The 46,575-nt window shown below is 42.5% G+C and carries 49 protein-coding genes and 6 pseudogenes; 47 read left to right on the forward strand and 8 right to left on the reverse strand.

The genetic code is table 11. From position 1 onward, the window contains the following. Window positions 1-657: 657 nt before the first annotated feature. Complete coding sequence (locus ACTQ1L_RS13615; RefSeq protein ID WP_118592288.1) at window positions 658-1,161, reverse strand: helix-turn-helix domain-containing protein; 504 nt, start codon at window positions 1,159-1,161, stop codon at window positions 658-660. Window positions 1,162-1,732: 571 nt separating this feature from the next. Here ACTQ1L_RS13615 and ACTQ1L_RS13620 point away from each other — a divergent pair. The 24 genes and pseudogenes from ACTQ1L_RS13620 to ACTQ1L_RS13735 form a co-directional block, all read left to right on the forward strand. Then, window positions 1,733-2,032, forward strand: a complete 300-nt coding sequence (locus ACTQ1L_RS13620) for a hypothetical protein (RefSeq protein ID WP_118392504.1) — start codon at window positions 1,733-1,735, stop codon at window positions 2,030-2,032. Next, window positions 2,029-2,223 (forward strand): hypothetical protein, encoded by a 195-nt coding sequence (locus ACTQ1L_RS13625; protein WP_118392503.1) that lies wholly within the window; start codon window positions 2,029-2,031, stop codon window positions 2,221-2,223. The genes ACTQ1L_RS13620 and ACTQ1L_RS13625 overlap by 4 nt, the downstream gene beginning before the upstream one ends. After that, window positions 2,216-3,136, forward strand: coding sequence for a ParM/StbA family protein (locus ACTQ1L_RS13630; protein ID WP_044912152.1), 921 nt, complete (start codon window positions 2,216-2,218; stop codon window positions 3,134-3,136). The genes ACTQ1L_RS13625 and ACTQ1L_RS13630 overlap by 8 nt, the downstream gene beginning before the upstream one ends. An 11-nt stretch (window positions 3,137-3,147) precedes the next feature. Beyond that, complete coding sequence (locus ACTQ1L_RS13635) at window positions 3,148-3,594, forward strand: hypothetical protein (protein ID WP_005340579.1); 447 nt, start codon at window positions 3,148-3,150, stop codon at window positions 3,592-3,594. A 5-nt stretch (window positions 3,595-3,599) separates the two neighbouring features. Further along, window positions 3,600-3,773, forward strand: a complete 174-nt coding sequence (locus tag ACTQ1L_RS13640; RefSeq protein ID WP_015516967.1) for a hypothetical protein — start codon at window positions 3,600-3,602, stop codon at window positions 3,771-3,773. Between the two features lie 181 nt (window positions 3,774-3,954). Beyond that, a complete protein-coding gene (locus ACTQ1L_RS13645; protein WP_441367727.1) occupies window positions 3,955-4,824 on the forward strand; it encodes a hypothetical protein in 870 nt (289 codons plus the stop codon). A 6-nt stretch (window positions 4,825-4,830) separates the two neighbouring features. After that, on the forward strand, window positions 4,831-7,026 hold the full coding sequence (locus ACTQ1L_RS13650; protein WP_118565020.1) for a VirD4-like conjugal transfer protein, CD1115 family: 2,196 nt from the start codon (window positions 4,831-4,833) through the stop codon (window positions 7,024-7,026). Between the two features lie 107 nt (window positions 7,027-7,133). Further along, window positions 7,134-7,658 carry a flavodoxin family protein gene (locus ACTQ1L_RS13655; RefSeq protein WP_014081098.1) on the forward strand — a complete coding sequence of 175 codons (525 nt, stop codon included), beginning with the start codon at window positions 7,134-7,136 and terminating at the stop codon, window positions 7,656-7,658. Further along, on the forward strand, window positions 7,642-8,508 hold the full coding sequence (locus ACTQ1L_RS13660) for a hypothetical protein (protein WP_117715711.1): 867 nt from the start codon (window positions 7,642-7,644) through the stop codon (window positions 8,506-8,508). Before ACTQ1L_RS13655 ends, ACTQ1L_RS13660 begins: the two co-directional genes overlap by 17 nt. Before the next feature lie 238 nt (window positions 8,509-8,746). Continuing rightward, window positions 8,747-9,121: pseudogene (locus tag ACTQ1L_RS13665) on the forward strand (electron transporter RnfA); the annotation flags it as partial. Further along, window positions 9,122-9,451 (forward strand): YccF domain-containing protein, encoded by a 330-nt coding sequence (locus ACTQ1L_RS13670; protein ID WP_441367764.1) that lies wholly within the window; start codon window positions 9,122-9,124, stop codon window positions 9,449-9,451. A gap of 20 nt (window positions 9,452-9,471) precedes the next feature. Further along, window positions 9,472-9,714, forward strand: a pseudogene (locus ACTQ1L_RS13675) (macro domain-containing protein); the annotation flags it as partial. A gap of 54 nt (window positions 9,715-9,768) precedes the next feature. Next, window positions 9,769-10,143 (forward strand): TnpV protein, encoded by a 375-nt coding sequence (locus ACTQ1L_RS13680; RefSeq protein WP_001129922.1) that lies wholly within the window; start codon window positions 9,769-9,771, stop codon window positions 10,141-10,143. A gap of 366 nt (window positions 10,144-10,509) precedes the next feature. Beyond that, window positions 10,510-12,429: a tetracycline resistance ribosomal protection protein Tet(O) gene (gene tet(O) / locus ACTQ1L_RS13685; RefSeq protein ID WP_441367730.1), complete on the forward strand. Its 1,920-nt coding sequence runs from the start codon at window positions 10,510-10,512 to the stop codon at window positions 12,427-12,429. 50 nt (window positions 12,430-12,479) lie between these two features. Continuing rightward, complete coding sequence (gene tet(40), locus ACTQ1L_RS13690; RefSeq protein ID WP_441367732.1) at window positions 12,480-13,700, forward strand: tetracycline efflux MFS transporter Tet(40); 1,221 nt, start codon at window positions 12,480-12,482, stop codon at window positions 13,698-13,700. A gap of 600 nt (window positions 13,701-14,300) precedes the next feature. Further along, complete coding sequence (locus tag ACTQ1L_RS13695; RefSeq protein ID WP_105116765.1) at window positions 14,301-14,810, forward strand: sigma-70 family RNA polymerase sigma factor; 510 nt, start codon at window positions 14,301-14,303, stop codon at window positions 14,808-14,810. A gap of 94 nt (window positions 14,811-14,904) precedes the next feature. Continuing rightward, window positions 14,905-15,330 carry a sigma-70 family RNA polymerase sigma factor gene (locus tag ACTQ1L_RS13700; protein WP_000323895.1) on the forward strand — a complete coding sequence of 142 codons (426 nt, stop codon included), beginning with the start codon at window positions 14,905-14,907 and terminating at the stop codon, window positions 15,328-15,330. Window positions 15,331-15,413: 83 nt separating this feature from the next. After that, window positions 15,414-15,888, forward strand: a pseudogene (locus ACTQ1L_RS13705) (RNA polymerase sigma factor). A 154-nt stretch (window positions 15,889-16,042) separates the two neighbouring features. After that, window positions 16,043-17,075: pseudogene (locus ACTQ1L_RS13710) on the forward strand (AAA family ATPase). A 517-nt stretch (window positions 17,076-17,592) separates the two neighbouring features. Then, complete coding sequence (mobV, locus tag ACTQ1L_RS13715; protein WP_001820668.1) at window positions 17,593-18,558, forward strand: MobV family relaxase; 966 nt, start codon at window positions 17,593-17,595, stop codon at window positions 18,556-18,558. Between the two features lie 8 nt (window positions 18,559-18,566). Beyond that, window positions 18,567-19,421, forward strand: a complete 855-nt coding sequence (locus ACTQ1L_RS13720; protein ID WP_000743700.1) for a ParB/RepB/Spo0J family partition protein — start codon at window positions 18,567-18,569, stop codon at window positions 19,419-19,421. Between the two features lie 45 nt (window positions 19,422-19,466). Beyond that, on the forward strand, window positions 19,467-19,697 hold the full coding sequence (locus ACTQ1L_RS13725) for a YdbC family protein (RefSeq protein ID WP_001206986.1): 231 nt from the start codon (window positions 19,467-19,469) through the stop codon (window positions 19,695-19,697). A 71-nt stretch (window positions 19,698-19,768) separates the two neighbouring features. After that, on the forward strand, window positions 19,769-19,960 hold the full coding sequence (locus ACTQ1L_RS13730; protein WP_001820669.1) for a hypothetical protein: 192 nt from the start codon (window positions 19,769-19,771) through the stop codon (window positions 19,958-19,960). Between the two features lie 54 nt (window positions 19,961-20,014). Next, window positions 20,015-20,206 (forward strand): annotated as a pseudogene (locus ACTQ1L_RS13735) (recombinase family protein); the annotation flags it as partial. A gap of 63 nt (window positions 20,207-20,269) precedes the next feature. On the opposite strand, the gene ACTQ1L_RS13740 reads toward ACTQ1L_RS13735, so the two are convergent. The 4 genes from ACTQ1L_RS13740 to ACTQ1L_RS13755 form a co-directional block, all read right to left on the reverse strand. Further along, on the reverse strand, window positions 20,270-20,764 hold the full coding sequence (locus ACTQ1L_RS13740; RefSeq protein WP_441367736.1) for a sigma-70 family RNA polymerase sigma factor: 495 nt from the start codon (window positions 20,762-20,764) through the stop codon (window positions 20,270-20,272). 537 nt (window positions 20,765-21,301) lie between these two features. Further along, a complete protein-coding gene (gene rlmN / locus ACTQ1L_RS13745) occupies window positions 21,302-22,291 on the reverse strand; it encodes a 23S rRNA (adenine(2503)-C(2))-methyltransferase RlmN (protein WP_441367738.1) in 990 nt (329 codons plus the stop codon). Between the two features lie 69 nt (window positions 22,292-22,360). After that, complete coding sequence (locus ACTQ1L_RS13750; RefSeq protein ID WP_441367740.1) at window positions 22,361-23,194, reverse strand: methyltransferase domain-containing protein; 834 nt, start codon at window positions 23,192-23,194, stop codon at window positions 22,361-22,363. A 212-nt stretch (window positions 23,195-23,406) separates the two neighbouring features. Then, a complete protein-coding gene (locus tag ACTQ1L_RS13755) occupies window positions 23,407-24,627 on the reverse strand; it encodes an MFS transporter (RefSeq protein ID WP_441367741.1) in 1,221 nt (406 codons plus the stop codon). A 1,082-nt stretch (window positions 24,628-25,709) separates the two neighbouring features. On the opposite strand from ACTQ1L_RS13755, the gene ACTQ1L_RS13760 reads away from it, so the two are divergent. Beyond that, complete coding sequence (locus ACTQ1L_RS13760; protein ID WP_291815817.1) at window positions 25,710-26,021, forward strand: hypothetical protein; 312 nt, start codon at window positions 25,710-25,712, stop codon at window positions 26,019-26,021. Between the two features lie 45 nt (window positions 26,022-26,066). Here ACTQ1L_RS13760 and ACTQ1L_RS13765 read toward each other — a convergent pair whose 3' ends face one another. Further along, window positions 26,067-26,267, reverse strand: a complete 201-nt coding sequence (locus ACTQ1L_RS13765; RefSeq protein WP_022171364.1) for a helix-turn-helix transcriptional regulator — start codon at window positions 26,265-26,267, stop codon at window positions 26,067-26,069. An 85-nt stretch (window positions 26,268-26,352) separates the two neighbouring features. Beyond that, on the reverse strand, window positions 26,353-27,087 hold the full coding sequence (locus ACTQ1L_RS13770) for an XRE family transcriptional regulator (protein ID WP_117613581.1): 735 nt from the start codon (window positions 27,085-27,087) through the stop codon (window positions 26,353-26,355). Window positions 27,088-27,323: 236 nt separating this feature from the next. Here ACTQ1L_RS13770 and dinB point away from each other — a divergent pair, with 236 nt between their 5' ends. From dinB to ACTQ1L_RS13855, 17 genes are all read left to right on the forward strand, one after another. Next, window positions 27,324-28,574, forward strand: coding sequence for a DNA polymerase IV (gene dinB / locus ACTQ1L_RS13775; protein ID WP_118392701.1), 1,251 nt, complete (start codon window positions 27,324-27,326; stop codon window positions 28,572-28,574). Window positions 28,575-28,737: 163 nt separating this feature from the next. After that, window positions 28,738-28,980, forward strand: a complete 243-nt coding sequence (locus tag ACTQ1L_RS13780) for a LexA family protein (protein WP_117918753.1) — start codon at window positions 28,738-28,740, stop codon at window positions 28,978-28,980. Window positions 28,981-28,985: 5 nt separating this feature from the next. Further along, window positions 28,986-29,240 carry a hypothetical protein gene (locus ACTQ1L_RS13785; protein ID WP_004611568.1) on the forward strand — a complete coding sequence of 85 codons (255 nt, stop codon included), beginning with the start codon at window positions 28,986-28,988 and terminating at the stop codon, window positions 29,238-29,240. Window positions 29,241-29,416: 176 nt separating this feature from the next. Continuing rightward, entirely contained in the window at window positions 29,417-29,620 is a 204-nt protein-coding gene (locus ACTQ1L_RS13790) for a hypothetical protein (RefSeq protein ID WP_243036308.1), read from the forward strand. A gap of 170 nt (window positions 29,621-29,790) precedes the next feature. After that, window positions 29,791-30,138: a helix-turn-helix domain-containing protein gene (locus tag ACTQ1L_RS13795; RefSeq protein ID WP_117918749.1), complete on the forward strand. Its 348-nt coding sequence runs from the start codon at window positions 29,791-29,793 to the stop codon at window positions 30,136-30,138. 154 nt (window positions 30,139-30,292) lie between these two features. Then, window positions 30,293-30,661, forward strand: a complete 369-nt coding sequence (locus tag ACTQ1L_RS13800; RefSeq protein WP_117918747.1) for a recombinase family protein — start codon at window positions 30,293-30,295, stop codon at window positions 30,659-30,661. Further along, on the forward strand, window positions 30,645-30,815 hold the full coding sequence (locus ACTQ1L_RS13805) for a hypothetical protein (RefSeq protein WP_182002590.1): 171 nt from the start codon (window positions 30,645-30,647) through the stop codon (window positions 30,813-30,815). Before ACTQ1L_RS13800 ends, ACTQ1L_RS13805 begins: the two co-directional genes overlap by 17 nt. Beyond that, window positions 30,805-31,155 (forward strand): helix-turn-helix transcriptional regulator, encoded by a 351-nt coding sequence (locus ACTQ1L_RS13810; RefSeq protein WP_117918745.1) that lies wholly within the window; start codon window positions 30,805-30,807, stop codon window positions 31,153-31,155. Before ACTQ1L_RS13805 ends, ACTQ1L_RS13810 begins: the two co-directional genes overlap by 11 nt. A gap of 1 nt (window position 31,156) precedes the next feature. Further along, entirely contained in the window at window positions 31,157-31,576 is a 420-nt protein-coding gene (locus ACTQ1L_RS13815) for a recombinase family protein (RefSeq protein ID WP_117918743.1), read from the forward strand. Continuing rightward, window positions 31,573-31,938: a type II toxin-antitoxin system PemK/MazF family toxin gene (locus tag ACTQ1L_RS13820; RefSeq protein ID WP_117918740.1), complete on the forward strand. Its 366-nt coding sequence runs from the start codon at window positions 31,573-31,575 to the stop codon at window positions 31,936-31,938. Before ACTQ1L_RS13815 ends, ACTQ1L_RS13820 begins: the two co-directional genes overlap by 4 nt. Further along, window positions 31,928-32,158, forward strand: coding sequence for an excisionase (locus tag ACTQ1L_RS13825; RefSeq protein WP_117918738.1), 231 nt, complete (start codon window positions 31,928-31,930; stop codon window positions 32,156-32,158). Before ACTQ1L_RS13820 ends, ACTQ1L_RS13825 begins: the two co-directional genes overlap by 11 nt. Window positions 32,159-32,239: 81 nt before the next feature. Beyond that, window positions 32,240-33,439: a site-specific integrase gene (locus ACTQ1L_RS13830; protein ID WP_117918736.1), complete on the forward strand. Its 1,200-nt coding sequence runs from the start codon at window positions 32,240-32,242 to the stop codon at window positions 33,437-33,439. A 232-nt stretch (window positions 33,440-33,671) separates the two neighbouring features. Continuing rightward, a complete protein-coding gene (locus ACTQ1L_RS13835; RefSeq protein ID WP_441367748.1) occupies window positions 33,672-34,169 on the forward strand; it encodes a low molecular weight protein-tyrosine-phosphatase in 498 nt (165 codons plus the stop codon). Between the two features lie 78 nt (window positions 34,170-34,247). Beyond that, window positions 34,248-34,793: a prolyl-tRNA synthetase associated domain-containing protein gene (locus ACTQ1L_RS13840; RefSeq protein WP_441367750.1), complete on the forward strand. Its 546-nt coding sequence runs from the start codon at window positions 34,248-34,250 to the stop codon at window positions 34,791-34,793. A gap of 29 nt (window positions 34,794-34,822) precedes the next feature. Then, window positions 34,823-35,467 (forward strand): HAD family hydrolase, encoded by a 645-nt coding sequence (locus tag ACTQ1L_RS13845; protein WP_118370421.1) that lies wholly within the window; start codon window positions 34,823-34,825, stop codon window positions 35,465-35,467. Between the two features lie 26 nt (window positions 35,468-35,493). Then, window positions 35,494-38,634, forward strand: a complete 3,141-nt coding sequence (locus tag ACTQ1L_RS13850) for an ATP-binding domain-containing protein (protein WP_441367753.1) — start codon at window positions 35,494-35,496, stop codon at window positions 38,632-38,634. A gap of 73 nt (window positions 38,635-38,707) precedes the next feature. Continuing rightward, the gene (locus ACTQ1L_RS13855; RefSeq protein WP_441367755.1) at window positions 38,708-39,163 is read left to right on the forward strand and encodes a hypothetical protein; all 456 of its coding nucleotides are present in this window, start codon (window positions 38,708-38,710) and stop codon (window positions 39,161-39,163) included. A 19-nt stretch (window positions 39,164-39,182) separates the two neighbouring features. Here the strand turns inward: ACTQ1L_RS13855 and ACTQ1L_RS13860 are convergent, their stop codons facing one another. Next, window positions 39,183-40,016, reverse strand: coding sequence for a Cof-type HAD-IIB family hydrolase (locus tag ACTQ1L_RS13860; RefSeq protein WP_015517017.1), 834 nt, complete (start codon window positions 40,014-40,016; stop codon window positions 39,183-39,185). A gap of 606 nt (window positions 40,017-40,622) precedes the next feature. Between ACTQ1L_RS13860 and aspS the strand changes: the two genes are divergently transcribed. The 5 genes and pseudogenes from aspS to gatB all read left to right on the forward strand — a co-directional run bounded on the left by aspS (window position 40,623) and on the right by gatB (window position 46,383). Then, window positions 40,623-41,954, forward strand: coding sequence for an aspartate--tRNA(Asn) ligase (gene aspS, locus ACTQ1L_RS13865; protein ID WP_441367758.1), 1,332 nt, complete (start codon window positions 40,623-40,625; stop codon window positions 41,952-41,954). A 536-nt stretch (window positions 41,955-42,490) separates the two neighbouring features. After that, a pseudogene (locus tag ACTQ1L_RS13870) lies at window positions 42,491-42,937 on the forward strand (GNAT family N-acetyltransferase); the annotation flags it as partial. A 174-nt stretch (window positions 42,938-43,111) separates the two neighbouring features. Next, window positions 43,112-43,408, forward strand: a complete 297-nt coding sequence (gene gatC / locus ACTQ1L_RS13875) for an Asp-tRNA(Asn)/Glu-tRNA(Gln) amidotransferase subunit GatC (RefSeq protein ID WP_306748814.1) — start codon at window positions 43,112-43,114, stop codon at window positions 43,406-43,408. 17 nt (window positions 43,409-43,425) lie between these two features. Continuing rightward, window positions 43,426-44,937 (forward strand): Asp-tRNA(Asn)/Glu-tRNA(Gln) amidotransferase subunit GatA, encoded by a 1,512-nt coding sequence (gene gatA, locus ACTQ1L_RS13880; RefSeq protein ID WP_441367760.1) that lies wholly within the window; start codon window positions 43,426-43,428, stop codon window positions 44,935-44,937. Window positions 44,938-44,955: 18 nt separating this feature from the next. Beyond that, window positions 44,956-46,383 (forward strand): Asp-tRNA(Asn)/Glu-tRNA(Gln) amidotransferase subunit GatB, encoded by a 1,428-nt coding sequence (gene gatB / locus ACTQ1L_RS13885; RefSeq protein ID WP_441367762.1) that lies wholly within the window; start codon window positions 44,956-44,958, stop codon window positions 46,381-46,383. The last annotated feature ends 192 nt before the right edge of the window (window positions 46,384-46,575 follow it).

Here is a 46,575-nt window from a genome sequence, read left to right on the forward strand (position 1 = left end):
CGGCAGGGGTATGGATATCCTGACGATGAGTATTTCTTTTTAAAACTCATTGATATGAGCAGAGTTGATTATGTGAGGAATCCTAAATCCCATAAGTTTTGTGATTGAGCCTATAAAAGTAAAAACATTGAAATATTTAATGGGACATACAGATATAAGTGTTACCTCAAATGTGTATACACACCTTAAGTTGGAAGATGCACAGAGAGAAATGGAGAGGTTTGAAAGGTTAGAAAAAGAAATGAAAAAGTGTGCCAAGTAAGGAAATAAAGGGCGTAGGGAAAAAGTACTGATGAGTACGAATCGGGTTTATACCTAGATTTGTACTCATTTTACTTACCGAGATATGGTAAAATATGCGATTTTATGCTAGGATAGGTACACTAGGTTAGATGTCGTGAAAGTGTGATAAAACCTAGGAAAAATAAGGATATACGAGGAAAAACGAAGATATGCAAGATAAAATTAAAGTGCTCATGGTTTGCCACGGCAACATACTAACCTTGATTAAAAATACTTGATTTTACAGTGTTTTGGGGATGTTACAGTAGATTTTTACCAACGATTTACCAAAGCTATTTGAGTAGGGGATAAACTACTCAGGATATGTAAAGAGAAGTATTATAATAGAGTCCTAGCAAAGAAAAAATCCGCAATTTAGCGGATTTTTTTAATACATTCGTTAAATAAGAGCAATCTGTTAATCTTATCATCATAAAATTCTTTTTGCTGTTCAATCACAGCTTTATCATTATCCTCATAGGCAATTAAATCCATCTGTTGTTTACAATTTAGATAAGAACAAATAGCTTCATTTATTTGTGAATCTTCAAATGTCATGTGTATGCTGCTGGGGATGTAGTTGCCATCTTTATCCTTATCAGCAGATATTTTCAATGGGGATTGTTCGTTAAGCTTCATAACTAAAGAAAGAACATCACTAACAGTATTAATATCGTAATCAAGAAATACAGTTACGCTAATGCCAAGAGCTTCTGCTATTTTTTGAAGCTGATCTGGTTTTGGATTTCGTTCACCGCTTTCATATTTCTTTATGGTAGATAAATAAATACCGGACTGTTTTGATAATTCGTCCTGTGTCATATCTTTTAATTTTCTATATTTTTGAATTTTACTTCCAATTGAATGTCTATTATCCATTAATAATCACCTCAAACAAATTGATATGAATATTTTAACACAGAGTTCACAAAAGTGGTACATTATTTTGAAAATATATTGACAACCACAAATGTGGACTATATAATGAAAATACGAACAGACCACAAATGAGGACTAACATAAAAAGAATAGATATGTTGAAAATACTTCTTTTGGCGAAGTTCAATGATTCAAAATTTTGCTATATCATAATCCTGCGAGTTGCAAAGCAGCTCATACAATTGAATAACAATTACAGATATAGTGATAATTCCGGTTCAGATACCTGATGGAAATCAAATATACTTGCGAAGAGTGCTGAAGGATTGAGAAATGAAAGTGGAGCGAGTAAGGGTAGTCAATACTGTTGCGGAAGGATAATAAACTATGAAGGTGTTCAAAGGGAACTTCCTGGCTCTCAAAAAGGCGGTAGAGAGGATAGCATTATTTAATTTAACTTAATGCGTCGTAAACGCAGATGCGGCTTATCTGTAATTCCTATGTGTGCAGGCAAATGGGAAAAAAGCACACCTACATGGCATGAGCCGTGTAGAAAGCAGGTAAGTAGTGAATGGAATTAACTTTTAAAGGTGTGGATATAAGCACTGAGGAAAAGTTCGTCAGCTACATTAATTCACTGAATACAGCGATAATGAAGCAAAATGCCATGAATGAAATCAAGCAGGATTTATATGATGTTTCTTATTTGAAAAAGCGTTACCGAAAGATTGTAGCCAAAAATGAGAAAGCATTATTTATGGCAGACCACGAATGTTTGAAATGTGTTTATTTCCAAAGACTGGCACGAAAATGTCAGGCAAATTGTAAGTGCCCCTTAGAAGAATCTACAGAAGGAGGCGTATTTACATGAAGCTATGCTGGATTGTTGTGTTGGTCGGAATAAGTATCATCCTGGTTTTTCTATATTCATTAGTTGCAATGTCGTCCAGATCAGAGAGGTTTATTGAGCAGCTTATGGAAGAGGAAGGGAGAAAAGGTACAGATGAGCAGGATATGGAAGCAATTATTACGGAAGGGAAGGAGAGACAGGAACATGAATAACAAGTTAGAAGTAATCGGCATTGATCATGGCTGGTCAATGATGAAAACAATCTCTCAGGTATTTGTCACAGGTGTTAAGGAGATTACAACAACTCCAGCACTTTTCGGTGATGTACTCGAGTATGAAGGAAAGTTCTATAAGGTTGGAACTGTGAGGCAGGAAGTAAAGGATACAAAGGTCGAAGATGACAGCTTTTATCTTCTCACTCTTGCAGCAGTTGCTAAGGAACTTAAAAGAAGAGGTCTTGCAGAGGCAAAGGTATTCCTTGCCGTAGGACTACCACTTACAAGGTTTGGAGCAGAGAAGAATGATTTTATCAAGTACCTGACAAAGAATAAGCGTGTAAGCTTCAAATATGAGAATGAGCCGTATTATATTGAAATTGATGATGTGGCAGTATTCCCTCAGTGTTATGCAGCAGTAGTGGACAAGATTCCTACAATGGCAAAGAAAACGCTGATAGTAGATATCGGTAGCTGGACAATCGACATTATGCCGGTAATCAACAAGTCACCGGATGAATCAAAGTGTGTGACGATACCAAAAGGTCTTATTACCTGTATGCGTTCTATCAATGAACAGTGTGTAAGACAACTTAACGGAGAGGTAGACGAGTCAGAGATACAGAACATCATGCGGTATGGCAGGTCAGATATTGATGATGAATACTTTGCCATTATCAAGGCAGAGATAGAGGATTTTGTTGATAAGGTATATAACTCAATCCGTGAGTTTGGGTATAACTTAAAGACTACACCGATTGTATTTGTCGGTGGCGGGGCAGTTGTGATGAAGAATTTTGGTAGTCATGATGCTAAGAACATTTCCTATAACCTTGATGTAAAGGCAAATGCAAGAGGATATGAGCAGCTTGCCACAATGGGACTTAAAAGCACTAAGCGATTATCATAAGGAGGCAGATGATGGGAAGAAGACTTGAATATGAAGTAAAAACTTCTGTCCGCCTCAACATGAGCAATCCTCAGCATGTGAAAATCAATGATGTGATTCAGAACCTTGATCCGAAGATTTTCAAATCTAAGAACCAGTTCATTATAGATGCGATTCAGTTCTACATTGATAATTATGGAAAAGAAACTTTTGTTATCAAGAAGAAGGAAAAAGAGAGGGCTGAATATATCCGGTCAGAAGATATTGATGACATTAAGGAAGAAGTCATTGAAGCAGCAACCAATGAGGCTAGGAAAGAGGTCATAAGGCTGTTAGGCGGAGTGATATCCGGAATGAATGTTGGTCAGCCGGTAATAATGCAGGCAGCCAATAGTGAAGCACAAGAACCTACAGAAGATGTTATGGACGATGCAGATGTTGCAGGACTTGCAATGGGATGGATGTCGAAAGGAGACTGATTATTATGAGAAGAGTTATGGGAGCCGTAGGAACAGTAATTTTAGAGATACTCAAGTGGATATTAAGGATAATTCTTGGAGCGTTGAAGCTGGTCTTAGGACTTGCCAGAATAATTCTTCTTCTATTCGCTATGGTGGCAAGGATATTTCTTTCATTCGTAAGAATGGGCACATTCTGAGAGGAGGTGAGCGTATGCAGGTAAAGGGTTTATTCTTAAATTATAAGAAAAACAGAAGACTTATGCAGTATTTCTTTAAAATAAGAGAGCTGGTATAATGAAAGGAGTTTAAGATGCACAGAATACGGGACAGTCCTATGTGTCCCGTGCATTACAGATAAATAGTTCACCGCAAGGGTGGATGGCACGGAACACAAAGCCCGTCCCTCTTGCGGAGAAGGGATGGGTGATTACTATGAAGAAGATAAGGATTATCTTATTATCCGCAGTACTGGTCTTTTCAATGGCTGCCTGTAATGGTGGTAAGATTGCCACATTTGACGATTATCTGAAGAATGGAGATGAAAAATCACTTGGCAAGCTGATGGATTTTTTGAAGAAACAGCAGGGAAACGAGAAAAGCCACACGATAGAAGGGGATAGGGTTAATTCCGCTATTGACGGACTGATTGAAAAGGTAGGAATGTTTGCAATGGAAAAGAAAGCTATCAGTGTGGATCAGGTCAAGGAGAATTTCAGTATCAATGGTGAGCAGGCTGAAAGTGTTATCAGACAGCTTGAGACAATCGGTGTGCTTGGCAGCAAGAATGAAGATGGCACCCATACAGTAATGATGGACAAGGATGCATTTATTAATCGTGTCAGAGGTTATCAGGACCTTGCTGAGAGAATGAGGGCGGTTGCGGCATCAAAGAATGCGAACCTGTCAGATGTGACTATCAGCAAGAAGCTGATTATAGAAGAGAATGACCATGCTGTTAAGACCAGAGTTCCCGGCACATGGGGAGAAGAGGCAAAATATGTATGGCTCCGTAAGGAAAACATCATGGAGATTCATGGTGGAAAGACAATGCTTACCTTCCTTGATTCAACCAAGGATTATAAGCTCTACGATGAGCAGAATCGTGTGGTGACAACCCAGAAAGGAACCGAGCTTTATACTCACTATGATAAGGTGGAATCATCTGTCAGGGAGCGTTACGAGAAAGTGCAGAAGCAGCAGAAAAAGACAGCGCAGAAGAAAACTGTTACCACAAAGAAAGCGAGGTAGCAGCCTATGCAGACAACAAAGAAAAAGCCGTCACTGATATTCATTCTTGTGGGTGCAGTGTTAGCAGGGTATCTTGGTTATCTGATAAATGGTGCGTGGACGGAAGGGATTGCCTTTAATGAATTTATGGACAGATTCAATGAAGTATGTGCTGTTCCTTTTGCCAATTATTACAATTCTAATACAGTAAAAGCAGTAGCCATTGCATTAGGTATCTATGCGATGGCTATTGTCATGTATTACACCAGTCAGAGAAACTATATGCCTGGCAAAGAATTTGGTACGGCAAGATTTGAAAATCCGAAGCAGGTCAACAAGATACTTGCAGATAAGGATGAAAATTTCAACCGGATACTCAGCCAGAATGTGAAGATGTCGCTGGATTTCAGGAGACTCAAGCTCAATGGAAATATCCTTATCTGTGGTGGTTCCGGAGCAGGAAAAACATTTTATGAAGTAAAGCCGAATCTGATGCAGATGCCGCATAACTGTTCCTTTATCTGTACCGATCCAAAGGGAGAAATCCTTAGAAGCTGCGGGCAGATGTTAAAAAATAACGGATATAACCTGAAAGTCATTAATCTGTTAGAGATGGATAAATCAGACTGTTACAATCCATTTTCCTATATCAGAGAGGAAACAGATGTGGTCAAGCTGATTACAAACCTTATCAGCAATACGACACCAAAGGGAGCGACACCAAGTGATCCGTTCTGGGAAAAAGCGGAAGGATTGTTCTTACAGGCTATCTTTTATTATGTGTGGCTGGAGGTACAGCCGGCAAAGAGAAACTTTGAGACAGTACTTAAACTTCTTGGAGAGGCAGAGGTTACAGAGCAGGGGAAGGCATCAAAGCTGGATGTGCGTATGAAGTTTTTAGAGGAAAGTTCTCCACTTGGAGCCAATCATCCGGCAGTCAAGCAGTACAACAAATGTATGAGAGGTGCAGGAGATACAGTCCGTTCCATTATCATCAGTGCCAACTCAAGACTTGCATTTCTTGAGAATAAGCAGGTTTTACGATTACTCTCAAAAGATGAGCTTAATCTGTCAGATATCGGTATTGGAGTGAATGGAGATGGGGAGACAAAGACAGCCCTCTTTTGTGTAATCCCTGATAGTGACAAATCCTATAACTTCATTATCGGTATGTTATACACGCAGATATTTCAGGAATTGTACTATCAGGCAGACTTTAACTGCGGAGGCAGACTGCCAATCCATGTGACATTTATGTTAGATGAATTTGCAAATGTCGCATTGCCAGATGACTTCTGTTCGCTGTTATCGACAATGCGAAGTCGTGAGATTTCAAGTATTATCATTATTCAGAACTTTGCCCAGCTAAAGGCACTTTTTAAAGATACCTGGGAGACAATTCCCGGCAACTGCGATACTTTCATCTATCTTGGTGGAAATGAGCAGAGTACACACAAATACGTGTCAGAGTTGCTTGGAAAAGGTACGATTGATAAGAAGTCAAGTGGAGAGACAAAGGGCAGACAGGGAAGCTCTTCAAGAAACTATGATGTATTAGGAAGAGAGCTGTTTACACCGGACGAAGTCAGAAAACTGGATAACAAAAAGTGCATTATTTTTATCCGTGGTTTTGATCCTATCATGGATAATAAGTTCATACCATTCAATCATCCGATGTTTAACCAGACAGTAGATGGCAAGGGAGAGCCTTATGTTCATCAGATAAGAGGAGCAGATAATCTTATCGGTCCGCCATTTGAGATTCTTTCAGACAAGGCAGTTAAGTATTATGAAAAACTGAAGGATAAGGGCGAGAATGTGTATATTGATTCTCTTACCTATGAGCAGTTTATGATGCTTGGTGATGCGGAATTAAGCAGGAGATTCTCCATGCAGGATGAAGCAGAGCAGAAAGCAAAGATTGACAGGGAACAGGCAAATGAGCTTGAGTATGTCGATGAGTCGCAGAAGTCTGATACTACAGAAAGTGCCAACTCTTCTAATGGAAGTGCTGGTGCTAAGCCTGTAAGGAATCCAGAGAGGGAAAAGCCTAAGTGGGAGGATACTATCACAAACCGAATGCTGCACTGGTCATATACACCAGAGCAGAAAGAGGAAGTGAAGAAAGCTCTTGCTGCAGGTGTTCCAAAGTCAACGATTCTGACGTATTTCTATCCGGAGGTTACTGTGGAGAAGATGAGTTCATATCGAAAGAAGCAGTAAATGTTATCGCATAGGCACAGAAACCGTGGTATAATGTGCCTATGTGAGAAAAATTATTATTTAGAACTTATTTGCTTATATGATAAGCAGAATGGAGGCTTTGCGAGATGAAAGTAATCATTATAAATGGAAGTGCAAGAAAAGGAAACACTCTTACAGCGATTGAGGCTTTTGTAAAAGGAGCATCTGAAAAAAACGAAATTGAAATCATTGAACCTGACAAACTTAATATTGCACCATGCAAGGGCTGTGGTGCCTGTCAATGTTCTAAGGGATGTGTAGATAAGGATGATACAAATCCTACAATTGATAAAATTGCTGCCGCAGATATGATCCTTTTTGCAACACCGGTTTATTGGTGGGGAATGTCAGCACAATTGAAACTTATTATTGATAAGTGTTATTGCCGGGGAATGCAGTTAAAAAATAAAAAAGTTGGCACGATTGTTGTAGGCGGTTCTCCAGTTGACAGTATCCAGTATGAGTTGATTGATAAGCAGTTTGACTGTATGGCAAAATATCTTTCATGGGATTTGCTTTTCCAGAAGTCATATTATGCAACAGCAAAGGATGAGCTTTCTAAAAATCAGGATGCTATGAAAGAGCTTGAGGATATTGGAAAAGATTTATAAAGCTTGTGATGAAAATCAGGAATTGAAGGAGAATTATTTTTTGAAAATCAATAAAAATGTATTAAAAAAAGATCTCAAAGAGATTAATGCAATCGAAAAATTATTCCAGTATTTTATATCAGAACAAGTTGATGTCGAAAATGGAAAAAGTGCAAAGTTATTATATGAAGAATTAGGGTGGAACCAAAATGTAAGTTATGATGTAATTAATTCATTTTGGATAACTTTTTCATATGCAATGAGATTAAAATATCCGGGCAAATATCGTATAGCAAAAGCAGGGAATGTAAAAATTTATAAACATCATAATACTGATTGGGGATATGATTCGTTTCCAGAAAAATACTTCAAAGAAAACTCAGAGGAAAGAGGTCAAGTAAATGATTTATGTAAAGAATATCCAGATATTTTAAAATTGGCAGATATGTGTCATACTGTAGCGAATTTTATGCCTTGTCCAGAAAGGTTTAATTCTGTAAAAGGACTATTAGGTGATGTAAGAGATTACTTACCGTTGATGATTGATAAGATACAACTATGTGTTGATGCTGGAAAAGACCTAGAGTATTATCACTTAGGTAGTTTACAAAAAGTAGACAATAAAATCGTTAAAGATTGGCATAGCTTTTTTATTAAAAACCAAGAAAAATATTGTTTGAGTATGTATTACCAAGTCAAAAAAAACAGAATTAGTGGAATTACGTTTTTTAAAGGTCAATCTTTATCTTATCCATGTCCACTAGAAAAAGAAGAGGTAGAAGAATGCTTGAAAACCATGTTGGACAAAATAAACAAAAGAGCAGATCTAATACTTAATAGGTATAATGAAGAACATAAATCAAATAGTTAAATTTCTGTTTGTCTGACTCACAACAATTTAATATCAAACTAATACAAGCACTTTAGCCAATAAAGGTTAAGGTGCTTTTTTTGCGCCTTGAAAGGAGGTGGTTACAGCTAAACACATCGGGAAAAGCCCGATTTAATCATTACAACAGGCATTGCCTGATCATATAGAGTAACTTTTAACAGCCAGTTAGGGATTATCCCTGCTAGCTTATTTTTTTATCAAAAAGGAGACAAACAACATGAGAAAAGAACAGATTATTACGACAAACAACAATCAGATGGAGGAGAAAGGCATGAAGAGCAGATTCATTCACTTTAAAAAGAGATTCGTTCCGGCATTATCCGGAGCACTTATGGGAGTAATGCTTATGAGCACTACTTGTTTTGCAGCAGGTACAGGTACTTCCGCAGTAACACAGCCGCTTGAGAACTTAAAGACACTTATCATTGCAGTCATTGGTGCTGTTGGTGTCATCATTCTTGCAAAGAATGTCATGGAGTTCGCACAAGCCTATCAGCAGCAGGATTCATCTACTATGAACTCTGCACTGAAAGGAATTGTAGCAGGTGTCATGATGGCTGGTATTTCAACAGTACTGACATTCTTAGGCTTTATATGTGGTGGATTGTTGAGTGGATTGTCGTGGGTTTTGGCAGGTTGCCTGTGGTGCATTTCCATAATAGGAATACCGATAGGCTTACAGTGCTTTAAGTTTGCAGGTTTGGCATTTTTTCCGTTTGGAAAAGAAGTGGTATATGGCGGCGGTGCAGTTAGCTTAATTGCAAATATTATCTGGCTGATTGTATCAGGAATTCCTATGGCAGTTGGAAATGCTGTGGTAGGTCTGATATGTTGTATAACAATTATCGGAATTCCTTTCGGAAAGCAGTTTTTCAAAATTGCAAAATTGTCTCTGATGCCATTTGGGGCAGAGGTAATATAATAAACAGGCAGGTAAGAAAGATGTATTTGATTAAGACGATAAAAGGTGACATAACAAAAGTAACAGATGTGCAGGCAATCGTAAATGCAGCTAACAATTCACTTCTTGGTGGAGGTGGTGTAGATGGTGCAATTCACAGAGCAGCAGGACCGGAACTTCTGGCAGAGTGCAGGATACTTAACGGATGTGAGACTGGAGAAGCAAAGATAACAAAAGCCTATAATCTGCCATGTGATTATGTGATACATACTGTAGGACCGATGTAGGACGGATTTTGCGGACATTCAAAATAAAAAAGAATGTGGAGGTAACAGACAATGGCAAAATCATTATTTGAGGAACTGGGCGGCAAATACGAAAGGCAAGGGGATTATTTGATACCGTGCTTAACTGTACCCGCCGAAGAAGAACAGGCAATAGGCATCTGGGGGCAACGGCATTTAGATTATCTAAAACAGTACCGTAAAGTTACATACACCAATCTTCTTACAAGCGGCAGGCTAAACGCCTACCTTGCCGACATCAACAGACAGGCACAGGAACGCTTTGAAAGGCTCATAGAGGGTATGAAACAGGCACAGGGCATAACGGAACAGCTAAAGGCAGAAAACGCCTTAGAATGGACAGGATGCCTCAATAACATAAGGGCTTGTGCGAGGGAGATTGTGGAAAAGGAAATTATTTTTGCATAAACAGATGATTAGTGGCAGGGGGAAATCCTGCCGCTTTTTCTGCTTTAGTTTGTCAGCTTGACAAATAAAGGGTTAAGGAATATAATTAGATTCAGTATTATACAAGGAGTTAATAAATATGCGGCAAGGTATTCTTAAATAAACTGTCAATTTGATAGTGGGAACAAAAAGTAGCAGTCCCGTTTCACTTTTAATATGGGGCTTAGTTTTTTGTACCCAGTTTAAGAATACTTTTATCATGTAATTTTATATGCCCGAAAACATATAAGTGTTTTGGGGCTATTGGAGTTATTTACCCAGTGATAGGAGTATTTATCACTGGGTATTTTTATGCCCTTTTTTGGGTGTTGATAGGAGGAAAATCACATGAAAATAATTAACTTAGGCATTCTGGCTCACGTTGACGCAGGAAAGACAACATTAACGGAAAGTTTATTATATACCAGTGGTGCAATTGCAGAACTAGGGAGCGTAGATGAAGGCACAACAAGGACAGATACAATGAATTTGGAGCGTCAAAGGGGAATCACTATCCAGACAGCAGTGACATCTTTTCAGTGGGAGGATGTAAAAGTCAACATTATAGATACGCCAGGCCATATGGATTTTTTGGCGGAAGTATACCGTTCTTTATCCGTTTTAGACGGAGCAGTATTATTAGTTTCTGCAAAGGATGGCATACAGGCACAGACCCGTATACTGTTTCATGCACTACAGATAATGAAGATTCCGACAATTTTTTTCATCAATAAAATTGACCAAGAGGGGATTGATTTGCCAATGGTATATCGGGAAATGAAAGCAAAGCTTTCTTCGGAAATTATAGTGAAGCAAAAGGTTGGGCAGCATCCCCATATAAATGTAACGGACAATGACGATATGGAACAGTGGGATGCGGTAATTATGGGAAACGATGAACTATTAGAGAAATATATGTCAGGGAAACCGTTTAAAATGTCAGAACTGGAACAGGAAGAAAACAGGAGATTCCAAAACGGAACGTTATTTCCCGTTTATCACGGAAGCGCTAAAAACAATCTGGGGATTCGGCAGCTTATAGAAGTAATTGCCAGTAAATTTTATTCATCAACGCCTGAAGGTCAATCTGAACTATGCGGGCAGGTTTTTAAGATTGAATATTCAGAGAAAAGGCGGCGTTTTGTTTATGTGCGTATATATAGCGGAACATTGCATTTGAGGGATGTTATTAGAATATCTGAAAAAGAGAAAATAAAAATCACAGAGATGTGTGTTCCGTCAAATGGTGAAATCGTCCCGGCTGACCATGCCTGTCCGGGAGAAATTGTTATTTTAGCTGATGATACTTTGAAACTGAACGACATTCTGGGAAATGAAAAACTCCTGCCTCACAAAACATGGATTGATAATCCCATGCCATTACTTCGGACAACGGTAGAGCCGCAAAAGCCGGAGCAAAGGGAAGCCCTGTTAAATGCCCTCGCAGAGATTGCTGATACAGACCCTCTTTTGCATTTTGACATTGATACTGTTACAAATGAGATTATACTTTCTTTTTTGGGGAATGTGCAGATGGAAGTCATTTGTGCCATCCTTGAGGAAAAATATCATGTGGAGGCAGAAATAAAAGAGCCTACTGTTATATATATGGAAAGACCGCTTAGAAAAGCAGAATATACCATCCACATAGAAGTCCCGCCAAATCCTTTCTGGGCTTCTGTCGGGTTGTCCATAGAGCCGCTCCCTATTGGAAGCGGAGTGCAGTATGAAAGCAGAGTTTCACTTGGATATTTAAATCAATCGTTCCAAAATGCGGTTATGGAGGGGGTTCTTTATGGCTGCGAGCAGGGGCTGTATGGATGGAAAGTGACAGACTGTAAAATCTGTTTTGAATATGGATTGTATTATAGTCCTGTAAGTACCCCCGCAGACTTTCGGCTGCTTTCCCCTATCGTATTGGAGCAGGCTTTAAAAAAAGCAGGGACAGAACTATTAGAGCCATATCTCCACTTTGAAATTTATGCACCGCAGGAATATCTCTCACGGGCGTATCATGATGCTCCAAGGTATTGTGCAGATATTGTAAGTACTCAGATAAAGAATGACGAGGTCATTCTGAAAGGAGAAATCCCTGCTAGATGTATTCAAGAATACAGGAACGATTTAACTTATTTCACAAATGGGCAGGGAGTCTGCTTGACAGAGTTAAAAGGATACCAGCCAGCTATTGGTAAATTTATTTGCCAACCCCGCCGCCCGAATAGCCGTATAGATAAGGTTCGGCATATGTTCCACAAGTTAGCTTAACAGCTTGCAAAAGTCATATAAAATGAGATTTGAAAGGAGAATGTAACTTCATGTTTGCTAAAAATTCAAAGGCATATTCTGTCTACCTGCTGTTCCGATTTGTCTGTTCCCTGGCGGTTTCTATGTCCACAGTGCTTTCCATCGTGTACCACCTGGAGGTGGTGCAGCTGGATGCTTTCCAGCTTGTCCTGGTAGGGACGGTTCAGGAGACCGCCTGCTTTCTGTTCGAGATGCCCACCGGTGTGGTGGCGGATTTGTATAGCCGTCGGCGCTCGGTGCTGATTGGAATGTTCCTCTACGGCCTGGGCTTTCTGATGGAGGGTGCGCTACCGTGGTTCGCGCCGGTTCTGCTGGCCCAGGTTGTCTGGGGTTGCGGTGATACCTTCATCACCGGCGCTCTGGAGGCGTGGATTGCCTCGGAGGAAGAGGACAAACCCATAGACAAGGTGTTCCTGCGGGGCAGTCAAATGGGGCAAATCGGCGGCGTTCTGGGCGTGGTGCTGGGCACACTGCTGGGAAACATAAACCTGCAAATGCCTGTCATCTTGGGGGGCAGTTTGTGCTTGTTGTTGGGGCTGGTGTTGGTTCGCATCATGCCAGAAACCAACTTCTCCCCTGCTATTGAGGAACGGCAGGGCTTGCTTAAAGACTTTGTCTGCCTGTTCAAGCTCAACCTGGGCTTTGTGAAAGGCGCACCTGTGTTGCTGGCGCTCTTAGCAATCACACTATGCGGGGGACTTGCCAGTGAAGGCTTTGACCGGCTCTCCACCGCTCATTTTCTGGATGACACGGTAATACCCGTTATCGGGCCGCTGAACAGCGTCACTTGGTTCGGTGTTATCAGTCTTATCGGCAGCGGCTTAGGTATTCTGGCTTCTCAGTTGCTCATCGCCCGCATGGAGAAAAAAGGGACTGTCAGCCGAACCAGTGTGGTCATGTCCACCAGCGCCGGGTATATCCTGTTCCTGGTTCTCTTCGCGGTGGGGCGGAGCTTTTGGTTCATGTTGTTGGTGTTCCTGCTGGCGGGGCTTATGCGCACCATCAAGGAGCCTGTGCTGGCCGCCTGGATGAACGACCATGTGGATGAGAAAATGCGCGCCACAGTCTTTTCCACCAGCGGACAGCTGGACTCTTTCGGGCAGATCATCGGCGGGCCTATTGTGGGGCTGGTAGCCCAGCAGGTGTCCATACCCTGGGGGCTGGTCTGTACCGCTTTCCTGCTGTTGCCCGCGCTGTTCTTAGTGCCGGTGGCGGGAAAGAAGCGGGATTGATATGGCATAGTTAAGTTTACTGACGAGCGGGAGATTACTTCCGCTCGTCTTCATTTAGTAGCGCAAAATTTGAGGACTCTTTATTTCCTTATTCGGTATAGCGGAGGCGGCTGTCAATTCGACATAATTTTCTTGTGATACTTTACCGTACATGAGCATTTGTTTCGTATTTGAAAGAACAAACTCACCAAATAAAAAAAACGATATTCGGGTGGGTTATTTTGTTATACCCTAAATTACCCTCTGAATTTGTTTTTAAATTTGGAGGGATTTTTTTTATGTCCTTTTTTCGGGCAGTTATCTATCTGCTCATACGAAGCAAAATTTATCAATACATAGCATATCAGAGAACGGCAGGAAACCAGTTAAAAAAATTTCTGCCAGTGCAACGGTACTTCTCACCTTGAAAGTAGAAGTACAATCTCCATACAATAGAATTACTATTTCCTATAACCGTAAAGGTCACAGAGCCTTTGCGGTTTTTCTTTTGTCGATTTTTGTTGGAAAGTGCCGTAGGGCTGTTTCTGATATGCGGTGTCGTTCTCCGCCTCTCCATCTGGATTTTTTACATTTCAAAAATTCAGATGGGAGGTATTTATGGTGAAATATGCACCAAGAAAGGTATATATCAGAGAAAGTGGCGGCTATGTGGAATTATCCTACACGGAGTTCTGCCGTTGCAGGGAATCCGACCAGACCTATATGGACAAGCTGTTTATCCCCATTCAAGGCTGTCTGCTTGAAGTCGTGAGGGAGCAATACACAGACTTCTACCGTGACAAGGAACGGTGGCGTTATCTGCAAAAATTAGATACAAAGAATAGACTGCTATCTCTCGACGGATTTACGGACAGCGAGGGGAATCCTCTGGACTTTATCACTGATGAAGCGGTGGACATTGCAGAAACCGTTGTCAATGCGGTCATGGTGGACAGGCTGAAAGCCGCCCTGCCTTTGCTGTCGGATAGTGAACAGGAGCTGATACAGGCAATCTTTTTTGACGGACTTTCCGAGCGTGAAGTCGGGGCGAGGTTGGGCATAACCCAGAGCGTTGTAAACAAACGCAAAGCCAGAATCCTAATAAAACTAAGAAAGATAATAGAAAATTAAAATTTAAGGCGTTCAGCCCCCTTGTTTTTTCCTTTGGGAAGATGAGGGGGCTTTTCTCTGCCCTCTCAATCAATTCTGATTGGAGGAAGTAAGAATGGCATACAACCACGGACGGGAGGACAGGAAATGGCGTATCTGGAAAGAAGCGGAGGAAAAGCTGCTGCGTGAGTGCGGCGTTGATGAAGCGACCATTGAGCAGATACGCATGGCGGACAGGGCAGACTTCAATTCCAACAGGCGGTTTTACCGATGGACGAATGACGTTGCGGAATATCTTGAGGACATGGCAGGCAGGGAGCGGCAGGCGGAAGTGGGTACGGTTGCGGAGTTACTGGAAGAGATTGAGAGCGAAAATCTCTATCAAGTATTAGTCACGGTGGACGGGCGTACCTTGAAAATCGTCCTGCTGAAAATGCAGGGGTATTCCACAAAGGAGATTGCCCCGCTTGTGCATTTGACGACTGGTGCCATCTATGCGAGGTTAGACCATCTGCGGAAGAAGCTGCGGAAAATTTTATAGCTTCTAAAACAGCCTGCCATCCTGCGGGCTACTGGGTGAGGGATGGAAATCCCCTCACTCATTTTTTGCAGGAGGACAACAGGATGGCATACAGGGTTAAGGCATACACGCTTCGGGAGGAATCCACGGAAAGCGGCACAAGGTATTTTATCAGCTTTAAGGACGGGCAGGGCAAATCCCACGAGTTGGAAGTGTCGGAACAGTTCTTTATGGAGTTTCGGCAGATGGAGCGCAGGAACAGGAATCTTTTCTAATGGGACGAGCGGCACAGGGAGTTTAACGAGGTATGGGACGAAACCCTTTACAGACGGGCGTTGCGTGTGCCTAAGAGCCTTGATGAACGCATGGTTGAGGAAGAACGGAATGAAACGCTCTATAAGGCGGTTGGGAGCCTTCCAGAGATACAAAGGCGGCGTTTCCTGCTCTACTACGAGTATGAGTTCAATTTTTACCAAATCGCCGCTATGGAGCATTGCACCGCTTCGGCAATACAGAAATCTGTTGCGATTGCAAAGGAGAAAGTAAAGGCGGAAATTGAAGAAATATCTCCAACCGTGACCGACACCGCCCGAAAAAGAAATCTGTTTTTTATTTGTGTGGGATTGGCGGCATTACATACTCTCACTTTTTTCCGTGGGAGTAAATCTATTTTTAAGGAGGTCAACGCCTATGTGCAACGAAAACAAAGACACCGCCCGAAAGGAGGAAAGCCATGCAGAAGTTACAGACAGTCAACGCCGAAACGCTCCTTTATGAACCGCTTGAGAAACCATCCTTTGTGGTGGACAGCCTTATCCCGACAGGCTTATCGCTGTTCTGCGGCTCACAGAAGATAGGCAAAAGCTGGCTCATGCTGAAGCTATGCTTATGCGTGTCGCAGGGAATCCCTTTATGGGATATGCCGACAATGGAGGGCGATGTGCTTTACCTCTGCCTTGAGGACACGTTCTGCCGCATACAGGACAGGTTATTTCGTTTGACGGACGAAGCAAGCGGGCGGCTCCACTTTGCCGTGGCAAGCTGCAAGCTGTCAGACGGTCTTATCGTGCAGCTTGAAGATTATCTGAAAGATTACCCAGACAGCAGGCTCATTGTCATTGATACCTTGCAGAAAGTCCGTACAGCTTCAAAAGACAATGCCTATGCAAGCGACTATGGGGACATCTCCCTCATCAAAGACTTTGCCGACAGGCACTCTCTGGCGGTCATTGTCGTACACCACATCCGAAAGCAGAATGACAGCGACGTGTTCAACAAGGTGTCTGGGACGACAGGATTAACGGGGAGTGCGGACGCTACCTTTGTTCTGGAAAAGGAGAAACGTGCGTCTGACACCGCCAAGCTGTATGTGACGGGCAGGGACACGCCTTATCAGGAATACACGCTGCGTTTCCGTGATTGCCGTTGGGAGCTTGTGGAGCGGAAAACGCAGGAGCAGCTTGCGAAAGAAACGATACCAGATGTCCTTTTTCGGTTGGTGGATTTTATGAGGGATAAGGAAGAATGGATAGGCACGGCAACGGAACTGTTAGCCGCTATGGGGGAAACGGAAACCATACCCACGGTGATTACGAAATGGCTGAATGAATACCGCACCACATTTTTAAGCGAGAACCGTATCTGCTACCAGTACAGCCGCAGGAAAGACGGCAGGCGGATTGCCCTTGCAAGGAGGGCGGGTGACAGCGGTGATGGTGGTGACAGCGATATTAGGATACCCCCCTGTTACTGTCATTGACGCTTAAAGCCATGTAAAGCTGGCGGCTCTGCCCTGCGGGTGACAGCAGTGACGGTGGTGACAGTGATTTTAGGATACCCTGCCGCTGTCATCCCTACGGGAGAACACCCCGTAAACGCAAAATGCAGGCGTGAGATTTACTCGCCCTTTTCGGTCGTGTAAAACCACCCCTGCGGTCAGAAAAATCATTCCGATTTTTCCGACTGCGTTTACAGGGTGTAACACACTACACTTTGCCCTGCAAAGTCGTGTGCCAGACGTTCCCTCTGGACTCCCTTAAGGCAGGGCTGTGCCCTGCTATCCTACGCCTTACGGCTTCGGATAAAAGAATGGCGGCATGACGGTGACGGCTCTTGCGAGGGGGGTATCCCAAAAACACCGTCATCATCGACATGACCGTCATGCAGGGGGTGAGGGTGACAGTTGCGGCAGTCGGCAGGGGGTATCCCAAAACTGCTGTCACCACCGTCACCGCTGTCACCCCAAAGGACGGTCACCCGCCGAAAGAAAGGAGGAATCCGCCTATGCCTTATGCAATCCTGCGTTTCCAGAAACGAAAAGCGGGCGGCGTTGCGGCTTGTGAACGCCACAACGAGCGGAAGAAAGAAGCCTACAAAAGCAACCCAGATATAGATATGGAACGCTCTAAAAACAATTACCATCTCATAGCACCACCAAAGTACACCTACAAGAAAGAGATTAACCGCATGGTAGCCGAAGCGGGGTGCAGGACAAGGAAAGACAGCGTGATGATGGTGGAAACGCTCATCACAGCTTCACCAGAATTTATGAACCAGTTACCGCCCGAAGAACAAAAAGCGTATTTCCAGACGGCTCTTGACTTCATTTCGGAGCGTGTTGGAAAGCAGAATATCCTCTCCGCTGTCGTCCATATGGACGAGAGAACGCCCCATATGCACCTCTGCTTTGTGCCGATTACGCCAGACAATAAGCTGTCAGCGAAAGCTATCTTAGGCAACCAGAAATCATTATCCGAGTGGCAGACCGCCTACCATGAGCGGATGTCCTCACGGTGGAATCAGCTTGAACGGGGGCAGTCCTCAATGGAAACCAAGCGGAAACACGTCCCCACATGGCTCTATAAATTAGGCGGCAGGCTTGATAAACAGTATGAAGAAATCGTGTCTGCCCTATCCGACATCAACGCCTTTAACGCAGGGAAGAAAAGGGATAAAGCGTTAGATTTACTCTCTGCATGGCTGCCAGACGTGGAGAAATTCTCTAAGGAAATCGGGAAACAGCAGGCGTATATCGACAGTTTGAAAGAGAGAATTGGGCAGGAATCAGACTATGCGGGGCGTATGCGTGATGAAAAGTACGAGCAGGAACTAAAGGTGCAGAAAGCGAATCAGAAGATATTTGAATTGCAGAGAACCAACGAGCAGATGGGGCGGCTGCTGTCAAAAATACCGCCCGAAGTGTTGGAAGAATTGCAGAAAAATCATAGAAGCAGAGCGAAAGAAAGGTAGATATGTGAATGAAGAAACAGGATTTTAAGGTGTTAAAGACCAAAGACTTGTACCCGTTCCCCGACAATCCGTTTCATGTGGCAGAAGATGAAACACTGTCAGAGTTAGCGGAAAGCATCAAGGAATTTGGCATTGTCACGCCGATAATCACACGCCCGAAAGAGGACGGGGACGGTTATGAAGTGATTGCAGGACAGCGGCGTGTCCGTGCTTCTGAACTTGCAGGGATAAATACCGTGCCTGCGTTTGTCCTGCCCTTAGACCGTGACCGAGCCATCATCACCCTTGTAGACAGCAATTTGCAGCGTGAGAATATCCTGCCATCGGAGCGGGCGTTTGCTTACAAGATGAAATCCGAAGCCATGAAGCGGCAGGGTTTCCGCACAGACTTAACCTCGTCACAAGTTGTGACGAAGTTGCGGACGGACGACAAGGTGGCACAGGGCTTCGGCGTGGGCAGGATGACCGTGCAGCGTTTTATCCGCCTGACGGAACTGATACCGCCGATTTTGCAGATGGTGGACGAGGGGAAAATCGCCCTCACGCCTGCGGTGGAACTGTCCTTCTTGAAGAAAGACGAGCAGGAAAACCTCTTTGCCACGATGGAGAGCGAAGAAGCAACGCCCTCACTCTCACAGGCACAGCGGATGAAACAGTTAAGCCAGAGCGGGCGGCTTGACATGGATACGATATTTGCGATTATGACGGAGGAAAAGGGCAACCAGAAAGAAACCTTGAAAATCAACACAAGCAAGCTGAAAAAATACTTTCCGAAGAACACAACGCCGAAGCAGATGGAGGAAACCATCATCAAACTTTTGGAGCGTGAGTTGCAGAGGAAACGCAACCGTGACAGCCGCTAATCTTCTTTTTTCGGGAAGTAAATACAGAGAGTTGAGGTATGGAGAATGAGAGAAATCCAGTATGAAATCGTAAAGGAAATCGCAGTATTGTCTACGGGCGACAGTGGCTACACAAAGGAAATCAATCTCATTTCATGGAATGGGAAAGAGCCGAAGTATGACATCCGCAGCTTTTCCCCGAACCGTGAAAAGTGCGGCAAGGGAATCACGCTGAACGCTGATGAAGCGGCGGCACTCCTTAAAGCATTACAGAAAGAATTAAACAGCGAGGATTAATGGTATCTGATTGGCAGGGCGGGGACATTTCCAAACTCTTCCCTGCCCTGTCTGGAAAGGAAGATTTAAGTATGGGCGAGGATAAGAAAGCAGATAAAAAGAGAAAGCGTATCGTGCCAAAAGCACCAGTGCAGATGATAATCAGCCGTGAATATGTCGGCACACAGACCGTTACAGAAGCGTTTGTCCCGATTATCTCCGAGGATATTCGGAAGAAGATTGCCGAGGGCGACACCTTCGACAATGAGGGGCTGTCCGCTTAGAATGTACGCAATGGGACATGAAAACAGATAGGACAGATACGGAGGTTTTACAGTATGGCAGGAATCAAAGAAGAAAAGAAAATCTATTTAGTCGGCATTTATTGCCGCTTATCTAAAGACGATGGTACGGATAACGAGAGTGCGAGCATTGCGACACAGAAATCCATCCTCACGGATTATGTGAAAAAGCAGGGATGGCACATAGCAAAAACGTATGTGGACGATGGTTATTCTGGTACAAATTTTGTTGAGGTAAGATAACGATACCTTTTTTGCAGAGGGTGTTATCTTACCTCTTTTTGATGTATGTTAGATAGCATAACTCTTTACGTCGGCTCCTATCTGTCTGAAATAGGAGATACTTTCGGTAGGCTTGTCACCTGTATCAACTCTGCCGACAAAGCTTCTTAATTTCTCAAAAGAGCTTGTCCGCCTGTACTGTATCGTGCTTCTCGACGTGTTGAACAGCTCCGCAATCTCGGTATCGTTCATTCCCTCGAAGTAATACAGCAATATGGCTTTGCGCTTTTCTTCCGGCAAAGTACGGATTGCTTCAAGAAGCAGCTTTGGCGTGATTTTCTTCCCGGCTTTCTCAAAGACGGTTTCGGCGGCTTCACGTTTGAAATATTCATCAAACGTATGAAGCTGCCGCGCTTCGTCTAAGGTCATGTCGGAAAAGGTCACTTCCTTTGCCTTGTGTCTGCGAAGTTCTCTATGGGTGTCGCAAGCTTCATTGTGCAATACCGTATTACAAAACTTCTGAAAAGCACACTGTTTGTAAAACTCCCTGCTATTAGGTTCCACATTCTCACCTCCTTTCTCGTTGGAAAGTTGGTGGTGCTTCCCCCCTTTTCGCGGGGCAATACGGCGTTTTTCAAAAACGCCGAAGATTTTTTGAAATTTCTTCAAAAATTTTTTGAACGTACAAAATGCGCCCGTCCGAAAAGCCCGGACGGGCGCATAGGCATTGTAAGCAGTATCCAGATGATTAGACAGTTCATATATATAAGCGTAGTTTCCCCCGGTGGTGGGCGGGCTTTTTTTGATAAGTCAATAACTGTCGGATTTTGTCGATATGCTTTTTGCTTCATGGCGGCTACCTCCTTTAGCCGCCGATTTCAACAGTGATACCGCGTCATTTCATTAGAAGATAAAAAGAAACGGCGGCTTTGATTTTTCAAAGCTGCTGCGGAAATCAAAGAACGACAAGCAACAGTTCTGATTTTGCTCCAATATGGTTATTAGGGGCACAAATTAAAATCAAAAAAGAGCCGATAACAGCAGTATTTCAAACTGCATATTATCGGCTCTGCGTCTGTGCGTCTGGCTCTTTTAATTAAATTATTTCTGTTGTTTTTTGGCTTTATTATATGTATTAGCTAACTGTCCACAAGCTGCTTTAATCTCTCTACCATGAGAAACTCTCATGGTAACTTCAAGTCCTGTTTGCTCTAATTGATGTTTGAACGCAACCATTTCTTGTTTTTGTGGTGCTCTAATTTTTGAATTACTCGTCGGGTTGTATTGCAGCAAGTTAATCATAACATTTTTGCCCTTAAACCATTTTGCAAGTTGCCTTATATCTGAGGAACGGTCATTTATACCTGGTAAAAGCAAATACGCAAATACCACTTTTCGATTATGCCTTTGTGAATAGGACAATGCTTGCTTAACAACATCTTCAATAGCGTACATGTGCATATGAGGAATGATGCAGTTTCTCGCAGCCTGTGTTGCTGCATGTAAAGATATTGTCAACTGAATTTTTAGATGTTCTTCGCGCAATTTTTTTAATTGATTAACTGGACCAACTGTTGATACGGTAATGCCGTCGGTTGGAAAGTTAAGTCCATTTCTATCTCGAAGAATATGGATTGCTGCAATCAAGTTGTCGTAATTGAATAAAGGTTCTCCCATTCCCATAAAAACGATACGATTTACTTTTTGACGTATCAATATGACCTGTTGCACAATTTCAGATGGTGTTAGATTACGAACGAAACCATTGCGTCCGGACTCACAAAAAATACAGCCAACAGAACAACCAACTTGCGTACTTACGCAAACAGTCCCACCATCTCGCCGTTTAATAAAAACCGTTTCGATATACCTGTTGTCTTTCAATTCATAAACATACTTTTCAGTATCGCTACTTTTATAGACTTTTTTTGTTGATATTGATAGATTTTTTTTGTGAAATGGCTGTTTATACAATTCCGCATATAAGGCTCTTGCTTTATCCTCTCCAATTACTTCCGACATTTCTTTGTAAGTAAATCCGTATGGGTCATTCAATATTTCCGTAAGTGTACTTTTAGGTAAGTGTTTCATTTAATATCCTTCCTTTTGTTTTTCAGAGTTTTTGATTATGATTGTCAATTCGACAAATTGAAATTGAATTTATAATTTCCCTGCAAATATCTCTGCATCAATAGTGATTTCTTTTGTTTTTTTTAAATCTATTCCATCTTTATTTACACAAAACAGTAGTGGAGTCATATCCGCAAAGGTTTTTATTTCCTCGGATGTCATTGTATACGTTGCTGAAACTTTCTTGTGATAAACAACGGAATACTTCTTTTGGAAATAATCTACGACAGCCGCATTAGAATATTGATTGCTTTTCAATTGTTCTTTTGCCGTCTCTCGAAGCTCCTTAAGATGAGCATTTCCCGGAATTACCTTAATTACATAACCGCCTTCTTTCAAAACTCTGTTAAATTCGGAATAGTTAGCAGGAGTAAAAATATCTAATATGCAATCTATCCTTTTGTCTTTTATGGGCATTTCTGCCAAATTTCCCACAAACCATTTGATAGAATTACTGAAATCACTTTTTGCTGCAAGCTGAACAGCATCTTTAGAAATATCAAATGCAATAATTTCTTTATCACCTGATACTTCTTTTATCTGCTTTGAATAATATCCTTCACCGCAGCCAATATCAAGTATTGTATCAATGCTGCTAAAGCTTTTTATAAGCTGCACCACTTCATTCAGGATATGTGAATAATAGCCTTTTTCTAAAACCTCCCGCCTAATTTGAAAAGTCTCTCTGCTATAATGTTTTGAAGATTTTGTTCCTACAGCAAAGTTCACATAACCCGTTTTTGAAATATCGAAACAATGATGATTAGAACAAAATAAACTTTTTTGTTTCAATTTTAAATCTGTTTTACATATAGGACATTGAAAAACTTTTTCACTGTCACTAAATCTAAGTATTTTATTCATTATTCCCTCCGTTATTACATTACTTGCCCAATAAGCGAGCTATACAATACGGATTCACCGCAACATAACCCGCGGTGTTATCTTAATCTCATATGCGCTGTCATATTCTCACCTCCAAACTCCGATTTGTCACCGGCTCCATTATACGCTATCTGGTTTTTCAGAACCACCATCCAGGCATTTTGTTTAGTAATAGAAAAAGGTGCAGTTGATTATTGCGTATTGTCAATCTCTCTCAAACCGGGTAGTAAAAATACGGCAAGCGCAACGATGATAATGCCAATTCCGCAAATGACAAACCATTTCTCAACTCCCAGCCGCTCCGCCAGAGGCCCGGAAATGACAAGGCCAAACGGCATGGCGAGGGAAGCGGCGCTTGTCAGTAGAGAAAAAACTCTCCCCAGATATTCTGGTTTGACCGTTTCTTGAAAAATCGCATTTTGCACACCGTAAAATGGAGCGGAAATTCCCATAACAGTACAGCACACAACAAAGACAAGAAATGCGTCTGGCGGCAAAAGCCCGGAGAGCATATTGCTAACGCCCATCAGGAGAACGGAAAGACCGATGGTGTACCGCCGTTTCTTAAAACCGCCCCAAATGCTCAGAATGACTCCGCCAAGCAGCATACCAACCGCAAAAGCAATTTCAGCGGCAGAGGCATGGGCCGGTGTTCCTTTGAAGTATGACATACAGATGAGAGGAAAAAGCGTACTGATTGGCATATAAAAGAACATATAAATTACACCAATCCAGAGCAGAGCAAAGAGGCCCCTGTTTTGCTTTAATACCACATACCCCTCTTTCATATCCTGTAAAAACTGTTGTCTTTTCGTTTCTGGACATAGTTCAGGCGTTGGTATGGACGAAATCGCAACAGTCACACAGGCAAGGATTGCACCCGCAATATCTAACAATATAATTGCATTAAGAGGCCAAACAGCATATAAAAACGCTGCGGCAGCTGGACTGATAATCGCATTTACTGCTTGCATGGTCGACGTGTAACCAGCGCATTTTGTAAGTTCCTCTTTTGGCACAATCATAGGTGTTGCTGCGCTGAATGCTGGAGAATGAAAAGCAGTTCCCGCACTTCGGATTAACAGGACAACCATAATAGACCATACGGGCAATTCCATGTAAAACGCCACCAGCGCCAGAATACCGCCAGCGGCGGCAATTATCAAATCCGCACCAATCATTACGCTTTTACGGCTGTGCCGGTCAACAAAAGCACCTGCAAACGGGCCTAAACAGGCTTGCGGCAAAAATCCAATCAGTGTTGCCGCCGTCAATATGATTGCAGAATTAGTTTTCGCAACCAAATAAAAGATAATGGCCATTTGCAAAATACCGCTGCTAATAAAGGATATTGCTTGTCCGGCAAGAAGTGTAAAATAAGTTTTTCTCCATGAATTGTTGTTTTGGGTCATAATGCGAACCTCCTTTTTTATTGCATTGTTCCTTTGTTTCTGCAATAAAAAGCAGGCGTTGTCCCACAGAGAGGGCAGACGCCTGCATAACAACAAAGCACGAAAAAACACCACGATACAGTTCAAAGACTGCTCGTGTCAAACCTACGTGTTCCTTTGCATACGCACGCAAAAAAAGCCCACCATCATGTGGAAAGGTACTTCTACTTTTTATTGCTTATTAGCGTACACAAATTAACACACGTAAGCCTCCTTCCAATCTCAAACTGTCGCACAGTATAACACACATCCGATAGACTTGTCAACCATTTTTAACCTTGTTTTCCATCTTGTTTTTCCATCTCTTACGGGCAGTAGCAAAGCCAGGTGAGCCAGTCAACGGTCAAGATGAACGGCGCTTTCAGCGCCGCCGTTGACAGTCTCGCCCGTCTTTGCTAATGGGTAATCAAGGCGGGAAAGCCATTTTAGGGCTTTCCCGCCCATTTCAATTTTGGGAGAAGAAAGGCCCCAAAATGAACGAGTGCGGCCAAACACTTTTAGGGATTGGCCACCTTGTCCACCCATCCAGCGGGGCGGCGGGGAACGGTCAAGGCCGGGCGTCAGCCCATTCATTTCAGCCTTGACGGTTTCCTGCCGTCCTGCTACTTTTCCCGGAGTGTGGCCACACATCTGGTCACGGTGTCCAGAGCTTTGGGACTTTTTGTCCCATAGGCCGGGGGCGGAGGACGAGGGACGGGGGCTTTCATAATACGCCCTGTATGCTGCTGAAATCAGCCCTTTGTTTCCGGCTTACCAGCCCCAAACAAAGCCCTGCTTTCCTGCCGCGTCAAATGCCCTTGCCCTCCCCGGCGGCAACGGTATTTTCAGGGCAACGCCGACAGAGCGTATAACACACTACACTTTGCTCCGCAAAGTCGTGTGCCAAATGGGGCGCTGCCCCCTTTGGAAACCCCCGCAACAAACAGGTGCTATGCACCCAGCCGGGAGCATAGCGCCGTTTGTTGTCAGCAGCCCGTTTCACGGTCTGCGTGTAGTTCCTTGTAAACTGACCTAAAGTGTATGTAAAATATTATGAGAAGCAATTGGTTCAGCAAGTCCTTGAGAAAACACTTAAAAAGAACGATTCGATATTTAATACATACTGTGCTATAAAAGAATTAATAAAAGACGAACCAATAAGTGTAGATTATGTTCAATCTGAGGAGGATACATTATTAAAAAATCTTATGAGGAAAAATTTGAATAGTGATGAATATGTTGAATTTGAAAAGTTGCTTGATGAAGCTGGTATTAATGCATGGCGCGAACAAGTTGATTTTTTGGGACGAGGAGATGGTATGATAGAACATATTTGGTGTGAATATGGAATAGATAAAAGAAGATTTTCAGTTTAAGAAAGATAGCGGAGCGAGCTGAATATTGAGCTCACTCGCTCCACGTTATTCCTCTACATGAAATACATCTTCCACCAGCATATTAAAGTACTTAGATACTCGTAGCATAAATTCGGCAGATGGGGCGCCGTCCCCACGTTCTACCCTGCTGACAGTTTTGGTGCTGAATCCGATAGCAGCGGCAAGGTCATTCTGGTAAATGCCACGCTGTTCACGGATTTCTCTGATATTATTTGTGACCACCATAAAAAATCCCTTCTTTCAGTTCTATAGATATTTTCTTATTGTCAATTATGCAAAAAAATGTGTCCAATAAAAAGGACTTGCGTTTTTATCGGCAATGATCGGTAAGAGCAGAAGCATCAGATTTTCCAAGAACTTTTCCAAATATGTCTAAGCGGTCATTTTCTCCAACCTTGATAGGTGCATACTTTTCGTTGAGTGAGATAAGGAAAATTCCGTCTTTGTCGTCCTTTAACTTCTTGATATAGGCTTCTCCGTTCAGAGCGAAGATGCCGATTTCTCCATTAGCAACAGATTCCTGTTGCAATACCCATGCAATCTGACCATCGTGGAATTCAGGTTCCATACTGTCACCACTAATGCGTACACCGAAAGTTGTATCTTCCGGCAGAATAGATTCATCTATGCGTACAGTCTCTTTAGGTCCGTCTACGAGAAAGTTACCGGTTCCGGCTGATACTGCATTTTCAAAAATATCAATGCTTCTGAATGGAATTATCTTAGCAGTTTGCTTTTCATACATTCCGGATGCGTGGAGCAGATTGATATAATCCATAGCCTTTTCCCTGCCTTCATCAGTAAGTGATGAAAAAGGATCAGCAGGATTTACTCCAAAATATGCTTCATACATATTAGTGATACCAAGGATTCTACACACTTTGTAAAATATGGTAACGCTTGGTTCAGCAAGATTTCTCTCCCAGTTGGATATGGCTTTATAGGAAATCTTGATGCCTTCTTTTGCCAGTTCATCAGCGAGATCCTGCTGGAGCAAGCCTTTCTTTTTTCTATATGTTGAAATGATTTCTCCGATTGAGTACATACATACGCCTCTTTTCTTTCCAATTAGTTGATTTCTAATGTCTCTTTTCACTCCATAGTATATAGCAATAGTACCAATTATTCAAGTTAAAAATCCAATATAATGAGAAAACAGACACATGTGTCCGTTGACAGTCGATTATTCTTGGGGTTATACTATGCCCTGTAAGGAACATTACTCATATACTTGGACTAAAGGTTATGGTAGTGATAGATTAAATGCAGGAGGTTATGCAGATGGGAGACAGGGTAATACTTCATTCAGATATCAACTGTTGTTATGCTTCGATTGAGCATCTGCATCATCCGGAGCTTGCAGGAAAGCCACTGGCAGTAGGCGGTGACCCGGAGGCAAGACATGGGATTGTCTTAACTGCTGACTATATTGCCAAGAAGTACGGTGTGAAAACAGGAATGGCGCTCTGGCAGGCAAAGCAGGTCTGTCCGGACATAACATTTGTTTCACCAAGAATGGACTTATATCTTCGGTTCTCAAGGATGGCGCATGAGATATATGCAGAATATACGGACAAGCAGGAGCCATATGGAATTGATGAGTGCTGGCTTGATGTGACAGGGAGCAGCTCCCTTAAAGGGGATGGATTGCTCATTGCACAGGAAATCAGCAAGAGAATGAAGTCAGAGCTTGGCATCACAGTGAGTGTTGGTGTTTCTTTCAATAAGATATTTGCAAAGCTTGGTTCAGATTATAAGAAGCCGGATGCAATCACAACTATGTATAAGAGTGAGTTTAAGCAGAAGGCATGGGCACTTCCGGTAAGTGATCTGCTATATGTCGGAAGGAGCACGAATCAGAAGCTTGCAAAATTCGGTATCAGAACCATAGGTGATCTTGCAAGGGCAGATGAAGGGATGCTTAACAGCCACCTTGGAAAGATGGGCAGCATCTTATGGTCATTTGCTAATGGCTATGATGAATCACCTGTCAAACTGGAGAATACCCACGCTCCAATCAAATCGGTGGGAAACAGCACAACGACACCAAAGGATTTAGTATGCGATGAGGATGTAAAGATTGTTCTTTATATTCTGGCTGAGAGTGTTGCAGCAAGACTTCGTGAGAATGGATTCCGGTGCAGAGTGGTTGAGATAAGTGTCAGGGATAATGAGCTATTCTCTTTTACCCGTCAGAAAAAGATTGACCACGCAACGAATATCACCGGAGAGATAGTTGCATACGCTTATCAGATATTTAAGGAAAACTATAACTGGAGCAAACCAATACGCAGTATTGGTGTCCGAGGTGCAGACTTAGTAACAGATAATTATTGGGAACAGATTGATTTGTTCTCAAGTGTGGAGAAGCGTGAAAAGCAGATGAAGATGGATTCAGCGGTTGATGAGATACGCAGAAGATTTGGATTTTACAGTATCCAGAGGGGACTCATGTACCGGGACAGGATTCTGTCGGCAGTCAATGCAAAAGAAGAACACACAGTACATCCACATGGGTACTTCTCAGGTTAGCAACGAGAAGTGCCAGATAATCAAGGCGCAGATGTGTTGTGCTTGTACATAAACATATGGGACTTGGTTATCTGATACGGCGACTGCCGTGAGCGAAATGAAGCGAAGCGGAATTGAGCTGCACTACGAGTAGCGATAGAGTTAAAGAAGAGGGAGGCGGAACATGAGCGAAGCAGAAAGAATTGATCTGGTAGACAGAGCACCATTGACGGAGAAGCAGCAGAATGTGTATGAAAGCATTATGCAATATCAGAGAGTTAATGGTTATGCTCCTACTATCAGGGAGATATGCAAGATGGTAGGGGTGGCATCGACTTCAAGTGTTTATGCACATCTGAAAATATTAGAAGAAAAAGGCTATATAGCAAGGAAGATGGATGCTTCCAGAGCAATAGCAATCTTGTAAGGAAGGTGATTACATTGAGCAATAAGGTATATGTTGATGTACTTGCAGAATTTTCAAAGGACGGACTGCTCATTCCCAAAGAGATAACGTGGGAAGATGGCAGAAAGTATGAGATTACACGAGTAAAAGACAAGCGCAGAGCAGCCAGTACAAGGGCTGGCGGCGTTGGAGAGCGTTATACCTGTGTGGTAGATGGAAAGGAAATATTCCTTTTCTATGAAGATAACAATATGTGGTTTATGGAAAGAGCCGGAGCCTGATGTGATTGTGTGCTGACAGCACAATTCATATCAGTTGGCTTTAGATCAGCAAAGCCGGGGAATGTGCAGACATTCATCGGAACTCCCGGCAAAAGGCTTGCAAAGGTGATTTCCCTTTCCTTTACGAGTACAGAATTGTAGATTGATGATTTTGTATGAATAAGGAGCGAACTGAATTGAACAAAGGAAATGTTATAGAAATTAGATGTAAAAAATGCAACAAGTTAATGATGGAATACTTTGTATGCGGTGATGATTTCGCTGTGGCACTTCAGAATATTGGAATTAAGTGTGACAGATGCAAGCGAGTGATGATACTTAAGAAGTATTCCGAGGGAATGATGAAGGAACATTCTGAGAATGGGACTTTCAGAATATAATGATTGAAAATTAAATTACAGCCCACCTGATAAGGGCACATCGAAAGATGGAAGCACCAGAGACGCAGGGGAAACGAACAGTATTTATGATACTGGTTTCCTCGTGCGTCTTTTTTGTGATGTAAAGGGTAATCCGACTTGTTCGTTTCCAAGGGCGGCAAGGAGGATTTATGAGCAGTAAAGCACAGACAAGAGAAAAGGATTATGAGAGAGGAATACGAATTGCTGACAGGAGAAAGGCGATAGGATTATCACAGGATGAGTTAGCTCATAGAGTAGGTATAGGCAGACAAGCATTATCTGCGATTGAAAATGGTGGAGATTTTAAGACACAGACATTAGATAATCTGGCAATCGTACTTGGTGTATCTGTTGATTTCATAATGTATGGAAAGAATGAAGAAAATTCAGAACTATTATCTGAGGCAATGGATGTTCTTTCAGATATGGATGAATTGCAGATAAGACAGTGTCTTGCAATGATGAAAGCAATGAAAAGCGTGTCAGTTGAAAAGTGATTGTCGTGTTTACACGACATAATTGTCGCCTGTACACGGTCGGCAATTAAGGTGTGGCAGATTACAATATACTTGTGCTTGAGATACAGCACAGAGTTTGAAAGCGGCGTGCACAATGCTTTCTTTAATATTTCAATTAAGGAAGGTAATAGCCATGAAAAAGTATAACGGAAAAGAACTTTACAAAGGACTTTTGTTTATAAAGTCAATGATGAGTATGAATAATGTGAACCGACAGAAAGAACTTGATCAGACATATGCTTTAAGTGTGGGAATTGAGTGTGATCAGACTGTTGTAGATGATGGAGCATCTACATCGGTTGACAGACCTCAGATGCGTCAGCTGATGGAAATTCTTGAGATTTCAGATTACAAGGTACTTGTCGTAGAAGATATTTATGAGATTACAAGAAATCCGGAAGATTTAAAGTCAATGATGGATCGCATAAATGATTTGGGTGTGACAATATTTGACCTTGGTACTATGAGTGCGAGGTACAACAATTATGCGATTGAGTGTTAGGAATTCAGGCAGGTATTCCTACATTGTATTTGCTTCTGAAACAGTGGTATTTGATGACTATGGGAAGCCAGTCATCAAATGCCCAACAGAGGCTGAGGCAGTGGAATACATCATGAATCGGTTAGAGAGTGAGGTTATTCAGGATGATATATGATATTTATGCAGTTGGTAATACTTTGAGAAGTATTAGAAATAAATATGGATATACACAGAATGATATGGCGGAGAGCCTTGATGTAAGTTATATTCATTATTCGCAAATTGAGCAGGGAAGACATCGGATGAGTCTGGAACTTATGCTGAAGATTGTAACAAAGTATGGAGTAGATCCTAATACATTGTTTGGAATTGAAAGCAGGGAAAAACATGAGAATAAAGATTTGTCTGTATTGGAAGATAAATTGCAGATGCTTAAACCAAATGATAGAGAATATGCAATGTCTACATGTTTGATTTTTATTGAAGGCTTAGAGGCAAGAAAGGAAGTGGTTTGAAATGAGAAGAGCAGGAAGAAAGAAAAAGCCACTGACCATACAGCCGATAAAGTGTGTTGTGATGTTGTCTTCTGATGAGGAGAATGACTGTATTGCAGCAGAGAAAAAGGAAAATAAGCAGTTGAAACGAATCATGGAATTTGCTGACAATAACAATCTTATTCCTATGAAAGTATTCCGAAGAGGAATTTTTGGACGACGATTAAGGGATGAAGTGTTTTATAAGGCAATAAGATATATGAGAGCAGGAAAGGCAGATGCGCTTATCGTAACAAATCTCGATGCTATTTCAGACGGAATAGCAGATTCTTATTTAAAAATAGGAGCAGTAAGGGAAGCTGGGTATAGATTATTCAGTGTAGATGAGAAGGAACCCAAGGTTGACTTGTATATTCCACCAAAGAGAGGTGATCTGCAGTGAAGATAAAGAGAAATATGATTGTGTGGGCTGAATTAAAAAGTGGACTCAGGCATATACAAGCTGGAAGGAGACCATGTATTGTAATAAGCTGCGACAAAGCAAACGGAAAATCACCTGTATACACAGTTGTTCCGGGGACAACTAAGTTGAAAAAGGATTATATTCCAGTACATTTCAATATTGAGCCTTCAGAAATTAGAGGATTTTTAAGACATACAACAATGTTTTTACCGGAGCAGCTTGTCACAATAAATGAGGAACAGATAATACAGACTGCCGGGATGATTGTCAGCACAGATGCAATAAAAAAGGTTGATGCGATGTTAGTCAGACAGCTGCAGATTGGAGAATATGATGGATGATGAAAATGAATTAGAGAATCAGAGTATAGATATTCCTATATGGAAGCGATATTTGCTTTCTGTAACTGAAGCGGCACAGTTTTATCACATTGGTGAAAAGAGACTTAGACAAATTGTAGATATCCATCCAAATGGGGAGTTTTATCTGTTAGTAGGAAACAAAGTTTTGTTTAAGAAAGAGAAATTTGAGCAATTTCTGGCAGAGTCAACTGCAATTTAATATGTAAAGTAGTAGAAAAGGGGGCACAAATGTGGTACAATAACCATGCTAGGGCTCTCTTTTTTGAAAGGAGACAAAGCTATGAGTGAGAAAAGACGAGATAATCGCAATAGAATTCTTCACGAAGGAGAGTACCAGAGAGCAGATGGACGTTATCGTTTTAGATATGTAGATATTCATGGAAATGAAGGGAATTTATATAGTTGGCGTTTGGACCATAATGATCCTATACCTAAAGGAAAGAAAATGGAGCTTTCTTTAAGAGAAAAGGAAAAACAGCTGGAACAGGATATGTTTAACGGACTTGTTCCAGGAGGTGGAGGACTTACAGTTCTTGAATTAGTGGAGAAATATGTAAGTCTTAAAATAGGGGTCAGACAGAGTACTTATGCTGGTTATAAGACGGTAATTAATCTGCTGAAAAAAGATGATTTTGGCAAAAAAAGAATCGACAAAGTGAAATTATCGGATGCGAAAGCCTGGTTGATCAAGCTTCAGAGGGTAGATGGAAAAGGTTATAGTTCAATTCATACTATCCGGGGAGTATTAAGACCGGCATTTCAGATGGCGGAAGAAGATGACTTGATTCGCAAAAATCCATTTGGCTTTGAACTGGTCAATGTTATTGTGAATGATAGTGTGAGAAGAGAAGCTGTCACAAGAAAGCAGGAGCGGGAATTTCTAAGATTCATAAAAGAAGATGCGCATTTTTGCAAGTACTATGATGCAATATTTATTCTCTTTAACACAGGACTTCGTATATCAGAGTTCTGTGGGCTTACAAAATCAGATTTGGATTTTAAAAACAAAAGAATACGGGTAAATCATCAATTACAGAGAACAAGTCAGATGCAGTATATCATTGAAAAGCCTAAGACAGAAAGTGGCGAGAGATATGTTCCAATGTCTGATGAGGTGGTGGCTTGTTTCAAGAGAATACTTAAGGACAGGGTCAATCCCAAAGTTGAACCGATGGTTGATGGAATGACAGGATTTTTATTCCTTGATAAGAATGATATGCCTATGGTGGCATTACATTGGGAAAAGTATTTCCAACATATTCGGGAAAAGTACAATAGCATATATAAGGTTCAGATGCCGCCGATTACACCACATGTGTGTCGCCATACATTTTGTTCTAATATGGCTAAGTCGGGAATGAATCCGAAGATGCTTCAGTATATTATGGGACACTCGGATATCAGTGTTACGATGAATACCTATACTCATGTTAAATTTCAGGATGCACAGGAAGATTTTCAAAAAGCAATTAATTCATAATGACCTGATGAAAATGAGAGAAAAATGGCTGAATGCCAGTATTTATCTTAATCCCCAATTTCTTACCTGTCGATTCCCAATGGCAGATTTGCCTTTGGTACAGACTTGAAATTTACCAAAGTTTTTACCAAAATTGATGACAAAAATATGCAAAGATATGCCAAAATATGCCAGAATAAGTGAAAAATGAAGAAAGGTAAAAAGGCTTGAAAAGCCCGAAAATACTGGAAATATGAGAAAAATCAAGATTTTATTTGTTTGCCACGGCAACATCTGCCGCAGCACCATGGCCCAAAGCATCTTCACCCATCTGGTCCACAGACAGCACCTCGATGCTGTTTTCGAGATAGATTCAGCTGCGACCAGCCGTGAGGAAATAGGCAATCCGCCGCACTACGGCACCAAAAACAAACTATACAAGGAGCATATTCCTCTTATTCCACACCGCGCGAGACAGATGACGTGCGATGATTATTTGTACTATGACTTTCTGATTGGAATGGACACTGCAAATATCAGGAATATGACAAGGATTGCAGGTGGCAGTGACAGTCAGCAGAAGATATTTATGATGCTGTCATTTGCTGATTACGGGACAAATCATAAGCTTACAGCAGCGCGCGATGTTGCAGATCCATGGTATACAGGTGATTTTGATGCGACCTTTGATGATGTAATTAGTGGATGCCGGGGCTTGTTAGAATACATAAAAGAGGTGTATAATCTATAGCTATAGCAATTAAAAGACAATAATAGCAGCGGTTACGGTGCTGAACACAGCTGCGATAATTAATTTCAGGAGGCACAAATGCAATTACAGAATGGAAGACCGACAGATACCACAGGCAGACTGGATAAAGAAATTCGTACATACGATTTTTTGGACAGACTGGGAATCGAATATCAGAGAATAGATCACGAGGCGGCATTTACGATGGAGGTTTGTGAGGAGATTGACAAGACACTCGGCGCAACAATCTGCAAGAATCTTTTTCTGTGCAACCGCCAGAAAACTGATTTTTACCTGCTCATGATACCGGGAGACAAGACCTTTAAGACAAAAGAGCTCTCGCATCAGATAGGCAGTGCGAGACTTTCGTTTGCAAGTCCGCAGGATATGGAAAAATATCTGGATATCACACCGGGCTCAGTCAGTGTGATGGGACTGATGAACGACCATGACAATGCGGTCAGGCTTCTGGTGGATGAGGATGTACTAAAAGGTGAGTGGGTTGGATGTCATCCATGCATAAATACCTCCAGCCTCAGGATAAAGACAAAGGACATGTTTGGCCCGGTGATAAAGGGCATGCATCATGATATGACAGTGGTAAAATTAACAGGTGAATCATAGTAAAGCCTGACAGAACGTAAGGAGAACAAATGGTAAAAGCAGTAATATTTGACATGGACGGAACACTCATAGATACGGAGAAATATTATCGTATTTTCTGGCCGATGGCACTTAAGCAATTCGGCTACGAGATGACTGATGAGCAGGCGCTTTCAATGCGAAGCCTCGGGCAGCCGTATGCACCGCAGCATCTTAAGGATATGTTTCATGATCCGGATATGGATTATAATAAAATCAGGGCATATCGGAGAAAAATCATGGAGGAGCATCTGGAAAAGGTGGGTATTGAGCTTAAGCCCGGTGCAATTGAGATACTTACATATTTGAAGGAAAAAGGCATTCACAGAGCAATTTCCACAGCGAATGATATAGAAAGAGCTGAGAAATATCTTAAAAAGATAGGGCTCTACGGATATTTTGACAAGATTATCTGTGCACCTATGGTGGAGCATGGAAAGCCGGCACCTGATGTGTATGAGTTTGCATGCAGCGAGCTTAAGCTGGCACCTGATGAGTGCATGGCGGTAGAGGATTCGCCAAATGGTGTCAAAAGTGCATATTCTGCAGGCTGTAAGGTTGTCATGGTGCCTGATTTGACACAGCCTGATGAGGAGCTGAAAAAGATGCTTTTTGCCTGTGTTGACAGGATAGATGAGATTAAAAGTATAGTATAATCACAGCATATATAAGTCGTGGAGGCATGATGGGCACAGAAAATGATTTACCGGGAATTTCATTAAAAGACGAGCAGAGACAGCTTCAAAATATCATAGGGATTGCACAGGATAATCTGGACCGTGCAAAGGAATCGGTAAAAAAGCTGACAGATGATTTAGAGGATTTAAGAGATGTTTACGAGGCGCAGGACAAGGAGGGACTGGCCCTGTGGAACAATGCGACAGCGCAGCTTCATGAGAACGAGAGAAATATCGTAAGATGTGAAAAGGCGCGGAAAAAGCCGTATTTTGGCAGAATAGATTTTAAGGATCCGCGTCAGAAGTCACAGGAGTCCTACTATATAGGCAGAGTCGGTATTGCAAAGAATGCATCAGAGCCTGTGGTCATTGACTGGAGAGCACCGATTGCATCCGTATATTATGAGAGCAGTCTTGGACCATGTAAGTACACGGTGAGCTCAGAGGGTACTTTTGAGATTGATTTAAACAGAAAGCGCACCTATGAGATTGCAGAGGATAAGCTCATCGACTTTTTTGATTCAGATGTCGTAGCAAATGATGAGCTTCTGACAAAGTATCTGGCTAAGAATAAAAAGGCAGTGCTCGGAGAGATTATCGCGACAATCCAAAAGGAGCAAAACCTTATTATCCGCCGTTCGCCAAAGACGAATATCATTGTGCAGGGAGTTGCAGGCTCAGGAAAGACAACAGTTGCAATGCACAGGATATCGTACATTTTATATAATTATGCTGATGATTTCCGACCGGAGGATTTCTACATTATAGGCAGTAACCACATTTTGTTGAACTATATTACAAGCGTGCTTCCGGAGCTTGATGTGTACGGCATAAAACAGATGACTATGGAGCAGCTTTTTACAAGGCTTTTGTACGAGGATTGGGATGACAAAAAGTACAGCATACATGAAGTCAGCAAAAATGACAGTAGAAACAGCATAAAGGGCAGTAAAGAATGGTTTGAAGCTCTTGAAAAATTCTGCTGGAATTACGAGGAAAAGTGTATTCCAAGAGATGAGGTCTACATGGAAAAAACAGGCAATCTGCTTGTGGGAAAGGTACTGATAGACACTTATCTGCATGATAATCCGCTTCTTTCCATGCAGAGTAAAATCCTCATGTTAAATGAGATAATTTACTCGAAGTATGAAAATGAGGTTCTCGGTAAGGAAGTGAAGTTCCCTGCAAAGGAGCGCAGGGAGCTTGATAAAAAATACAAAACCTATTTCGGTAAGGATGACTGGAAAGGCTCTGTGTATGATTTTTACAGGGATTTTCTGCTTAGTCAGAAGGAGAAGGAATATGATATAGATATTCCAAAGGACTCATTTGATGTTTATGATCTGGCAGCGCTTGCGTATATTTATAAGCGCATCAAGGAGACAGATCCGGTTCGTGAGGCGAGTCATGTGGTTATTGATGAGGCACAGGATTTTGGCATGATGGCATACTGCTGTCTGCATTACTGCCTCAGAAACTGCACATACACTATCATGGGCGATACCTCGCAGAATATACATTTTGAGTATGGCTTAAATGACTGGGAGGACTTGAAAAAGCTGATACTCACAGGCACATATGACGCATTCGGTCTGCTTCGAAAGAGCTACAGAAACACTGTTGAGATTTCAGAATTTGCAACAGAGATACTGCGCCATGGAGATTTTGCAATCTATCCGGTGGAGCCTATTATTAGGCATGGAAACGCAGTGCGCATAGAGGAGTATGACAATGTGCGCTCACTGATTTCGGCATCGGTTGACACGATAAAAGGCTGGCAGAGTGAAGGCTATGAGACGATAGCAGTCGTGTGCCGTGATGAGGCAGAGGCTCTCAAGGTGTCTGCTGAGCTTAAAAAACATATAGAAATAGCAGATGATGATATTGAATCTGCACAGTTTGGTGCAGGAGTCATGGTACTTCCGGTCGCGTATACAAAGGGACTTGAGTTTGATGCTGTATTGCTGTTTGACCCATCAGAGAGAAAATATCCGGCTGATGATAGTCATGTGAAGCTTTTGTACGTTGCGGCTACCCGTGCACTTCATGAGCTTGCTGTATTCCACCGGAGCAGGCTGACACCGCTTATTGCAGACCCTGCTCCTTCCAACAGGCATCAGAAGGAGTTTTCTGCAGAGCCGCTTACTAAGGCAAAGGAATATGAAAAGCAGCAACTGACAGAAAAAGAGATAGAAGAGCAAAAGCGTGTTGATGGCAGACGCGATATGGATGAAAGAGAGTATTTTGGTCCGTCGCGCATTGCATTAAAGCCTGAGCAGTTGACAAATAAGGCTGAAAATGAGAAGCTTGATTTATCTGCATTTGTAAAAAAAGACAGGGAAAATCAAACACAATGTACTGCTACAGATATGGCAAATAAAATTAAGATTAAGGAAGTAAGTAAGGCTGCAAAAAAGAGCAGCCTCCCTCTCAATCCCTCCCCATACGCATACGGCTCAATCCCGGACAACGATATACTTCATGTAAAGGGACATTCAAAGGGGAAGTTTGCGGTAAAATGGCTCAAAAAAGGTAAATCGCATGTTGAAATAGCCACAGCGGACGGCACACTTTATGTGATACCAATAACACCGGAGATAGTACGCGTAATCTTTGTAAAAGGAATTGGAGTGAAGCCGCACAAAACCTATTGGAAGCAAAAGGCCGATACAGCCTTCAAATGGGTGGCAAAGGAATCCAAATCGCTTATTGAAATTCAAACGGAGAAGCTGATACTAAGGATAGAAAAGAAAAACGGAGCCATACAGTATTTTGATGCCGGCAGAAATCTCCTTGTAAGTGAAAATGCCACAGAGCCAAGGCTTTTAAATAATGGCGGGTGCTACACATTTTTTGACTGGGACAAATCGGAAAAGCTCAAATCCAAGGGAATACTTGCGACAGACCTTACTGATTTGACAAACAAAGCCAGATATATTTCGTTCGGAGGCAGACAGCAGAGACTGCCGCTTGTCGTGTCAAACAAGGGATATGGAATCGCTACTGCATCAAGCCGCACAGCACTCTTTTGCAATATAAAGATGTACGGACAGTATATCTATGCAGACGGTGACACCCAAAGCGACTATTACTTTATATGCGCAGGCAGTGTAGGCCATACACTTGAGCTGTACGGCACATTATAAAATGCAAGTTGCCCAAAGCAAAATTATCTGATAAAATATCGGCATGAGTATATACGGATACGGAGGATAACAGATGAAATTCAGGACAGAAAACGAGTTTACACATTTCAAATTTTCGGATGTGCATGTGAGCGATATCATGATGAGCTTTGGCACCTTCAAAATATGCCTTGACAACGTAATCATAAAGGCAGATAATTCTAAAAACAGAGATATCCGTGATATGAGGACAAACGGCCTTATATTAAAGCTTTCAGATGCAAATATTATTTCATTCATACGCGAGGGCTTTAAGACATATGATGCCGATGGCAATCTAAAGAGCACCACGGCTGACGAGGAGATAGAGGAGGCAGATTATCTCGACACCTTCAACAATTTTCTTGACGGATACGTATATTTAATCGAGAAGGAGAATGAAAATTATACCTTCGTATTCGATGGAACAGATGAGCGCTCATACACCTTGATTGTATCGGCATCAAAAGACGAGTGCGAGTGGGACAGATTTATGAATATTGAGGCATAGAGTATGCCATGGTGCATTTTTAGACAAGTCCAAGATGCACCATGGCATTTTTAAGCCCATCCTCTTTGATATCGTCTGTCACTATATCGGCAACAGCCTTGACTTCATCGCTGGAATTGCCCATGGCAACACCGACATCACAGTAGCGTAGCATATCAAAATCATTCTGGCCATCGCCAAAGCCTATTGTATCAGCCTGACTCATGTGAAGAAACTCTACCACATCACGTATGCCGGTTGCCTTGTTGACACCGCGCAATGTAATCTCACCGCTGTAAGGTTCAGGCTCTTTAAAGCTGCTCAGGGTTACTACAAATTCATCGCCGAGGAGCTTTCTTAAATCATCAATGTGGTAGTTGCAATTGCAGTAGATGGTGCTTTCAACATCAGCGTATCGATTAGAAAAGCTTGATAATTCATCATCAATCACGATATCCTTAAATGTCGGGTTGTCCTGTATCACATGCATGTCAAACTGCTTTGAGAATGCTGATATGAATTTGTCGGCCCACTTGTGGTTGGTGATGCTTTTATCCTTTGTCTGGAAGATAAGTCCTGTGTTGTTGTCACCAACAGTGTCAAGAACCTTCTGTAACAGATTCTGCCCATAGACATGATGTGCAATTACCTTATCCCCCACAGTGACATAGCCGCCGGCAGCAGCCACCACGCCGTCAAAATCAAAGGCTTTTAATGATGGATAAATCTGATTGTAACTACGTCCTGTGCAAAGAAAAATCATGTGACCGTTTTGTTTTGCGTTTATTAGAGCATCAGCGGTTGATGGGCTCATGGTGCTCTTGCCGAAATCAACCAGAGTGCCGTCTATATCAAAAAATAATAGTTTTTTCATTAAGTGTTACCTGCCTCATTATTATTAATTCATATACCAAATATACTCTACAATATGAATTCAATAAAGGCAATAGGGAATAGCCTAAATTTATTTAATAATTGTTGCAAAAGAAGGCTCTGTTATAACCACAATTAAGAAAAACTATAATGTATTCCTATACTTTATTTTCTTAAGTTTTGGCTATGATGGGTTGAAATAATAAGTTTATTGTGTTATAACGTTAAACAACAAAAGAACAATAAATGCGTTGAAGGAGACTTGGATCACCAGACACCGACAGGAATACAGCGTCACCGACTGAGAGCGCTGTTTGGAAGAGCTGATTGCAGGAACACTACCGGAGCAGATCTGTTGAACGATTGATATGGTTTATTGCATAGATAGGTTTATCGTATGTGAATTAAGCTTTTTATATATCAAAAGTAGGCAGATACGATTCATCCACGTTACGGATAAGAGTGGAGAAACAGGAACAGTCCTTTTTCTCAAAGCGGGTGGTACCGCGGAATAATTTTAGAATTTTCGCCCCGGAGCATTTCATTAATTTGATATGCTCCGGGGCTTTTTTCCGTCCCGCTTAAAAAATCAAAGGAGCACAAAAATATGGAATTCTTAACAGGAGCAGTTCAAAAGGAAGACCTCGGTATCGCAGAAATTCTTGCAGGCGACTACGAGGGCAAAAACATCAAAGTAAAGGGTGCGATTCATACCATAAGAGATATGGGTGAGGTTGCATTCATCGTCTTAAGACGCAGGGACGGACTCGTACAGTGTGTATACGAGCCGGGCAAATCCCGGTTTAGCGTCGATGATCTAAAGGAAGCAGATACCGTGGAGGTATGCGGCACATACAAGAGTGATGACCGTTCTCCAAACGGCTTCGAGCTTCGTCTTGACACTATCACAATTTTATCTGAGCCGGCGGAGCCTATGCCGCTTCAGATCAACAAATGGAAACTGAATACTTCGCTTGAGGCAAAGCTCAATAACAGGGCAGTGGCACTCAGAAATCCAAGAGAGCGCGCTACGTTCCGTATACAGGAGGGTATCACAAGGGGCTTTAGGGATTTCCTTTATAATAATGGATTTACAGAGATTCATACGCCAAAGCTTGGTGCAAAGTCAGCCGAGGGAGGCGCCAACCTCTTCAAGCTTGAATATTTCCACAGACCGGCTATATTACAGCAGAGCCCGCAGTTTTACAAGCAGATGATGGTAGGTGTCTTTGACAGGGTATTTGAGACTGCACCTGTTTTCAGAGCAGAAAAGCACAATACAAAGAGACATCTGAATGAGTATACATCACTCGATTTCGAGATGGGCTACATTGACGGATTCGAGGATATCATGGAGATGGAGACCGGCTTTTTGCAGTACACCATGGAGCTTTTAAAGACCTCATACGCCAAGGAGCTTGAGCTTTTAAAGATTAAGCTGCCTGACGTGACAAGCATACCAAGAGTCAGATTTGACGAGGCAAAGCAGCGTGTCGCAGAAAAATATAACAGACAGTTCAGAAACCCATTCGACTTAGAGCCGGAGGAGGAGGTACTTATCGGACAGTACTTCAAGGAAGAGTATGGCAGTGATTTTGTATTTGTCACACATTATCCTTCAAAGAAGAGACCGTTCTATGCCATGGATGATCCGGCAGACGAGACATACACCTTAAGCTTTGACCTGCTTTTCAGAGGTCTTGAAATCACAACAGGCGGCCAGCGAATCCACGACTACAACAAGCTTATGGAAAAAATCGCAAAGCGTGGCATGGAGACAGAGGGTATGGAGAGCTATCTTTCAGCCTTTAAGTACGGCATGCCGCCACATGGAGGTCTTGGAATAGGACTTGAGAGACTTACAATGCAGCTTATCGGAGAAGACAATGTGCGTGAGGCAACACTGTTTCCTCGTGATCTCAGCAGATTGGAGCCATAGAATTTAGCTTCTAGGGGTGTGACGGGTGCGCATGCAGGCTGTGTGGTGGCATGTGTGTATATATTTTGCTCAGAAAATTTTTAAGCTTGTTCCGACATTTCCTGCGGATAGGTTATTGGCAGGAGGTATGCTGTGAGGTATTACAGGCTGTGAGCGTCGGAACTGTTAAAAATTTGTCTTCGCAATATATATGCACCCATGCGTTGCAGGGTGTTTAGCGCACCCGAGTGCAGGCTTTGGCAGTCCCCGATATGCAGGATTTAATTATGACGGGTGCGCATGCAGGCTGTGTGGTGGCATGTGTGTATATATTTTGTTCAGAAAATTTTTAAGATTGTTCAGACATTTCCTGCGGATAGGTTATTGGCAGAATGTGTGCTGTGAGGTATTACAGGCTGTGAGCGTCGGAACTGTTAAAAATTTGTCTTCACAATATATATGCACCCATGCGTTGCAGGGGGTAGCGCACCCTAGGGCAGATATTGGTATATTCTAAGAATAAATTTAAATATCAGGAAAGAGAGAAAGGATATCGTATGAATCATATAGGAACAAGAGAAATCGCCACAGAGCGGCTTACTCTTCGAAGATTTGAAATAGAAGATGCCGAGAACATGTTTTACAACTGGGCGAATGACCCGGAAGTGACAAAATATCTTACATGGCCGGCGCATGAGAGTGTTGATACTACAGAGACTATTTTAAAAGAATGGATATCTAAGTATGACGAAAAAGATTTTTATCAGTGGGCTATTGAGCTTAATGATCTCGAGCAGCCTATCGGAACTATAAGTGCAATTAAAACTGATGAGAGAGTTGAGTCGGTTGAAATCGGTTATTGTATCGGAAAGCGTTTTTGGAATAATGGTTATATGACAGAGGCACTCACAGCTATCATCAGATTTTTCATCAATGAGGTTGGTGCCGGACGTGTATGGGCCAGACATGATACTGAAAATCCAAATTCAGGCAAGGTGATGGCTGCGGCAGGCATGGATTATGAGGGTACTTTACGCCATGCAGGCTTCAACAATCAGGGTATATGCGATGAAGCGGTATATGCAAAGGTCAGAAGTGCTGCACTTGACGAGGAACCTGAGGATGAGACTCCTGAGCAGCAGGCTGTTACCACAAAGGTGATGGGCGAGGACGGAGTCATGAGAAACGTAATCTCTGACGAGACTATGGAGTATGTCGGAATCCTTGCAAAGCTTGAGCTTTCACCGGAGGAGGCAGAGGCTGCCAAGAAGGATATGGCAGATATGCTTGATTATATCGACAAGCTCGAGGAGCTTGATACTTCGGGAATTGAGCCTATGAGCCATGTATTCCCTGTAAATAATGTATTTAGAGATGATGTTGTCACAAACGGTGACGGAAGTGAAGCAACACTTGCCAACGCACCGGTCAAGAAGGACGGCGGATTCAAGGTACCAAAGACAATCGGCGAATAACGGCAAGGAGGAGAAAAATGGATTTAATGTCTTTAACTGCCGTGGAACTCGGCAAGAAAATACAGGCAAAGGAAGTTACAGTGGAAGAGGCTGTAAAGGCTGCCATTGCTTCTATAAAAGCAAAAGAAGAAAAGATAAACAGCTTTGTCACAATAGACGAAGAGGGTGCACTTAAAAAAGCAGCAGAGGTTCAGGCAAAAATTGACGCGGGAGAGCTAAAAGGAGCGCTTGCGGGTGTGCCTGTAGCCATAAAGGATAACATGTGTACAGAAGGGCTTCTCACCACATGTTCATCAAAGATACTCTACAATTTCATCCCGACCTACACAGCGGAGGCTGTTAAGCGCCTTGAGGATGCAGGCTGTGTCATCGTGGGAAAAACCAACATGGATGAGTTTGCTATGGGAAGCACCACAGAGACATCAGCATTTGGAGCAACCAAAAACCCATGGAACACAGGGCACGTACCGGGCGGTTCATCAGGCGGAAGCTGTGCAGCAGTTGCAGCAGAGGAGGTACCGTTTGCACTCGGTTCAGATACAGGTGGATCAATCAGACAGCCAAGCTCCTTCTGTGGTGTGACAGGAATCAAGCCAACCTACGGCACAGTTTCACGATATGGACTCATTGCCTATGGCTCATCGCTTGACCAGATTGGACCTATCGCAAAGGATGTCACAGACTGTGCTGCTATACTTGAGACAATTGCTTCATATGATACGAAGGATTCGACATCAGTAAACAGAGACGATTTGAAGTTTACAGAGGCGCTTGTCGATGACGTAAAGGGTATGAAGATTGGTATTCCAAAGGATTATCTCGGAGATGGACTTGACCCTGATGTGAAATCGGCAATCCTTGCAGCGGCAGATGAATTAAAGAAAAAAGGTGCTGTTGTGGAGGAATTTGACCTCGGACTTGTAGAGTATGCCATCCCGGCTTACTATGTAATCGCCTGTGCTGAGGCAAGCTCAAACCTTGCCAGATTCGACGGTGTCAAATACGGATACCGTACAAAGGAGTACACAGACCTTCACAACATGTACAAGAAATCGCGTTCTGAGGGCTTTGGACCTGAGGTAAAGAGAAGAATTATGCTCGGCTCCTTCGTACTCTCATCAGGATATTATGATGCATATTACTTAAAGGCCTTAAGGGTAAAAGCACTTATCAAAAAAGCCTTTGATGATGCCTTTGCCAAATATGATGTGATACTCGGACCGGCAGCACCAACCACAGCTCCAAAGCTTGGAGAGAGCTTAAGTGATCCAATCCAGATGTACCTCGGTGATATCTACACCATATCTGTAAACCTTGCAGGTCTTCCGGGAATATCGCTTCCGTGCGGCATGGACAAAAACGGACTTCCAATCGGATTACAGCTCATCGGAGACTGCTTTAAGGAGAAGAATATCATCCGTGCAGCCTATAGCTTTGAAAAAACAAGAGAGCATAAGCGTAGCACTATCGCGGAGGAATACAGTAACAAAAATACAGCAGATACCAATAAATCTGCCGGTGCACAGTAGGAAGGAGGCAAAAAGGATATGAAAAACTATGAGACAGTCATCGGACTTGAGGTCCATGTAGAGTTAGCTACAAAAACAAAGATCTTTTGCGCCTGCTCCACAGCATTCGGAGGCGCACCAAATACACATACATGTCCTGTCTGCACAGGACAGCCGGGCTCACTTCCTGTTTTAAACAAGCAGGTTGTAGAGTACGCAGTGGCAGTAGGACTTGCCACCAACTGTACCATCACACAGTACAGCAAATTTGACAGAAAGAACTATTTTTATCCAGATAACCCACAGAACTATCAGATATCACAGCTTTATCTGCCAATCTGCCGCAACGGTTCAGTGGAGATTGAGACAGCAAACGGAAAGAAAAACGTCAGAATCCATGAAATCCACATGGAGGAGGATGCCGGAAAGCTCGTACATGACGAGTGGGAGGACGTATCTATCGTAGATTACAACCGTTCCGGAGTACCTCTTATAGAGATAGTATCAGAGCCTGATATGCGCTCCGCTGAGGAGGTTATCGCATACCTTGAGACACTGCGCCAGACCATCCAGTATCTCGGAGCATCTGACTGTAAATTGAATGAGGGCTCAATGCGTGCCGATGTCAACATCTCAGTCAGAGAGGTGGGCGCAAAGAAGTTTGGTACACGTACTGAGATGAAAAATCTTAACTCCTTCAAGGCTATCGCACATGCCATCGAGGGCGAGCGTGAGCGCCAGATAGAGCTTCTTGAGATGGGCAGAAAGGTAGTACAGGAGACACGTAGATGGGATGACAACAAGGAATCATCACATGCCATGCGTTCAAAAGAGGATGCGCAGGACTATAGATATTTCCCGGAGCCTGACCTCGTGCCAATCGTAGTATCCGATGAATGGATTGCACAGATAAAGGCAAAGCAGCCTGAGCTTCGTCCACAGAAGCTTGCACGCTACAAGAAGGAATACGACATCCCTGAGTATGATGCAAAGATTCTCACAGAGTCAAAGCATATGGCAGACATATTTGAGGCTGCCACAAAGCTCTGCGGCAAGCCGAAGAAGGTTTCAAACTGGCTGATGGTTGAGACAATGCGACTGTTAAAGGATAATGATATGGATGCAGATGAGATAAAATTCTCACCTGTAAACCTTGCAAAGCTTGTAGATCTGGTAGATGCAGGCACGATCAACTCATCTGTTGCCAAGGAAGTATTTGAGAAAATATTCTCGGACGATATCGACCCTGAGCAGTATGTCGAGGAGAACGGTCTTAAGAGCATGAATGATGAGGGTGAGCTTAAAGCCACAATTCAGGCTGTCATCGATGAAAATCCACAGGCAGTGGAGGATTACCACAATGGCAAGAAGAAAGCCATCGGAGCACTTGTAGGTCAGACCATGAAGGCCACAAAGGGCAAGGCAAATCCTGCTGTTGTCAATAAGCTTCTTATGGAGCTGTTATAATTGATTTGAGCTGTTCAATTGCAGCAATAATTTTGGGCACTCCAATAATTGCTCGGGATTGCAAAAGTATCTTAGAAATTATTGGCTCAATCACAAAACTTATGGGATTTAGGATTCCTCACATAATCAACTCTGCTCATATCAATGAGTTTTAAAAAGAAATACTCATCGTCAGGATATCCATACCCCTGC

Source organism: Agathobacter sp. LCP21S3_B2, assembly GCF_052118705.1.
GTDB lineage: Bacteria > Bacillota > Clostridia > Lachnospirales > Lachnospiraceae > Roseburia.

What these genes read in the sequence shown, in the direction of transcription:
- ACTQ1L_RS13615 (WP_118592288.1), bottom strand. Translation starts at nt 1,161, where the DNA reads ATGGATAATAGACATTCAATTGGAAGTAAAATTCAAAAATATAGAAAA.
- ACTQ1L_RS13620 (WP_118392504.1), top strand. Translation starts at nt 1,733, where the DNA reads ATGGAATTAACTTTTAAAGGTGTGGATATAAGCACTGAGGAAAAGTTC.
- ACTQ1L_RS13625 (WP_118392503.1), top strand. Translation starts at nt 2,029, where the DNA reads ATGAAGCTATGCTGGATTGTTGTGTTGGTCGGAATAAGTATCATCCTG.
- ACTQ1L_RS13630 (WP_044912152.1), top strand. Translation starts at nt 2,216, where the DNA reads ATGAATAACAAGTTAGAAGTAATCGGCATTGATCATGGCTGGTCAATG.
- ACTQ1L_RS13635 (WP_005340579.1), top strand. Translation starts at nt 3,148, where the DNA reads ATGGGAAGAAGACTTGAATATGAAGTAAAAACTTCTGTCCGCCTCAAC.
- ACTQ1L_RS13640 (WP_015516967.1), top strand. Translation starts at nt 3,600, where the DNA reads ATGAGAAGAGTTATGGGAGCCGTAGGAACAGTAATTTTAGAGATACTC.
- ACTQ1L_RS13645 (WP_441367727.1), top strand. Translation starts at nt 3,955, where the DNA reads ATGGCACGGAACACAAAGCCCGTCCCTCTTGCGGAGAAGGGATGGGTG.
- ACTQ1L_RS13650 (WP_118565020.1), top strand. Translation starts at nt 4,831, where the DNA reads ATGCAGACAACAAAGAAAAAGCCGTCACTGATATTCATTCTTGTGGGT.
- ACTQ1L_RS13655 (WP_014081098.1), top strand. Translation starts at nt 7,134, where the DNA reads ATGAAAGTAATCATTATAAATGGAAGTGCAAGAAAAGGAAACACTCTT.
- ACTQ1L_RS13680 (WP_001129922.1), top strand. Translation starts at nt 9,769, where the DNA reads ATGGCAAAATCATTATTTGAGGAACTGGGCGGCAAATACGAAAGGCAA.
- ACTQ1L_RS13700 (WP_000323895.1), top strand. Translation starts at nt 14,905, where the DNA reads ATGGCATACAACCACGGACGGGAGGACAGGAAATGGCGTATCTGGAAA.
- mobV (WP_001820668.1), top strand. Translation starts at nt 17,593, where the DNA reads ATGCCTTATGCAATCCTGCGTTTCCAGAAACGAAAAGCGGGCGGCGTT.
- ACTQ1L_RS13720 (WP_000743700.1), top strand. Translation starts at nt 18,567, where the DNA reads ATGAAGAAACAGGATTTTAAGGTGTTAAAGACCAAAGACTTGTACCCG.
- ACTQ1L_RS13725 (WP_001206986.1), top strand. Translation starts at nt 19,467, where the DNA reads ATGAGAGAAATCCAGTATGAAATCGTAAAGGAAATCGCAGTATTGTCT.
- ACTQ1L_RS13730 (WP_001820669.1), top strand. Translation starts at nt 19,769, where the DNA reads ATGGGCGAGGATAAGAAAGCAGATAAAAAGAGAAAGCGTATCGTGCCA.
- rlmN (WP_441367738.1), bottom strand. Translation starts at nt 22,291, where the DNA reads ATGAAACACTTACCTAAAAGTACACTTACGGAAATATTGAATGACCCA.
- ACTQ1L_RS13750 (WP_441367740.1), bottom strand. Translation starts at nt 23,194, where the DNA reads ATGAATAAAATACTTAGATTTAGTGACAGTGAAAAAGTTTTTCAATGT.
- ACTQ1L_RS13755 (WP_441367741.1), bottom strand. Translation starts at nt 24,627, where the DNA reads ATGACCCAAAACAACAATTCATGGAGAAAAACTTATTTTACACTTCTT.
- ACTQ1L_RS13765 (WP_022171364.1), bottom strand. Translation starts at nt 26,267, where the DNA reads ATGGTGGTCACAAATAATATCAGAGAAATCCGTGAACAGCGTGGCATT.
- ACTQ1L_RS13770 (WP_117613581.1), bottom strand. Translation starts at nt 27,087, where the DNA reads ATGTACTCAATCGGAGAAATCATTTCAACATATAGAAAAAAGAAAGGC.
- dinB (WP_118392701.1), top strand. Translation starts at nt 27,324, where the DNA reads ATGGGAGACAGGGTAATACTTCATTCAGATATCAACTGTTGTTATGCT.
- ACTQ1L_RS13780 (WP_117918753.1), top strand. Translation starts at nt 28,738, where the DNA reads ATGAGCGAAGCAGAAAGAATTGATCTGGTAGACAGAGCACCATTGACG.
- ACTQ1L_RS13795 (WP_117918749.1), top strand. Translation starts at nt 29,791, where the DNA reads ATGAGCAGTAAAGCACAGACAAGAGAAAAGGATTATGAGAGAGGAATA.
- ACTQ1L_RS13800 (WP_117918747.1), top strand. Translation starts at nt 30,293, where the DNA reads ATGAAAAAGTATAACGGAAAAGAACTTTACAAAGGACTTTTGTTTATA.
- ACTQ1L_RS13805 (WP_182002590.1), top strand. Translation starts at nt 30,645, where the DNA reads ATGCGATTGAGTGTTAGGAATTCAGGCAGGTATTCCTACATTGTATTT.
- ACTQ1L_RS13810 (WP_117918745.1), top strand. Translation starts at nt 30,805, where the DNA reads ATGATATATGATATTTATGCAGTTGGTAATACTTTGAGAAGTATTAGA.
- ACTQ1L_RS13815 (WP_117918743.1), top strand. Translation starts at nt 31,157, where the DNA reads ATGAGAAGAGCAGGAAGAAAGAAAAAGCCACTGACCATACAGCCGATA.
- ACTQ1L_RS13825 (WP_117918738.1), top strand. Translation starts at nt 31,928, where the DNA reads ATGATGGATGATGAAAATGAATTAGAGAATCAGAGTATAGATATTCCT.
- ACTQ1L_RS13830 (WP_117918736.1), top strand. Translation starts at nt 32,240, where the DNA reads ATGAGTGAGAAAAGACGAGATAATCGCAATAGAATTCTTCACGAAGGA.
- ACTQ1L_RS13835 (WP_441367748.1), top strand. Translation starts at nt 33,672, where the DNA reads ATGAGAAAAATCAAGATTTTATTTGTTTGCCACGGCAACATCTGCCGC.
- ACTQ1L_RS13840 (WP_441367750.1), top strand. Translation starts at nt 34,248, where the DNA reads ATGCAATTACAGAATGGAAGACCGACAGATACCACAGGCAGACTGGAT.
- ACTQ1L_RS13845 (WP_118370421.1), top strand. Translation starts at nt 34,823, where the DNA reads ATGGTAAAAGCAGTAATATTTGACATGGACGGAACACTCATAGATACG.
- ACTQ1L_RS13850 (WP_441367753.1), top strand. Translation starts at nt 35,494, where the DNA reads ATGATGGGCACAGAAAATGATTTACCGGGAATTTCATTAAAAGACGAG.
- ACTQ1L_RS13855 (WP_441367755.1), top strand. Translation starts at nt 38,708, where the DNA reads ATGAAATTCAGGACAGAAAACGAGTTTACACATTTCAAATTTTCGGAT.
- ACTQ1L_RS13860 (WP_015517017.1), bottom strand. Translation starts at nt 40,016, where the DNA reads ATGAAAAAACTATTATTTTTTGATATAGACGGCACTCTGGTTGATTTC.
- aspS (WP_441367758.1), top strand. Translation starts at nt 40,623, where the DNA reads ATGGAATTCTTAACAGGAGCAGTTCAAAAGGAAGACCTCGGTATCGCA.
- gatC (WP_306748814.1), top strand. Translation starts at nt 43,112, where the DNA reads ATGAGAAACGTAATCTCTGACGAGACTATGGAGTATGTCGGAATCCTT.
- gatA (WP_441367760.1), top strand. Translation starts at nt 43,426, where the DNA reads ATGGATTTAATGTCTTTAACTGCCGTGGAACTCGGCAAGAAAATACAG.
- gatB (WP_441367762.1), top strand. Translation starts at nt 44,956, where the DNA reads ATGAAAAACTATGAGACAGTCATCGGACTTGAGGTCCATGTAGAGTTA.